The sequence below is a fragment of the Aquimarina aggregata genome (assembly GCF_001632745.1).
GTDB classification, from domain to species: Bacteria; Bacteroidota; Bacteroidia; order Flavobacteriales; family Flavobacteriaceae; genus Aquimarina; species Aquimarina aggregata.
The window spans coordinates 690815-740905 of record NZ_LQRT01000013.1 but is presented as its reverse complement, the minus strand read 5'-3'; the positions used below and the strand labels follow the sequence as shown (position 1 = coordinate 740905).

Annotated in this window: 48 protein-coding genes and 1 tRNA gene (1 of these 49 running past the window's edge); 24 read left to right on the top strand and 25 right to left on the bottom strand. The window is 32.9% G+C overall.

Translation table 11 applies throughout. The features are described from left to right. Positions 1–484 precede the first annotated feature (484 nt). The 3 genes from AWE51_RS26515 to AWE51_RS26505 form a co-directional block, all read right to left on the bottom strand. Complete coding sequence (locus AWE51_RS26515) at positions 485–652, bottom strand: hypothetical protein (protein ID WP_157766106.1); 168 nt, start codon at positions 650–652, stop codon at positions 485–487. A 17-nt stretch (positions 653–669) separates the two neighbouring features. Beyond that, complete coding sequence (locus AWE51_RS26510; RefSeq protein ID WP_157766105.1) at positions 670–822, bottom strand: hypothetical protein; 153 nt, start codon at positions 820–822, stop codon at positions 670–672. Between the two features lie 206 nt (positions 823–1028). After that, on the bottom strand, positions 1029–1199 hold the full coding sequence (locus AWE51_RS26505; protein ID WP_157766104.1) for a hypothetical protein: 171 nt from the start codon (positions 1197–1199) through the stop codon (positions 1029–1031). A 349-nt stretch (positions 1200–1548) separates the two neighbouring features. Here AWE51_RS26505 and AWE51_RS14575 point away from each other — a divergent pair, with 349 nt between their 5' ends. Beyond that, positions 1549–3249, top strand: coding sequence for a helix-turn-helix domain-containing protein (locus AWE51_RS14575; RefSeq protein WP_066314607.1), 1701 nt, complete (start codon positions 1549–1551; stop codon positions 3247–3249). A gap of 599 nt (positions 3250–3848) precedes the next feature. Here the strand turns inward: AWE51_RS14575 and AWE51_RS14565 are convergent. Further along, positions 3849–4991: an acyl-CoA dehydrogenase gene (locus tag AWE51_RS14565; RefSeq protein WP_066314604.1), complete on the bottom strand. Its 1143-nt coding sequence runs from the start codon at positions 4989–4991 to the stop codon at positions 3849–3851. 446 nt (positions 4992–5437) lie between these two features. Here AWE51_RS14565 and AWE51_RS14560 point away from each other — a divergent pair, with 446 nt between their 5' ends. From AWE51_RS14560 to AWE51_RS14525, 8 genes are all read left to right on the top strand, one after another. Next, the gene (locus AWE51_RS14560; protein ID WP_066314598.1) at positions 5438–6664 is read left to right on the top strand and encodes a Glu/Leu/Phe/Val dehydrogenase dimerization domain-containing protein; all 1227 of its coding nucleotides are present in this window, start codon (positions 5438–5440) and stop codon (positions 6662–6664) included. Positions 6665–6691: 27 nt separating this feature from the next. Further along, positions 6692–8161: a sodium/proton antiporter NhaB gene (gene nhaB / locus AWE51_RS14555; RefSeq protein ID WP_066314597.1), complete on the top strand. Its 1470-nt coding sequence runs from the start codon at positions 6692–6694 to the stop codon at positions 8159–8161. An 84-nt stretch (positions 8162–8245) separates the two neighbouring features. Continuing rightward, the gene (locus AWE51_RS14550; protein ID WP_082832451.1) at positions 8246–8929 is read left to right on the top strand and encodes a MotA/TolQ/ExbB proton channel family protein; all 684 of its coding nucleotides are present in this window, start codon (positions 8246–8248) and stop codon (positions 8927–8929) included. Position 8930: 1 nt separating this feature from the next. Further along, positions 8931–9323, top strand: coding sequence for an ExbD/TolR family protein (locus tag AWE51_RS14545; RefSeq protein ID WP_066314587.1), 393 nt, complete (start codon positions 8931–8933; stop codon positions 9321–9323). Between the two features lies 1 nt (position 9324). Next, positions 9325–10221, top strand: a complete 897-nt coding sequence (locus AWE51_RS14540) for an energy transducer TonB (protein ID WP_066314585.1) — start codon at positions 9325–9327, stop codon at positions 10219–10221. Positions 10222–10226: 5 nt separating this feature from the next. Beyond that, complete coding sequence (locus AWE51_RS14535; protein WP_066314583.1) at positions 10227–11444, top strand: bifunctional folylpolyglutamate synthase/dihydrofolate synthase; 1218 nt, start codon at positions 10227–10229, stop codon at positions 11442–11444. Between the two features lie 69 nt (positions 11445–11513). Then, a tRNA-Val gene (locus AWE51_RS14530) sits at positions 11514–11588 on the top strand. Between the two features lie 220 nt (positions 11589–11808). Further along, the gene (locus tag AWE51_RS14525; RefSeq protein ID WP_066314581.1) at positions 11809–12894 is read left to right on the top strand and encodes a DUF2652 domain-containing protein; all 1086 of its coding nucleotides are present in this window, start codon (positions 11809–11811) and stop codon (positions 12892–12894) included. Here the strand turns inward: AWE51_RS14525 and AWE51_RS14520 are convergent. Both AWE51_RS14520 and gldJ read right to left on the bottom strand, forming a co-directional pair. Then, complete coding sequence (locus tag AWE51_RS14520; protein ID WP_066314577.1) at positions 12891–14171, bottom strand: UDP-N-acetylmuramoyl-tripeptide--D-alanyl-D-alanine ligase; 1281 nt, start codon at positions 14169–14171, stop codon at positions 12891–12893. The two genes, AWE51_RS14525 and AWE51_RS14520, sit on opposite strands and share 4 nt — an antisense overlap. A 77-nt stretch (positions 14172–14248) precedes the next feature. Beyond that, the gene (gene gldJ / locus AWE51_RS14515) at positions 14249–15928 is read right to left on the bottom strand and encodes a gliding motility lipoprotein GldJ (RefSeq protein ID WP_066314674.1); all 1680 of its coding nucleotides are present in this window, start codon (positions 15926–15928) and stop codon (positions 14249–14251) included. Between the two features lie 428 nt (positions 15929–16356). On the opposite strand from gldJ, the gene porV reads away from it, so the two are divergent. From porV to AWE51_RS14485, 6 genes are all read left to right on the top strand, one after another. Next, positions 16357–17505 (top strand): type IX secretion system outer membrane channel protein PorV, encoded by a 1149-nt coding sequence (gene porV / locus AWE51_RS14510; protein WP_066314575.1) that lies wholly within the window; start codon positions 16357–16359, stop codon positions 17503–17505. 126 nt (positions 17506–17631) lie between these two features. Next, entirely contained in the window at positions 17632–18114 is a 483-nt protein-coding gene (locus tag AWE51_RS14505; protein ID WP_066314574.1) for a cytidine deaminase, read from the top strand. A 149-nt stretch (positions 18115–18263) separates the two neighbouring features. Next, positions 18264–19265 carry a pyruvate dehydrogenase (acetyl-transferring) E1 component subunit alpha gene (gene pdhA / locus AWE51_RS14500; protein WP_066314573.1) on the top strand — a complete coding sequence of 334 codons (1002 nt, stop codon included), beginning with the start codon at positions 18264–18266 and terminating at the stop codon, positions 19263–19265. Positions 19266–19268: 3 nt separating this feature from the next. Beyond that, positions 19269–20876, top strand: a complete 1608-nt coding sequence (locus AWE51_RS14495; RefSeq protein ID WP_066314572.1) for a pyruvate dehydrogenase complex dihydrolipoamide acetyltransferase — start codon at positions 19269–19271, stop codon at positions 20874–20876. Positions 20877–20959: 83 nt separating this feature from the next. Further along, positions 20960–21940 carry a M28 family metallopeptidase gene (locus AWE51_RS14490; protein ID WP_066314570.1) on the top strand — a complete coding sequence of 327 codons (981 nt, stop codon included), beginning with the start codon at positions 20960–20962 and terminating at the stop codon, positions 21938–21940. A gap of 20 nt (positions 21941–21960) precedes the next feature. After that, positions 21961–22641 (top strand): SDR family NAD(P)-dependent oxidoreductase, encoded by a 681-nt coding sequence (locus AWE51_RS14485; protein ID WP_066314569.1) that lies wholly within the window; start codon positions 21961–21963, stop codon positions 22639–22641. Between the two features lie 20 nt (positions 22642–22661). Here the strand turns inward: AWE51_RS14485 and AWE51_RS14480 are convergent, their stop codons facing one another. The 3 genes from AWE51_RS14480 to AWE51_RS14470 form a co-directional block, all read right to left on the bottom strand. Continuing rightward, entirely contained in the window at positions 22662–23003 is a 342-nt protein-coding gene (locus AWE51_RS14480) for a hypothetical protein (RefSeq protein ID WP_066314568.1), read from the bottom strand. Positions 23004–23294: 291 nt separating this feature from the next. After that, on the bottom strand, positions 23295–23738 hold the full coding sequence (locus tag AWE51_RS14475; protein ID WP_066314566.1) for a hypothetical protein: 444 nt from the start codon (positions 23736–23738) through the stop codon (positions 23295–23297). Next, positions 23735–24580, bottom strand: a complete 846-nt coding sequence (locus tag AWE51_RS14470) for a hypothetical protein (RefSeq protein ID WP_157766103.1) — start codon at positions 24578–24580, stop codon at positions 23735–23737. The genes AWE51_RS14475 and AWE51_RS14470 overlap by 4 nt, the downstream gene beginning before the upstream one ends. Positions 24581–24773: 193 nt before the next feature. Here AWE51_RS14470 and AWE51_RS14465 point away from each other — a divergent pair, with 193 nt between their 5' ends. The 6 genes from AWE51_RS14465 to AWE51_RS14440 all read left to right on the top strand — a co-directional run bounded on the left by AWE51_RS14465 (position 24774) and on the right by AWE51_RS14440 (position 30771). Then, entirely contained in the window at positions 24774–25643 is an 870-nt protein-coding gene (locus tag AWE51_RS14465) for a DUF4349 domain-containing protein (RefSeq protein ID WP_066314564.1), read from the top strand. A 39-nt stretch (positions 25644–25682) separates the two neighbouring features. Then, the gene (locus AWE51_RS14460; protein ID WP_066314563.1) at positions 25683–26279 is read left to right on the top strand and encodes a SprT-like domain-containing protein; all 597 of its coding nucleotides are present in this window, start codon (positions 25683–25685) and stop codon (positions 26277–26279) included. Positions 26280–26281: 2 nt separating this feature from the next. Then, the gene (locus AWE51_RS14455) at positions 26282–27358 is read left to right on the top strand and encodes a mannose-1-phosphate guanylyltransferase (protein WP_066314561.1); all 1077 of its coding nucleotides are present in this window, start codon (positions 26282–26284) and stop codon (positions 27356–27358) included. A gap of 7 nt (positions 27359–27365) precedes the next feature. Further along, a complete protein-coding gene (locus AWE51_RS14450) occupies positions 27366–28826 on the top strand; it encodes a DUF389 domain-containing protein (RefSeq protein WP_066314560.1) in 1461 nt (486 codons plus the stop codon). Between the two features lie 131 nt (positions 28827–28957). Next, positions 28958–30091: a hypothetical protein gene (locus AWE51_RS14445; RefSeq protein ID WP_066314559.1), complete on the top strand. Its 1134-nt coding sequence runs from the start codon at positions 28958–28960 to the stop codon at positions 30089–30091. 83 nt (positions 30092–30174) lie between these two features. Beyond that, positions 30175–30771 (top strand): LURP-one-related/scramblase family protein, encoded by a 597-nt coding sequence (locus AWE51_RS14440; RefSeq protein ID WP_066314557.1) that lies wholly within the window; start codon positions 30175–30177, stop codon positions 30769–30771. Positions 30772–30781: 10 nt separating this feature from the next. On the opposite strand, the gene AWE51_RS14435 is transcribed toward AWE51_RS14440, so the two are convergent. Then, the gene (locus AWE51_RS14435) at positions 30782–31546 is read right to left on the bottom strand and encodes an ABC transporter ATP-binding protein (protein WP_066314556.1); all 765 of its coding nucleotides are present in this window, start codon (positions 31544–31546) and stop codon (positions 30782–30784) included. Continuing rightward, positions 31546–32283 (bottom strand): MlaE family ABC transporter permease, encoded by a 738-nt coding sequence (locus AWE51_RS14430; RefSeq protein WP_066314553.1) that lies wholly within the window; start codon positions 32281–32283, stop codon positions 31546–31548. Before AWE51_RS14430 ends, AWE51_RS14435 begins: the two co-directional genes overlap by 1 nt. A 132-nt stretch (positions 32284–32415) precedes the next feature. On the opposite strand from AWE51_RS14430, the gene pafA reads away from it, so the two are divergent. Continuing rightward, on the top strand, positions 32416–34050 hold the full coding sequence (gene pafA / locus AWE51_RS14425; RefSeq protein WP_066314552.1) for an alkaline phosphatase PafA: 1635 nt from the start codon (positions 32416–32418) through the stop codon (positions 34048–34050). 70 nt (positions 34051–34120) lie between these two features. On the opposite strand, the gene AWE51_RS14420 is transcribed toward pafA, so the two are convergent. The 6 genes from AWE51_RS14420 to gcvP form a co-directional block, all read right to left on the bottom strand. Further along, positions 34121–35527 (bottom strand): TlpA family protein disulfide reductase, encoded by a 1407-nt coding sequence (locus AWE51_RS14420; protein ID WP_066314550.1) that lies wholly within the window; start codon positions 35525–35527, stop codon positions 34121–34123. A gap of 117 nt (positions 35528–35644) precedes the next feature. Continuing rightward, positions 35645–36487 carry a glycosyltransferase gene (locus tag AWE51_RS14415; protein ID WP_066314549.1) on the bottom strand — a complete coding sequence of 281 codons (843 nt, stop codon included), beginning with the start codon at positions 36485–36487 and terminating at the stop codon, positions 35645–35647. A gap of 10 nt (positions 36488–36497) precedes the next feature. Then, positions 36498–37025, bottom strand: a complete 528-nt coding sequence (locus AWE51_RS14410; protein ID WP_066314548.1) for a methyltransferase — start codon at positions 37023–37025, stop codon at positions 36498–36500. An 85-nt stretch (positions 37026–37110) separates the two neighbouring features. Next, positions 37111–38169, bottom strand: coding sequence for a 3-oxoacyl-ACP synthase III family protein (locus tag AWE51_RS14405; protein ID WP_066314547.1), 1059 nt, complete (start codon positions 38167–38169; stop codon positions 37111–37113). Positions 38170–38286: 117 nt separating this feature from the next. Next, on the bottom strand, positions 38287–38652 hold the full coding sequence (locus AWE51_RS14400; RefSeq protein WP_066314545.1) for a group III truncated hemoglobin: 366 nt from the start codon (positions 38650–38652) through the stop codon (positions 38287–38289). Between the two features lie 66 nt (positions 38653–38718). Beyond that, on the bottom strand, positions 38719–41574 hold the full coding sequence (gene gcvP, locus AWE51_RS14395) for an aminomethyl-transferring glycine dehydrogenase (protein ID WP_066314544.1): 2856 nt from the start codon (positions 41572–41574) through the stop codon (positions 38719–38721). Positions 41575–41709: 135 nt separating this feature from the next. On the opposite strand from gcvP, the gene AWE51_RS14390 reads away from it, so the two are divergent. Beyond that, entirely contained in the window at positions 41710–42540 is an 831-nt protein-coding gene (locus tag AWE51_RS14390; RefSeq protein WP_066314542.1) for a UbiA prenyltransferase family protein, read from the top strand. Here the strand turns inward: AWE51_RS14390 and AWE51_RS14385 are convergent. The 8 genes from AWE51_RS14385 to AWE51_RS14350 all read right to left on the bottom strand — a co-directional run bounded on the left by AWE51_RS14385 (position 42529) and on the right by AWE51_RS14350 (position 47083). Beyond that, positions 42529–42783 (bottom strand): hypothetical protein, encoded by a 255-nt coding sequence (locus AWE51_RS14385; protein WP_066314539.1) that lies wholly within the window; start codon positions 42781–42783, stop codon positions 42529–42531. The two genes, AWE51_RS14390 and AWE51_RS14385, sit on opposite strands and share 12 nt — an antisense overlap. 44 nt (positions 42784–42827) lie before the next feature. Then, entirely contained in the window at positions 42828–43082 is a 255-nt protein-coding gene (locus tag AWE51_RS14380; protein WP_066314537.1) for a hypothetical protein, read from the bottom strand. 7 nt (positions 43083–43089) lie between these two features. After that, positions 43090–43644, bottom strand: a complete 555-nt coding sequence (locus AWE51_RS14375; RefSeq protein WP_066314536.1) for a sigma-70 family RNA polymerase sigma factor — start codon at positions 43642–43644, stop codon at positions 43090–43092. A gap of 125 nt (positions 43645–43769) precedes the next feature. After that, complete coding sequence (locus AWE51_RS14370) at positions 43770–44231, bottom strand: SRPBCC family protein (protein ID WP_066314535.1); 462 nt, start codon at positions 44229–44231, stop codon at positions 43770–43772. Next, entirely contained in the window at positions 44228–45145 is a 918-nt protein-coding gene (locus AWE51_RS14365; RefSeq protein WP_066314534.1) for a TIGR01777 family oxidoreductase, read from the bottom strand. The genes AWE51_RS14370 and AWE51_RS14365 overlap by 4 nt, the downstream gene beginning before the upstream one ends. Positions 45146–45149: 4 nt before the next feature. Next, a complete protein-coding gene (locus tag AWE51_RS14360; protein WP_066314533.1) occupies positions 45150–46031 on the bottom strand; it encodes a methyltransferase domain-containing protein in 882 nt (293 codons plus the stop codon). Positions 46032–46043: 12 nt separating this feature from the next. After that, on the bottom strand, positions 46044–46487 hold the full coding sequence (locus AWE51_RS14355) for a hypothetical protein (protein ID WP_066314532.1): 444 nt from the start codon (positions 46485–46487) through the stop codon (positions 46044–46046). 92 nt (positions 46488–46579) lie between these two features. Next, positions 46580–47083 carry a GbsR/MarR family transcriptional regulator gene (locus tag AWE51_RS14350; protein ID WP_066314530.1) on the bottom strand — a complete coding sequence of 168 codons (504 nt, stop codon included), beginning with the start codon at positions 47081–47083 and terminating at the stop codon, positions 46580–46582. Positions 47084–47324: 241 nt separating this feature from the next. On the opposite strand from AWE51_RS14350, the gene AWE51_RS14345 reads away from it, so the two are divergent. After that, positions 47325–50091 carry the 5' portion of a CHRD domain-containing protein gene (locus AWE51_RS14345; RefSeq protein WP_066314528.1) on the top strand. Its footprint extends 833 nt past the window's final position, so 2767 of the gene's 3600 nt are visible here — the first part of the coding sequence; its start codon is at positions 47325–47327; its stop codon lies off the right edge, out of view.

Genomic DNA, 50091 nt, shown 5'->3' with positions numbered 1-50091 from the left:
TCGTGGAAGAGTAGGTCGCCGCCTTCTTTGAAACCCTTCATTAAAATAATGAAGGGTTTTTTTATGCCTAAATTTTATCCAACTAATAACAAATCAAAATAGAAACAATATACTACTTAAGTAAACTATTGTACATACTATAGCATGCCTCTAAGTATGATGAGAATTAGTATTTTTGAATAAATTCATGCTATAGTATTAATATGCTCTTTATAGGTGAATAAGTGTGTTTTAAGTTATGAGTTGAAAAGGATAGAGGTATTCAGAGACACAAATCACTTAATTAAAAGAAGATGTCTTTAATTAGTTTTTGGTATAGGCCGTAATTTCCCAAATCACGTTATTAATTTATACTAGGATAAGGAATCTTCAAGTGTTTTTTTAATGAAAAATAGGCTCAAACCTTATTTAAGTTTTGAACCTATTGCATTTAAGATTATTTTAAAATAAAAGAAAATAATCTACTTTAGTTATTGAAAAGAAATTATACACAAACGGGTAAACCATTTTCGTAATCGCATAAATGCCCATCAGTACACTCTTCGCATTCAAAGGGATCTGCTAATTTTAGAGAATGTCTCATACCACCTTTAATCTCTTTCTGTCCTTTTTTGCTAATAGCTTTTCCTAAGTTTAAAATTGATTTTTTCATAAAATTGAATTTTAGTATTAAAGTATTAATTCTGTGTCAAACCCTGTTCCTACTGGTTCTATGGGACGTTTAAGGCCTGACGTGTCAATAACCTTAGCTTTAGGTCTGTCCCCTCCATACACTGTTTGTAATTGTTTTGCGTCTATTTTATAATTTTCTAAACTTTTCATGTTTAATTTTTAAGAATTATACCTACTCTATTTTTATAAAGCTTTTCGGTTATCACTTTTTAAATCGGGATTACATTGCTTTTCTTAATACAGCATGGGGTAACTAATGACTTTAAAAAGGCGTAGTTTCAAATATTGTTTTATTAACCTAAATTAAATCACACTACCCAATAATTTTAATTAAGCGCATTAATGTGAAACCGTAATTAGTTCATGCCTGGAGTGTAGTAAGTACCATCGTCCAGTTTTATCATATTAAGACCGCCTCCAGTCCCTTGCCAACAACGACGATCATTACATATTGTATCTCCTCCAGTAACATTTCTTTGTTGTTGTTTAGTTAAAACGGTTCCTAAGTTTAAAATTGAGTTTTTCATATTATATGTTTTAATTATTTTATACCACAATATGTTTAGTGTCGTGTGTGGTTTTACGACTAAAATTTATATATCCATTTGATAGGAGATGATGTTCAAAATGTCTAAGTGTTTTAATAGTTTTCAGAGACTAAACTATGTGTAAAAGCAACGTTTTTCAAGAAGATCTGGTAAGCATTTATAAATTTTACCCTATCTATTTATAAATTTTGACTTACTATTCAGGCTGTTGTAATGTTAACGTATTAAAGGATGATTAGGGTTATGGTTGTTTTTCGTTTTTGATTTAATATTCTTTGTATGTTTACTCAAAATTTTGGTAATAATTCATTTTACTCTTACTTATAATATGAGGGTTTCTTATTGGTTAATTATTTTGGTCTGTTCCGTGACTTCTGTATACTCAGCGGAGCAGCAGAAAAGTATATATAATAGTTCTTCTGATTCTTTATCTAATAAAACACTTCAAGAATTAGGTACTCTTTTTTGGAGAGGAATACATCATAATTCAATTGTTAAACGAACTTTGGCAGACTACTATATGTATAGAGCCAAGAAAGAAAATAATATAGAAAATATCGCGGATGGTTACCAAATGTTTATTTCTATTTATAAAAAACAACCTGATATCGCATTATGTTATACAGACTCAATAATTGAACTGACAAAAGACACACAAAATAGTCGATATCCTTCTACAGGGTATAAGATAAAAGGAAATATACTGAGTAAAATAGATAGATATAATGAGGCTTTAGAAGCATATTTGATTGCTCAAAAGTATTCTGAAAAGATGAATAATGAAAGACAACTCATAGGACTGAAGCACAATATTGCTATTCTTAAAACGACCTTAGGAAAAGAACGTGAGGCACTAAAAGTGTATAAAGAGAATTACGAGTATTTCTCAAAACAAGATAGTGTTATAAAACTTAGTCAAATTTATATCGCTACTTTATATAAAATGTCAGATAGTTATAATCGCCTTAAGTACTATGATTCTGCATATTTTTATTTAAAAAAAGGAATAAAAGCTAGTTTGTTGAATCCGTATAGACGTTACTATCCTAATCTATTATTTGCTTATGGAGCGAATAGTTATGAAAGAAAAAATTATCAATCGGCTATTGACAGTCTGCAAAAGGCGCTAATTTTGTCAGAAGAAGATGTTAATGATATTAATGTTAAAAAAGGATATTTGTTTTTAGCTAAGACGTATCTGGAGCTTAAAAAAGAATCAAAGGCATTGCACTATTTGAAAAAATTGGATGCAATAACTAATGATTCAAATTATAGAATTGAAATAGCCGAAGCTTTTACATTATTGATAGATTATTACAAAAGAAGTAATGATCCAAAAAATCAATTAAGAATAATGGAAAAGCTTTTAAAATATGATAGTATATCGGATATAAAATATGCTAAATTAAATAACTCTCTCATAAAAAAATATGATACGCCAAAGCTAATAAAAGATAAAGATTTGTTAATAGACGGGATTAAAAATAGCAATAAAATTTTAGTCTATAAGTTAATAGCTTTTGGTGTTTTTTTGATTACCATAATAGGTTTCTTCTATTTTTATTTTTCTAAAAAACGAAAAGATAAATACAATGTGTTATTAGGGGCAGAGAAACAAAAAGTAAAAGTGTTGCAACAAAAGAATGTAAAGTCTGTAAAAACAAGTGTTGAACTTCCATTAGAATTAAAACAAGGAATACTAGAGAAATTGACCAACTTCGAAGATGACTTGGAGTTCTTAAAAAATGACCTTACTCTAGTAAAGGTTTCAAAAAGATTAAAAACCAATTCGACCTATTTGTCTAAGGTGATTAATATGGAGAAGCAAAAGAATTTTGCAAATTATATTAATGACTTACGAATTGAATATTGCAAACACAAGATTAAGAATGATAAAAAATTTAGACAATATTCTATACGATCAATGGCAGTAGAAATTGGTTTTAATAATATACAATCGTTCGCTAAAGCCTTTTCTAAGAAAGAAGGGTGTAATCCCGTTGAATATGTAAAAAGATTTAAGAATTAATATTTGAAGATGTTTTTAACCTAAACAATAAGGTTAAGATTTATAAATTTTAACCTATATCCAGTTGTTGGTATTTATTGCACACTGCTTTTTTTGTTACATTCGCTATGCAAAAAAAAATAAAACAAGAATCATTTTGAAAAAAAACAAGAAAATTAAAATCGAATTAAAAAAAATTAAAATTACAAAATTGAATAATTCGGCAGAGCAATATGCAAAGGGTGGTGGAACGGATCGTTACAATAGCGACGGATGTGATTCTGAAATCCAACCATGTTATCCTCTTCTAATATATAAAAGTATTGACTGTTATAAGTTATAGTTAGATCTGTAATACAGGTGTTTTATAGAGGTATGCATTTCACACAGTAAGAAGTAGTCAGCACGTATTTGATTATTTGTGTTAATGGGCTTGAATTCGCATTGCCAATAGCCCATGTTTTGTTGAATAAATTTAGAGTGCTAGAATAAAATATCAATTTAATACTGGTTTTCTGTCATAACCATATTAGAATATTAGAGTATTAATTTTTGAAAACAAAAAGCGAAGTTTGTGAGTTCACACAAACTTCGCTTTTTAATAAATTTTCTTCAACGAATTAATCTCTAAGAATACTTCTTGAGATTACAATTTTTTGAATTTCGCTTGTACCTTCATATATCTGTGTGATTTTGGCATCTCGCATTAGTCGTTCTACATGATACTCTTTTACAAAGCCGTTCCCTCCATGTATTTGCACAGCTTCTACACTTACTTCCATAGCAGCTTGAGAAGCAGCTAATTTGGCCATTGCACCAGATAAGTCGTAATTTTCATGATTATCTTTGTCCATTGCTGCTTTATATACCAGCATTCTTGCCGCTTCAATTTGAACATGCATGTCTGCTAATTTAAATGCAATAGCCTGGTGATTCATAATCTCTGTTCCAAAGGCTTTTCGCACTTTAGAATATTCTTTTGCTAATTCATATGCACCTTCAGCAATTCCTAAAGCCTGTGCTGCAATTCCGATACGTCCACCTGCAAGTGTTTTCATGGCAAATTTAAAACCAAAACCATCCTCGCCTATACGATTCTCTTTAGGAACCTTTACATCATTAAAAATTAAAGAATGAGTGTCACTACCTCGAATACCTAATTTGTCTTCTTTAGGGCCAATTTCAAAACCTTCCCATCCTTTTTCAACAATAAAGGCATTGATACCTCTATGTTTTTTTTCTTTATCCGTTTGTGCAATTACTAAATAGTAATCTGCAGACCCACCGTTAGTAATCCAGTTTTTGGTTCCATTAAGTATATAATGATCACCTTTATCTATTGCTGTAGTTTTTTGAGACGTTGCATCACTACCTGCTTCTGGTTCAGATAAACAAAAAGCACCGATAGATTCACCTGTAGTTAACTTCGAAAGATATTTCTTTTTTTGTTCATCGTTTCCATAAGTGTCAAGACCCCAACATACCAAAGAGTTATTTACAGATACAATAACAGAGCATGAAGCGTCTATTTTAGATAATTCTTCCATAACTAAGACATAAGAAAGAGTATCCATACCACCACCTCCGTACTCAGGAGAAGCCATCATTCCTAAAAAACCAAGTTCTCCCATTTTCTTTACTTGTTCTGTTGGGAATTCTTGTTTGTTATCACGATCGATAACTCCAGGTAATAATTCAGCTTTTGCAAAATCACGAGCAGCATCTCGTATCATTAACTGTTCTTCGGATAGTTTAAAGTCCATATTTTATTATAATTTACTGTGCGTGCATAACACGAAATTCGTACTTTTTGATGAAAATAAATCGAGTTTACCCCTCGATTTTTACTAATTCTACAAATATAAGCTATAATATGATAGTTTTAATGTTTTTTTGCTTTTTTGATATCACGAATTTTTGAATGTATTTTAGAGGAATTTTCCCATATTTTTTAAAATTTGATCGACCTACAGTAAGAAAAGAAAAACACTATTATTAGCGTAATTTTAATTTTATTTACTGTTTCAGCGTATTTAGTTTTTTATATTTGTCATCAAACATTTTTATTAGAATTCAATTTATAATAATGTCTTATGGATCAGCGCTGACCTCTGTAATGGAGGATAATTTAGACGAATAGAATAAGAGAACAATTTCGTTACGAATTGTGACGGAAATATTATTGTTAAATAAATTGAAATTTTTTTGAATGAAAGAATTATTAAAAAAATACGAAAATAAAACTCCCGAGATTATTTTTAACTGGAAAGATGCTGAGACAGAAGCTGAAGGTTGGACAGTTATAAATTCTTTAAGAGGAGGTGCAGCAGGAGGTGGTACTAGAATGCGACTTGGTTTGGATATGAACGAAGTACTCTCTTTGGCTAAAACGATGGAAGTAAAATTTACGGTTTCTGGACCCGAAATTGGCGGAGCAAAATCTGGAATTAATTTTGACCCCAATGATCCTCGTAAGAAAGGAGTTTTAAAAAGATGGTATAAAGCTGTATCTCCATTATTAAAAAGTTACTATGGTACTGGGGGAGATCTTAATGTAGATGAGATTCATGAAGTAATTCCTATTACAGAAGAGTGTGGTGTATGGCACCCGCAAGAAGGAGTTTTTAATGGACACTTTCAACCTACCGAAGCTGATAAGATTAATAGGATAGGGCAATTAAGACAAGGAGTTATCAAAGTTTTAGAAAATACTATGTTTTCACCAGATGTGTCTAGAAAGTATACCGTTGCTGATATGATTACCGGATATGGAGTAGCAGAAGCTGTAAGGCATTATTACAGTATTTATGGAGGTGATGTAAAAGGAAAGAAGGCTGTGGTACAAGGTTTTGGTAACGTTGGGTCAGCAGCAGCATATTACCTTTCAGAAATGGGAGCTAAGGTAGTAGGTATTATAGATCATGCTGGTGGACTTATTAAAGAAGATGGTTTTTCTTTTGAACAGATCAAAGAGTTATATTTGAATAAAAAAGGAAATAAATTATATAGTGAAACGTTAATTCCTTTTGATCAATTAAATGAAAAAATTTGGTCTTTACAAACTGAAATATTTGCACCTTGTGCTGCCTCTAGGTTAATTACTAAAGATCAGATATCACAAATGATAGACTCAGGCTTAGAAGTAATTTCTTGCGGAGCCAATGTTCCTTTTGCTGATAAAGAAATATTTTTTGGACCAATAATGGAGTATACAGATGAACAAGTAAGTCTGATACCTGATTTTATTTCTAACTGCGGTATGGCAAGAGTATTTTCATATTTTATGGAACGAAAAGTGCAAATGACCGATGAAGCTATTTTTATGGATACATCCGAAACTATAAAAAAAGCTATTCAACATACATATAATAATAACAAAACAAAAACTAGTATCAGTAAAACAGCGTTTGAAATAGCCCTGAAACAATTACTGTAATATTAATCGCATTAACTAAGTAAAACTATGTTTAAGTATTTTTTAGGTAATAGTCCAAAATGGTTCAAAACCATAATGATTGGATTTTTAATTTTCAATGTATTTTCTTTTTTCGTTTTAGGACCAATAATTACTTCTTGGTTATTTATCGCAGAATTTATTTTCACATTGGCGATGGCACTAAAATGCTACCCCTTGCAATCAGGAGGTTTGTTGGCAATTCAGATTTTGATATTGAATCTTACTACTCCAAAAAATGCTTATCATGAAATAGACCAAAATCTAGAAGTTGTATTGCTTTTAGTTTTTATGGTAGCCGGTATATATTTTATGAAACCTTTATTAATGTATATTTTTAGTAAAGTGTTTACAAAAATAAAGTCTAAAATGGTATTGTCGCTACTGTTTGTTTTTCTTGCAGCAGTACTTTCGGCATTTTTGGATGCATTAACTGTAACTGCTGTTTTAATAAGTGTAGCAGTTGGTTTTTATGGAGTATACCATAAGATTCATTCAGGTTCTGGAGATTATGATGATAGCGGGACTTTGGATAGAAAGGAATTAAGCGGGGATACTTTAGAACAATTCAGAAGTTTCTTAAGAAGTTTGGTAATGCATGGAGTGGTAGGTACGGCCTTAGGAGGAGTTTGTACTTTGGTAGGAGAACCGCAAAACCTATTAATAGGAGAACGAATGGGATGGGACTTTATACAGTTTTTCTTAAAAATGGCTCCAATTTCGATTCCAGTACTAGGTGCAGGATTGCTTACAACAGTTGTTCTTGAGGCTACAGGGTCTTTTGGTTTTGGTGCAAAATTACCAGAAGTGGCCAGAAGAATTATAGAGAGTTACACAGAGGAAGAAGATGCAAATAGATCTGATAAATCTAAATATGGTCTTATTGTTCAGGCAGTATCAGCTATACTTTTAATTATTGGTTTAGCAATGCATTTAGCCCCAGTTGGTCTTATAGGATTAGCTTTAATAATTGTACAAACTGCCTTTATGGGGATTACTGAAGAGCATCAATTAGGGGCGGCATTTGAAGAAGCGCTTCCATTTACAGGTTTAATTGTAGTTTTCTTTGTTATTGTTGCTATGATTCATGATCAGCATCTGTTTAAGCCTATTATAGATTGGGCATTAACGTTGGATCCCGATCAACAACCTTCTATGTTTTATATCGCAAATGGATTATTGTCGATGATTAGCGATAATGTATTTGTAGCTACTGTGTATATTGGTGAAGTCAAACAGGCTTTTGATAGTGGAGTAATATCTCGTGAACAATTTGAGAAGTTAGCTATAGCGATTAATACAGGAACAAATTTACCAAGTGTTGCAACACCTAATGGTCAAGCAGCGTTCTTATTCTTACTAACATCTTCTTTAGCGCCGTTAATAGGATTGTCATATATGAAAATGGTGAAAATGGCTTTTCCTTATACAATTGTGCTTGGAGGCATTGGTTTATTAGGAATTATATATATATTATAAAAAAACGTCCATATACTTAACCTACAGAAATAACGTTAGTATACTAACACTAAATTAACAAAATCAAACATGACATATTTATCTATGCTTGGAGCTATTGCCCAAAACGCTGCAGAAAGCGAAACAGAGACAGAGAATTCATTATCTATAATGGACCTTCTACTTAGTGGAGGTACAGGAGCGGTTGTAATCATTTCTATTCTTTTTGTATTACTGTTTGTTGCAGTGTACATTTATTTCGAAAGAATCTTTGCTATAAAAGCGGCATCTAAATATGATGAGAGCTTTATGACTAAAATTAGAGATAATGTAACTACAGGTAAAATTGAAGCGGCCAAAATATTATGTGCGCAAACCAATAACCCTGTTGCTCGATTAACTGAAAAAGGAATTTCAAGGATAGGCCATTCATTAGAGGATATTAATAAAGCTATCGAAAATGCAGGTAGGCTAGAAGTGTATAAATTAGAGAAAAACGTAAGTATACTGGCCACTGTTGCTGGAGCTGCACCAATGATTGGTTTCTTAGGTACAGTTATTGGTATGATTTTGGCATTTCATAATTTGGCATCTAGTGAAGGAACTGCTGATATGGGAGTTTTGGCAGAAGGAATATATACTGCAATGACAACAACTGTAGGAGGACTAGTAGTAGGGATTGTTGCCTATATAGGGTATAATCATTTAGTTGTACGAACCGATAAAGTTATACACAGTATGGAAGCAAAGGCTGTAGACTTTCTTGATTTATTAAACGAACCTGCTTGATATGAATTTAAGAGGAAGAAATAAAGTAAGTCCAGAGTTCAGTATGTCGTCAATGACGGATATTGTATTTCTATTGTTGGTTTTCTTTTTGTTAACATCACCAGCAATAACTCCTGAAGCGCTAGATTTGGTTTTGCCAAAAGCAAAAGGAAAAAGTTCTAATACACAAAATATATCGGTAAGTATTACCAATAAATTACAATACTATATCGATAGTGAACGAATAACTCAAAGTAGATTAGAGAGTGAATTGTTAACTCGTTTGAAAGGTCAGAACGAACCGACAATTATCTTAAGAGCAGAAGAAGGTGTGCCTATTGAAAAAGCCGTAGGTGTAATGGATATAGCAAATAGAAATAAATTTAAAGTAATACTGGCAGTGAAACCCGATTAATATGATAAAACTAGATACAAAACATAAAAAGAAATCATTTGTGCTAACTTTAATTTTGCACATTGGGATTATTTTTTTGTTATTTTATCTAAGTCTTAATTATATAGAGCCAGATGAAGAAGGTGGTATTGCTGTTAATTTTGGAACTACAGAAACAGGTTCTGGTAAGATTCAACCCAATAAACCAATAAAAACATCACCTAAAAATACTACTCCTGAAACGGCTGCAACTCCTCCTGAACCGGTAGAAGAATCTCCAGAAATCAAAGATGAAGTTGTTACTCAGGACACCGAAGAAGCTCCGGTTATAGAGAAAAAACCTAAGAAGAAGCCTAAAAAGAAGATAGAAAAGCCTAAGGAGCAGCCTAAAAAAAATACAGAACAAAAGCCGGTTAAGAATCCAGTAAAAGATAAACCAGTAAAAAAGGTAGAGGAAAAAAAACCTGATCCTAAACCTGATAAGTCTACATTGGATATACTGAATAGTTTTTCTAATGGCCCCAAAAATGATGGGAAATCTAAGGGGGGAGAAGGAAACGACAAAGCGCCAGGAGATAAGGGTAGTCCTAATGGAGACCCAAATGCAAAGTCATATTATGGTACTGGTAAAGGACTAGATGGTGATGGTAATTATAGATTAGGAGGACGAAAGGCTCTAAACAAAGAGAAGTTCGTTCAAGATTGTAATGAATCCGGAATCGTTGTTGTAAAAATAGAAGTGAATCAAAGCGGAAAAGTAATCCGTGCCACTCCGGGTGTAAAAGGTACAACTAATAGTTCGGCATGTTTAATGGAACCTGCAAAAAGAGCAGCTATGGCTACAAAGTTTAATAGCGATTCAAAAGCGCCGGTCAAACAGGTAGGAACTATTATTTATCAATTCAAACTTTCCGAATAAAAAATATGAATTACAGTGAAACACTGGATTGGATGTTCAGCCAATTACCAATGTATCAACGTCAAGGTAGTAGTGCTTATAAAGCAGATCTTCATAATACTATTCAATTAGCTAAATATCTACAAAATCCTGAAACGAAGTTTAAAAGTATTCATGTTGGGGGTACAAATGGTAAAGGTTCAACGAGTCATATGTTAGCTTCAGTTTTGCAAAAGGCTGGTTATAAAGTGGGATTGTATACCTCACCGCATCTAAAGGATTTTAGGGAGCGTATAAAGATTGATGGTGTAGAAATTGAAGAAGATTATGTAGTTGATTTTATAGAGCAACATAAGGCGTATTTTGAAGAAAATCAGCTGTCTTTTTTTGAAATGACGGTTGGTTTAGCGTTTGAGTATTTTGCAACTTTAAAAGTAGATATTGCTATAATTGAAGTTGGACTTGGTGGTAGGTTAGATTCTACAAATATAATTGTGCCAGAGGTATCAATTATAACCAATATAGGTCTTGATCATGTAAAGTTTTTAGGAGATACTTTAGAAAAAATAGCAAATGAAAAAGCAGGTATCATAAAAGAAAATGTTCCTGTTGTTGTTGGTAGAACAACTGTAGATACAAAGAAGGTATTTGAAAACAAAGCCGCGTCTTGTAGTAGTGTTTTGTATAATGCAAGTGGATATGCAGGATTTCTATATTCTTCAGATTTGAAAGGAGAATACCAAAACGAAAATATAAAGACTACTCTACAAACAATATCAGTTTTAAAAGATCAGGGATGGTTAATTAGTGAATTGGCAATTCAGAATGGTCTTGCAAATGTATCTAAAACTACAGGTTTGTTAGGAAGATGGCAAGTTTTACAACAAAGACCAAAGGTTATTTGTGATACGGCGCATAATGAAGATGGGTTAACGTATGTGATGCGGCAATTACTAAAAGAGGAATATGATAGTTTGCACATTGTTTTAGGAGTGGTTAATGATAAAGATTTAAGTAAAATTCTTACTCTTTTCCCAACAGAAGCCCAGTACTATTTTGCAAAACCAGATATTTCTAGAGGACTTGAGGTAGAAGAATTAGAAAAAAATGCAAAAAAAAATAATTTAATAGGAGAGGGGTTTAGTTCTGTAAAAAAAGCGTACAAAGCTGCTTTACAACGTGCTACAGAGCGAGATGTTGTTTATGTAGGAGGGAGTACATTTGTAGTAGCAGAAATAATTTAATTTTTCTTTGAAATTGTTTTGGTAGACTGCAAAACTGTCTTATATTTGCATCCGCAATCGCAAGATAGCGGGCGCTTAGCTCAGTTGGTTCAGAGCACTTGGTTTACACCCAAGGGGTCAGGGGTTCGAATCCCTTAGCGCCCACAAAGGTTCTCATTTATGAGAACCTTTTTTGGTTTTATACACTTTCTGTTAAAAATATGAAACTTAAAATGAATGCACTTGACGATAGCCTTTTTTTCTTATTTTAGTGTTAATCAAAAGGCAGATGGCTATAAATTCGTTACATTTCCTCTAAATATTATTTACACGCGTTAAATCCTCTCATTTAGGTTTTAATTCTTGTTGTATTGTATATATCAATATGCTCAATTCATTACTTTTTATACCAGATATATCTGGTTTTACTCATTTTGTTCAGAATACAGAAGCAGAACATAGTCAACATGTAATTTCGGAACTGTTAGAGGTTCTTGTTAAAGCTAATACTCAACATCTACAATTGGCCGAAGTCGAAGGTGATGCTTTATTTTTTTATAAGGAAAACGAAATCCCTTCTCAAGAAAAGCTTTTGGCTCAGATTGAAACGATGTTTACGGCGTTTTATAGTCATTTAAAGTTGTTAGAAAAAAACCGTATTTGTCCTTGCAATGCTTGTGCAAAGGCTCCAAATTTAGAATTAAAAATTGTAGTGCATTGTGGAGAAATTCAGTTTATTACTGTGCAGGGAAAACGAAAACCTTTTGGAGAATCAGTTATAGAGGTGCATAGAATGTTAAAGAACTCTATTGATAGTGATAACTATACGTTATTGAGTGATGATGTGAGTAAGGTTATAGGATTGTCTAAAGGGTATGAGAGTAAGTTGTATCTCTTTCATGAGAACTATGATACTTATGACGATAAAAAGGTTAAATATTTATACTCAGAAATAGATAAAACTAAACTCAAACTTAATCCCTTTGCCACTCCAGAAGAAGTAAGTTTTGATGAAAAACCAGGTATCGTTATTGTAAGGGATTTTGAAATTTCTGCAAGACAATTATTAGAGTACATTACAAACTATAGTTACAGGTATTATTGGGCTAAAGGCGTAGATAAGATTGAATATAATGTTAATGAAATTACTAGACTGGGTTCAGAACATGTATGTGTAATCGACGGAAAACGGTTAAATTTTACAACAGTTACTAAAAAGGTTGAGGGAAACGAGATTGTTTATGGTGAGCGCACAACCGATGTACCAATAGATTTGATTTATAATTTTTTTATTATAAAACCAATCTCTGATACTCTTTGTCAATTAAGGTTGGAGATATACCCCGAAGCGAAATCTTGGATTAAAAAAATAGTACTGTCAATGTTTATTAAAACAGCAATTAAGAAATCCACAGCAAAATCTTTAGATGCGCTCTCTGATTTCATTAAAAAAGAAGGCAGATCTGTCTAGTTAAGTAAATTTAATATTCGTTCAAGTTGCATCCCACGAGAACCTTTGATCAGTATTGTAACCTTTTTGTTTTTTAATTTCCAATTACTCTTTAGGTTTTCAAAAGACTCAAACTTTTTAACTCTAGGATCATTAGATGTTGTTTGAAAAAAGTTCTTTCCTAATAAGTAGATTTCATTTACACTAGTGTTTGTGATTAGATTAGTGATTTTTTGATGTTCAGCTTTAGCTTCAGAGCCTAATTCAAACATATCGCCAAGAAAAACAATTTTATTGTTATCGTTTAGTGTTGTTAAGTTGTTTATGGCAGCCTCCATACTTGACGGATTGGCGTTATAGGCGTCAAGAATAATAGTGTATGAATCCTTCTTTATTATTTGGGAACGATTATTTGTTGGGATGTAAGATTCTATGGCTCCTTTGATGGCATTAGGAGGGGTGTTAAAATGATTTCCGATAGCAATTGCAGCAGCTATATTTGTAAAATTGTATACACCAATTAAATTGCTGTTGATGATTAGGTTTTGGTATGATACAATCACATTTGGATTTGCTTCGATTAATTTGATTGTACAATCACTTTTACTAGTTTGAGAAAAACTAAAACTCTTTATTCCTGATGATGCGTTGACTAATTTTTGATCTTCAATATTAATAAAAACAGCTTTATCATTTTGTTTAAGATGTCTGTATAGTTCGGTTTTGCCTTTTAGAACACCTTCGATGCCTCCAAACCCTTCTAGGTGGGCTTTTCCTATATTGGTGATGTAACCATAGTCTGGTTTGCAAATAGCACATAAAGATTCGATTTCACCTTGGTGATTTGCGCCCATCTCAACAATTCCTATTTCTGTTTCTTGTGTCATAGACAAAAGAGTGAGTGGGACACCTATATGATTATTTAAGTTGCCTATTGTGGCAGTGGTTTTAAATTTAGAAGAAAGAACACAATTTATTAATTCTTTTGAAGTGGTTTTTCCATTACTGCCTGTTAGCCCGATAATAGTGATACCTAAAAACTCTCTATGATATAAAGCTAAATCTTGTAGTGTTTTTAATGTGTTATTAACTAGAATATGTTTGTCTGAAGTTTTAAATTCTGGCTCATCTATTATGGCAAACGAGGCACCTGATTCGAGTGCTTTATCGGCATATGTGTTACCATTGAAATTTTCTCCTTTTAAACTAAAAAACAAGGTGTTCTTGCTAATTTTCCTTGTGTCAGTAGAGACTCCTTTGCTATCTAAAAATAATTTATGAATTTGTGAAATGGTCATATATCATATTGTATAAAAAAGCCCTGACAGTTAAGTACAGGGCTTTTTTGTTTATAACGAACATTTATTTCTTAATACTATTTTCTTGGCTTTTGGTGTCTAGGAGTCTTTTGCTTTTTTGCTTTGGTACCAACTCGAGACATTGCATTTCTGAAACCAATATAATCCGTTGCCATATCTTGAGGCATGAATCTTCTTTGCGCTGGATCTAACCAATATGCTCTATCTTTCCAAGAACCTCCTTTGTATACTCTTACATCATCACCAATAAGCGTAGTTCTTTTACTAGATTCATCATATTTTCTGTCCATTTTTGTACTGTCTTCAGCACTTGGACCTACGTAATGAATAGGAGCATTATACATTCTTTTGCTTGGCTCACCACCTCCATCTTGATAAGATTCAAAATATCTTGAAGAGTTTTTGTCACCATCTCTATAGTTTATATTATCACTATCAGTAAAGTTAGTTCTCATGTACGTATCTTCATCATCGATAGGTACCTGTAAAATTCCACCTGGTAAAACTCTAGCGATGATCTTACCGTTACTTAATGTGTCATAAACAATAGAATCTGTCATAACTACTTTAACTGTACCGTCTGGGTTTATAGCATTTTTTGTATAAACATTTCCTCTATAGTAGTTAAAGTCATTGTATTCATCATCTACGATAGGTCTATATACATCTGCTACCCATTCAGCTACATTTCCAGCCATGTCATATAGTCCGTAATCGTTAGGGTCATAAGATTTAACAGGTGCAGTAATATCTGCGCCATCATCACTCCAACCTGCGATACCACCATAGTCACCATCACCTTGTTTGAAGTTTGCTAATTGATCTCCGCGAGTTCTTCTGTTTCCTGAACGTGTATATTTACCAGTCCAAGGGTATTTTTTTCTACCTCTATAAATATTATAACTTCTGATTTCTACAAGACCTAAAGCGGCATATTCCCACTCCGCTTCTGTTGGGAGTCTGTACTTCGGTAATAGTAGTCCATCCTTACGTTGTATATATAGACCAGTTGAGTCATTTCTTTTTTCGTACTGCTCTGATTTTTTACCACCTCTAGTAGCTTCATCATTACCTCCGTATGTTTGTGAAGGAGCGTTTAAGTATGTTTCTGTGTCAAAAGTACTTTCTGCAGAAACATCTTCAAAAGGAGCATTTGGTTTTATTACTTGTTCTTCTTCAAGAATTCTTTCATTAACACGATTAGTCCTCCAGTTACTAAACTCGACTGCCTGAATCCAATTAACTCCAACTACAGGGTAGTTAGCGTATGCAGGGTGTCTAAGATAGTTATTGGTCATCATTTCGTTAAACCCAAGACGATTTCTCCATACTAATGTATCAGGAAGGGCACCATAATAGATATTTCTGTATTTTGGTTCTGTAGGAGGGTAAACTCCTTTTAACCAATCTAAATATTCTAAATACATGATGTTGGTAACCTCTGTTTCATCCATGTAAAATGATTGAACATGCTGTTGAGTAGGGGTGTTGTTCCAGTCGTGCATTACGTCGTCCTGTACACGTCCCATGGTGTACGTTCCTCCTTCGATAAATACAAGACCCGGTCCTGTCTCTTGTTCTTTGTAATTTGTAGCAACCTGGAAACCACCTTCTTTGGAATTGTATTTCCAACCTGTGGCCCTAGAACTGCTCCCATAGTCGTTTTGAGAACAACTGATGAGCAATACACTAACGGAAAGCGCCATTAGCGACTTAATAATAAACGCGTTTTTCATAATCTTAAGTTCGTTAAAAGTAGAAATTAGGGCTTGCAATATAATTAATAAACGTTAAAATTACCCTAATTTTTGTAAAATATTATCAATTCACGATTTTTTGTGAATTTCTAACGACTTTGGTTTAACGCAATATTTCTAAAATTATTATTGATGACCAAATAAAATCTAAGAAATTTAAACTTTTCTGAAAAAACACTTTTTATCTATAATTCCAATAGAAGATTTTTACTAAAAAAAACCATTTGTACTCTAGTTTAGTACATATGATAACCCTTTTTGAGGCTTTATTTATTTAAATTGCGAAGATTATATAAGATATAAGTAAATTAAACGTTAACAGTAGAGTGTAGTAAAAAAAAACAAATTACACACTATTTTTTAATCACTAAATAACTATATATTTGTCAAACTCAATTATTGCAGGTATGAAAAACACACTTATTGCTGGTATTATATTACTGACACTCTTTAATTTTAATATCAACGCTCAAGAGAATAGAGCGATTACAACAGCCACACCATTTTTATTAATTGCTGCAGATGCTAGAGCAGCAGGTTTAGCAGATCAGGGAGTTGCTACTTCAGCAGATGCCTTTTCTCAACAATGGAATCCTGCTAAATACGTATTTGCTAAAAGTAAGCAAGGAGTGGGTGTGAATTATACACCATACCTTAGTAACTTGGTGAATGATATATTTTTAGGAAATTTGAATTATTATAATCGTATTACTGAGACTAGTGCGGTTGCTGCAAGTTTTAGATACTTTAGTTTGGGAGATATAGAGTTCAGACAAACTGCAGATGGTGCTTCAAATACACAAAGACCGAATGAATTTACTATAGACCTTTCTTATACGTTAAAATTAAGTGAGAATTTTTCTATGGCTGTAGCTGGACGTTATCTTAGATCTGATTTGAGATTGCAGACAGAAAATGCAGATGACGCAAGTGCGGCAGGAAGTGTTGGTGTAGATATTGCTGGTTTCTATCAAAGTGAAGAAATTGCATTCAATTCTTTTAATGGTAGATGGAGAGCAGGTGCTACTATTTCAAATTTAGGACCAAAAATTAGTTATGATGATTCAGGTCAGGAAAACTTTATTCCAACTAATTTTAGAATAGGTGCTGGTTTTGATTTTATTCTCGATGATGATAATAGAATTTCACCATCTATAGAATTTAGTAAATTGTTAGTTCCTACTCCTCAAGATTTTGATAATGATGGCGATATTGATGCAGATGATAATAGAGAATATCAAGAGATTGATTCTTTCGGAGCAGTTTTCTCTTCATGGGGAGATGCTGATGGAGGTTTTAGTGAAGAACTGAAAGAAATCACATGGTCTTTAGGTGCAGAATATATGTATCGTGATGTTTTTGCTTTTAGAGCAGGATATTTTAACGAAAGTGAAGAAAAAGGAGCGCGTAAATTTCTTTCTTTAGGAACAGGATTTAGATACAATGTAGTTAACCTAGATGTTTCATATTTATTTTCAACATCAGCGGTTAAAAGTCCTTTAGAAGGTACACTACGTTTTGGTCTTACATTTAATTTTGGAGATGAATATTATTAATCATTTCTAAGTATCACAATATTTTAAGAAAAGTATCAAGCTACGGTTTGATACTTTTTTTTGTTTGTAGTACATTGTAAGGCTATTGCATTACTAGTAAATTAAGAAGCGAGATTATAAGATAAAATGAAAGAAATAGAGATAAAGTCAACGTTGCAAGTATATGATTCATTTGATGAATTGCCAAAAGACATTCAGCAATTAATGCAGAAATCGATGGCTATAAGAGATAAAGCATATGCTCCATATTCAGAATTTTTAGTAGGAGCGGCTTTGCTATTGGAGAACGGAGAAGTAGTTTTAGGAAATAATCAAGAGAATGCTTGCTATCCTTCAGGATTATGTGCAGAGCGAACGGCTATATATTATGCCGGAGCAAATTATCCTGATGTCCCCGTTTTAATAATGGCGCTAACTGCTAAGTCACTAAAGCATCAGTTAGTTACTCCAACGCCTCCTTGTGGAGCATGCAGGCAATCAATTGCAGAATATGAGCTAAAACAAAATAAGCCTATTACGATTTATTTTATGGGAGAAACAGGAAAAGTGGTCAAATCTTCTTCTTTATCTAATTTATTGCCCCTTATTTTTGATAATTCATATTTATAACGTTTTCGTTGATTTTATCAGCAAAGGGCTTTTCCCTTAATTGTGAATATGTTATTTTTGTTTTTCGTTCTCTTAATAAATTAGGAGAAATATTAAATGATTATCAGTGTCAAAACTGATTTGTTATACACACATCAGCACAATTGCAAATGAAAAAAATAACCAAAGAAGTTTACCTAAATTGGTACGAAGAAATGCTTTTCTGGAGAAAGTTTGAAGATAAGCTTGCTCAAGTATACATTCAGCAAAAAGTAAGAGGATTTTTACACTTGTATAATGGCCAAGAAGCTATTCTAGCAGGAGCACTACATGCAATGGACCTTACCAAAGATAAAATGATTACTGCTTACCGTAATCATGTACAGCCTATTGGAATGGGGGTAGATCCTAAAAGAGTAATGGCCGAATTATTTGGGAAAGGCACAGGAACTTCTCAAGGTTTAGGAGGATCAATGCATATTTTCTCAAAAGAACATCGTTTCTATGGAGGTCATGGTATTGTAGGAGGTCAAATACCTTTAGGTGCAGGTTTAGCCTTTGCAGATAAGTATAAGAAAAGTGATGCTGTGACATTAACTTTCTTTGGTGACGGAGCGGCTCGTCAAGGATCATTACATGAAACCTTCAATTTAGCAATGCTTTGGAATTTACCTGTAGTATTCTGTGTTGAAAACAATGGATATGCCATGGGGACTTCTGTTGAAAGAACAGCAAATCATACAGATATATGGAAATTAGGACTAGGGTATGAAATGCCAAGTGGTCCTGTAGATGCTATGAATCCTGTTAAAGTTGCAGAGGCTTTTGACGAAGCAATAACTAGAGCAAGAACAGGAGGAGGTCCTACTTTCTTAGAATTAAAAACATATAGATATAGAGGGCATTCAATGAGTGATGCTCAGAAATATCGTACTAAAGAAGAAGTAGCAGAATACCAAAAAATTGATCCGATCACTCAAGTACTAGATATTATCAAAGAGAAAAAGTATGCAAGTGACGAAGAAATTGCAATTATAGATAAAAGAGTAAAAGATAGGGTGGCAGAATGCCAGAAATTTGCTGAAGAATCACCATTTCCAGAAAAGAACGTGATGTATGATGTTGTTTATGAGCAAGAAGACTACCCATTCTTATCACACAAACCACAATAAAATATGGCTACAGTAATAAATATGCCACGATTGAGTGACACTATGGAAGAAGGTGTTGTTGCAAAGTGGCTTGTTAAAAAAGGAGATAAAGTTAGTGAAGGGGATATCTTAGCAGAGATAGAAACCGATAAAGCAACTATGGAATTTGAGTCCTTTTACGAAGGAACATTACTTCATGTAGGTATTCAAGAAGGAGAAACTGCTCCCGTAGATCAACTTTTAGCCATTATTGGTGATGAAGGAGAAGATATTTCGGGATTACTAAATGGTAGTAGCTCAACTGCGACTGCTGAAGCTCCCAAAGAAGAAGCTAATGCAGCATCAGAAGAAACCTCTTCTGAAAGTACTTCTGTGCCAGAAGGTGTTGAAATTATTACAATGCCACGCCTTAGTGATACGATGGAAGAAGGAACAGTAGCAACATGGTTAAAGAAAGTAGGAGATACTGTTGAAGAAGGTGATATTTTAGCAGAGATAGAGACTGATAAAGCTACGATGGAATTTGAGTCTTTTTACAACGGTACTTTATTACATATAGGTATAGAAGAAGGTCAAACTGCTGCTGTAGATAAATTATTAGCCATTATAGGTCCTGCAGGAACTGATGTTTCGGGGATTAAGGATGGAGGGAGTGTAACTACTTCCGAACCTAAGACTCAATCTTCAACAGAAGAAGTAAAAACAGAAACTAAAATAGAAGTCACTGCAACAACAGCAAGTGGAGGCAGAGTATTTGCTTCCCCGTTAGCAAAAAAGATAGCGGCAGATAAAGGTATCGATCTTTCACAAGTTAAAGGAACTGGTGAGAACGGAAGAATCGTTAAAAAAGATATAGAATCGTTTACACCTAGTGCAGCACCTGCAATAGATACTACTATAAAAGAAACTAATGCATCTCCTGCGGTACAAACATTTACTCCGGCAGGTGAAGTTAGTTTTGAAGAAGTTAAGAATTCGCAAATGCGTAAGGCAATAGCAAAAAGCCTTTCTGCTTCTAAATTTACAGCACCACATTATTATCTTACAATTGAAGTAAATATGGATAATGCCATTTCTTCTCGTAAAATTATTAATGAGCTGCCAGATACAAAAGTCTCTTTTAATGATATGGTAGTTAAGGCTTGTGCAATGGCTTTAAGAAGGCATCCTAAAGTAAATACTACATGGAAAGACGATGTAACCGTATATAATAAACATATAAGTATTGGTGTGGCAGTAGCTGTACCAGATGGGCTAGTAGTTCCGGTATTACCTTTTACAGATCATATGAATATTATGGAAATTGATGTGAAAGTAAGAGATTTAGCAACTAGAGCTAGAGATAAAAAGTTAACTCCGCAAGAAATGAGCGGTAGTACTTTTACAGTATCTAATCTTGGGATGTTTGGTATTCAGGAGTTTACTTCTATTATTAACCAGCCCAATTCTGCAATTTTATCTGTAGGAGCAATTGTAGAAAAGCCGGTAGTTAAAAATGGAGCAGTAGTTGTTGGAAATACAATGAAAGTTACGTTGGCTTGTGATCATAGAACTGTGGATGGAGCTACAGGAGCACAGTTTTTACAAACATTACAGAAATATCTTGAGAACCCAGTAACAATGCTGGCGTAATCCAAGAAATAAATATCAAAATACAGAAATCCTGCTTCTTTCGAAGTGGGATTTTTTTATCTTTATCTCAAAACGTATTTAAGATGAAACAATGTTTAAGTGTGCTATTGATTTTTTTGGTTTTTGTAAATTGTAAACAAGGTACAATAGCGCAATCTAAAGAGAAAGATACATCTGTTACTAGTTCTTTTTTGAAAGGAAATGTTACAGCTGGTGAAGTTGAAGAAATAATGAATTTTTTGGCTAATGATAAATTAGAGGGTAGAGATACTGGTAGTAAAGGATTAGAAAGTGCGGCTCAATTTGTAGAAAAAGAATTTAAAGAAGTTGGGGTACGCCCATATTTTGAAAAGTATAAAGATTCTTTTTTGGCTAAAGGAGTCGAAACATTTAACGTTGTTGGGTATTTAGAAGGTATTGATAAAGATTTAAAAGAAGAATTTGTAATCATAGGAGCACATCTTGATCATATTGGTACAGCAAAAGAAGTTAATGGTGATGTTATAGCTAATGGAGCAAATGATAATGCAGCAGGAAGTACTGCGGTGATATCTTTAGCAAAACAATTGGCTAAGATAAAAAAGAATAAACGTAGTGTGTTGTTTGTTCTTTTTGGAGCCGAAGAAAAAGGACTATTAGGTTCTAAACATTTGGCTAAGGTGTTAAAAGAGAAAAATATTGACCTATATACTATGGTTAATTTTGAAATGATTGGAGTTCCTTTAAATGAAAAATCATACGAAGCCTATATAACGGGATATGAAAAATCAAATATGGCAGACAAGATTAATGAATATTCTAAAAGTGAGCTTGTAGGATTTTTGCCGAAAGCAAAAGAGTTTCAATTGTTTCAACGAAGTGATAATTACCCTTTTTATAAAGAATTTAATGTGCCTTGTCAGACCATATCTACATTTGATTTTACAAATTATAACTATTATCATCATGTAGATGACGAGGTTTCTGAAATGAATTTTGAGTTTATGGCAAAATTGATTAATAATTGTTTGCCATCAATAGTAAATATATGCCGTACGCCAACTAAAGAAATTACATTAAATTAAATAGAGTTTATCGAAAAACTATGAAGAATATTATTATCACTGGGGCCAGTAGAGGTATTGGTTATGAATTAGCAAAATTATGTGCAGATAGTGGGCACAATGTTTTGGCATTATCCAGGAATGAGAAGCCTATACTTAATGTTAACCATAAAAATATTCATGCGTTTTCATTTGATATTTCTACATCAAAAGATCTAGATAATATGGTTGAATACATTTCTACAGAATGGAAACAAGTAGATATATTGATTAATAATGCCGGAAAACTGCTAAATAAACCTTTTAGTGAGATTTCTTCAAAGGATTTTGAAGATGTATATAAAGTTAATGTTTTTGGTGTTGCAGAGATCACTCGTAGAGTATTACCGTTTATGAAAAGAGAAAGTCATGTGGTAACCATAAGCAGTATGGGAGGGATTCAGGGTAGTGCAAAATTCCCGGGTCTTTCTGCATATAGTTCTAGTAAGGGAGCAGTGATCACATTAAGTGAATTACTAGCAGAAGAATATAAAGAAAGCGGTATTGCTTTTAACGTGTTGGCTCTTGGAGCTGTGCAAACAGAAATGTTAGAAGAGGCTTTTCCAGGGTATCAAGCCCCATTAACAGCAATAGAAATGGCAACTTATATCAAAAATTTTGCCCTTACAGGACATAAATTTTACAACGGCAAGGTTTTGCAAGTGTCAAATAGCACACCTTAACTCATATTTATGAACCTATATCAATACTTATTTTTAAGTTCAAGATATTGGTAAAACTGTTGCACAGTAAGTACTTTTTTAAATTCTTGATTCTGAAAGTATACTAGATTGCTTAGATTTTTTGACTTTTCTTTTTCAGATAAATTCGATTGTATAACTTCATTAGCTTTGACAGAATACTGATAAATTGTTTTTTCAAGAATTCTGCTGGTGTACAAGGTTAAATTTAGTTCTTTCTGTAGTTCAATTGTTTTTTGGACAGCCAATTTCTGAAGCATTTTTTTTTCTTTAGGTTCGATTTGGGTTTGCGCAAAACTACCAAGACATATAACAAAGAAGACGATGGTTAAAGAAGTTTTCATGAGGTTAGTTTGTGAATGAAATGTTAAATTGTTGTGATTTAAAAATATTAATAATTGATATACAGTAGATTGAAATAAATGAAAACTCGATGAATCGTGTTTTTTTAACGCTTAAAAACCATTTTATTTATGGTTTTAGCATGTTTTTAGTGGTTGAAAACCTTAATTAGAGGTTAATTATAGAAGGTTTTTTGAGATGGTTTACTAGAAATGAAGGCATTATTTTTTTTCGTAAACCTGAATGAGAGTATAAGTAGAACCTTTAATAATAAGTGAGATGAAATTAGATTCTTAATTTTTGCCTCTTTCGAAACGTAATTTTACTGTCTTTAATAGTTTTCCATCTACTATGGTTTGTGAAGTTTTGATATATGTATAAATCGTGTCTATCCCCGAATTGAATACAACTTTTGTTTTTGTGACTTTTATAGAGTCAGAAATCATCTTTAAAGGTGATACAAGATCTACATCTTTAATTAGTTTACGCTGTTCTGAAAATAAGTATTCGTTTTCCTTTTCTATTGAGAAACTTGGATGATTTTGTGCTATGATGTACTTATCAATATGTTCTTGAAGTTTTTGCTTAATTAGGATACTATATGCATCTTCTTCTGAAAGAATAACTTCTTTTTCAGTGATGTCAGCATTGGGAGCTAAATTATCTAACTCTTTGGATGAATTGTTAGCACATCCAGATGTTACTAAGATTACAATTATCAAAACAAACTGTTTCATGATTTTATTCTAAATTTTAGTTTTACAATCTGTTCATTTTTTCTTTGAGATTCTATAATCTCAATATTTTTTAAGCTTTCTGTCGGTGTGGTTAACGTGTTGATGAAATCATTTTTACTATATATTTCTATTCCTAATCCATGTGGTAATATTTGCATTATTGTGACATCGTCTGAAATCATTCGTGATAGTTCTTTTTTTCGATTTTTCCAATCTTCTATCTTTCCGTTTGCATAATAATGAAGCATTAATGCATAATCATTTGTTCTTACTTTTAGATATTCTTGATTTTCAGATGCCGCAATTCGGTATATAGTATCAGTTTTATGATACGGTGATTGCACTACAAAATGAATATAATCATCAGTAGTTTTCCATGAAAAACATCCTAAACTATCACTTTTTGTATAAAATTGAGACTCTTTATCATTAAGGATGATTATATCAAGAGGGATTCGGGTTATGGGTTGATTTCGATCTTGATCTATGAAACAAAAATTAAAAGTGTGTTTTGTTGGAATTAATAATAATAGGATGCCTACCAAACCAAGACTCGATACTATAATTACAAACCATTTAGGAGTTCTCTTCTTCTTTTTAAAAACATTAGAAGAAAGTTTCTTTTCTTTAAAATCATTCCAATTTGAATAACCACAATATTGAGACAACATGGTAAGTATATCTACTCGCGGTAACTTTTCTGTTGAATTTTTAAAGTAACTATAAAAAGACTTTTCACTAATACTTGTTTTAGTGTATCTCTGTAAATCTTCTTGAAACGAAATAATATCTTGTCCTTTCCATTTAGAAATATCAGGGTTTGAAGCAGAATTGTTTTTCAAAAACTTTTGTGCTACAGCTTCTTTAAGGAGTTCGAATACTATTTTATCTTCAGGCGTAATAGTTGTATTGTTTTGATAATAAGTTATTTGAAGTTTGTAAAATAATTTACAACTATTATACAAGCGTTCTACAAAGGATGAAACAAAAACTCGAATAGGTTTGCTTTCAGATTAACAATATAAAAATATAAAAATGAAATCAAACAAATTAAGTGAGGTAGGTATTGTAATGTTAGTAGTTATATTGCTTTTAAGTATTTCCTGCTCAAAAGAATCGAAGTTAAATGATATTGCGCTAGAAAATATTCCTCTTAAAACTACAGGAGAACAACCTGTTCTAAATTCTTTTGAAACAAATGATGATCGGGAGGCGAACAAGATAGGAGTGGATAGGCGTCTTAAGATTATAAAAAATGCGACTTCTAAGATTAAGGTAAAAAATGTAGAAAAAGCGACACAATTGGCCAAAAATATAGCTAGAAAATATGATGGCTATGTCTCAGATGAACGTTTTACCAATACCAATACTACTAAAGAAAACCGTTTCACAATTAGAATTCCTAAAGATCATTTTGATACAGTATTAAACCAAATTTGTGAACTTTCAGAATTTGTAGAGTATAAAAATGTTTCTACAATTGATGTAACAGAAGAATACATTGATATTAGCTCACGTTTAAAAACCAAATTAGAAGTAAAACAGCGATATGAAAACATCTTGCGCACTAGCGCTAAAACTGTAGAAGATATTTTATTGGCAGAAGATAAACTTAATGAACTTCAGGAAGAGATAGAATCTGCTCAAGCTAGGTTAAATTACTTGGGAAATAAAGTTTCATATAGTACCATTCAACTCGATATGTACGAAACTGTAATTCCCAAAAAAGAACCAGAGACCTATGAACCTGGTTTTTTTGATAATGCTCAAGAGGGACTATCTTTTGGCTGGTCATTAATTAAAGGTTTGATTCTTATAGTATTCTATATTTGGCCATTGATTGTTTTGGGACTTATAATTTTGGTTTATTTTAGGATAATAAGAAATAGAAAAATATTAAATTAGGGATGCATTGTGATAAAGTTAATTTTGTATTTTGCAAAGGTGAAGGAAATACTTGCAAGATATATCCCAGAACGTGCTATTGATATGGCATTTGACCTAGTCGTTAAGTGTAATGTGCATTTAAAAATTGTAAATGAACGTGTAACACGACATGGTGATTATCGCAAAATGCCCGATGGTAGACATCAGATTACTGTAAATGCTTCGTTAAATAAATATCGTTTTTTAATTACCCTAGTGCATGAGATTGCTCATTTAATAGCTTTTGAGAAATATGGACGCTATATAAAACCCCATGGTATTGAGTGGAAGAAGACTTTTCAGCAACTTATGTTGCCTTATATTCACCCCGAAGTTTTTCCCTCAAAATTATTACCAGTATTAGCTAAGCATTTTAAAAATCCAAGGGCGAGTAGTGATACAGATGAGAAATTGTCTTTGGCACTAAAACAATACGATCCTAAAAGTGATAAAAACTACATTTTTGAGTTACCTTTAGGTAGTACATTTAGATTGTATAACGGAAAAATCTTTAAAAAAGGGAATAAGAAGGTAAAACGATATGAATGTGTAGAGCTTAATACTGGTAGAATCTATCTGTTTAACCCCAATGCAGAAGTAGAACTTTTAAACTAACTATGAATAAAAATTATTATGCCATATTAATGGCCGGTGGAGTAGGATCAAGATTTTGGCCTGTAAGTACAACAGAATTTCCAAAACAGTTTCACGATATGTTAGGAACCGGGGAAACCTTAATTCAACGTACTTTTGAGCGCTTAGCTAAAATAGTGCCTGCAGAGAATATATTTATTCTTACCAATGAAAGGTATAATGATTTGGTTCTGGAACAATTACCTAAGATAGAGCAAAGACAGGTTGTAACCGAACCTGCAATGCGAAATACAGCTCCTTGTATTTTGTATGCTGCAATGAAAATAGAAAAAGAAAACCCAGATGCCGTAATGGTAGTCGCACCAAGCGATCATTGGATAGAGGATGAAGATGCTTTTGTTTCAAATCTAAAAGATTGTTTTGTTGCATGTTCGCAAAAGGATATCTTAATGACATTAGGTATTAAGCCTACTTTTCCTAATACAGGATATGGATATATTCAATACCTCGAAGAAAGTGATCCTATTAAGGAAGTTACACAGTTTACAGAAAAGCCTAATTATGATACGGCTAAGGTGTTTTTAAGTGAAGGAAATTATCTATGGAATGCAGGTATTTTTATATGGAGTGTTTCTAGTATAATAAAAGCATTTGAAGTGTTTCAAGAAGAAATGACAGCTTTGTTCAGAAAAGGAGAAAGCTTATATAATACAGAAAATGAAAAAAACTTTATAGCAGATAACTATGCATTGGCAGAAAACATATCTATCGATTATGCTATTATAGAAAAAGCTAAGAATGTATATGTTTTACCCGCTGTTTTTGATTGGAACGATCTGGGTACATGGGGGTCATTGTATGATAAATTAGATAAAACAGATGATAAAAATGCTATAGTTAATACTCGTGTTTTACCACAAGACGCTTCGGGTAATATGATTAGAACTGCTAATAATAAAATAGTAGTAGTTGATGGATTACAAGACTATATCATAGTGGATAAGGAAGATGTGTTACTCATTTACCCTAAAAAAAAGGAACAAGATATCAAAGAAGTGCTTAAAAAAGTAAAGGAAACCTACGGAGAACAATACGGATAATATACTAATGGAAGAAAATAAAGAAGAATTTAATAATAAAACTCAAGATCAAAAAGTAGAGCAGCAGAAAGAAGCTGTAAAACAAGATGCAAAAGGGTTGTTTAAAAGTTTTTCAACTTTTTTGAAAGAATTACTTGATTTTCGAAATGATACAGATCGAGAAAGTACAATAGAATTAATTAAGGCTGATATCCCATTTAAAGGAGCTACTGCTTGGATTTTAATTTGTTCAATCTTTATTGCCTCTATAGGGCTAAATGCAAATTCGATACCTGTAGTTATTGGAGCCATGTTAATATCACCCCTTATGGGGCCTATTTTAGGTATGGGAATGTCAATTGCAGTTAATGATATAGACACATTAAGAAAATCATTAGTGAATTTTGTAGTAATGGTTGTGCTTAGTGTGATTACAGCATGGTTGTTTTTCTGGTTGTTTCCTCTTAAAGAAGAATCTTCAGAGTTATTAGCAAGAACAAAACCCGATATAAGAGATGTATTGATAGCCTTCTTTGGAGGTATGGCACTAATTATTGCCAGAACTAAAAAAGGAACAATAGCCAGTGTAATTTTTGGTGTGGCAATTGCTACAGCTTTAATGCCGCCATTATGTACGGTTGGTTTTGGGTTAGCAATAGGTAAATATGATTATGCCATAGGGGCAATGTATCTTTTTATTATTAATACAATTTTTATTGGTTTAGCAACTTTTCTAGTGCTGAAGTTGTTGAGATTCCCGATGATTAGATATGCTAATTCTGCCAAAAGAAAATTAACAGCTCGAATAGCTTCTATTCTGGCATTAGTAGTTATGATACCTGCGCTGTATACGTTTTGGGTTACTCTTAATGAAAGTAAAGCGTATGGGGATTTTGAAAGCTTTATTGCAAACGAGGTAGATGCTAATGAAAATCTGTATCTAAGAAAGCCTATATATGATTATAATAATAGAACGTTAAAATTATTTTTTGACGGTGAAATTTCAGAGGCCACAGCAAGTGATTTGCATAATGAAATTTTAAAATATGAAAGCATAAGTGATTTTAAACTTACTGTAAGAGGAAACAAAGCCAGAGGTATTGACCAAGTGTCGAAAGCTTATGACAGGTCGATAGAACAAATTAATCGTTTAGAAAAAGAAAACAGTCAACTTTTGGATGAGATTGAAGACCTTAAAATTCAGATAGCAGGTTTAGAAACCAGTCTTAGAGAAGCTAACAAAGTAATACCAGTAAAAGTATTGCCCTATGCTAGTATTGCCAAAGATGCTAAAATACGTTTCCCGGATTTAGAAAGATTAGGGTATGGTGAGGTTTTACAATCTAATTTCTTAAAAGTTGATACGGTAAAGGTGATTTTTCCTAGATGGAAATTTAAAGTGTCAGATAGTTTAAATGCTATTAGAGTTAGGTCACTACAAGAATGGATTACCAAAGAAATGAAAACAGATACCCTGCATATAGAGTAGCGTTTAAGATTAATCATAATATCTTTCCGAAAAAAAATACCGGTTACATTTGTGAAGAAGTGATTATTTAAGGTAACATTTTTGATGTAGATGACATAGATTATAATAACTATCTAAATATTAAATTTAAAATGAGAAATATTATCTTATCAGTTATTTTACTTGTATTAACTTTTGAAATTAGCGCGCAAAATGTTGATTTAAATAATAGTACCGATTATATCAGAGTTCAAAAAGTTGGAGAATCAGGGTTTTCAAGGGCTTTTGGGCTTAATGGTTCTAATCAGTTGTATATAGGTAGTGTGGAAAAAACTATTGGAAATATTCATTTTTTTAACAAAGGAACTAATCATTTAATGACAATTAGACCCAATGGATATGTTGGGATTGGTACTGTAAATCCAAGTTACAGATTAGATGTATATGGAACTTCTGAAGGGATAAAACTTGGAGATTCAGAAGGAACCTTGCTTTTTAGAAACAATACAGGAGGTGCAAATGAGATAAGGAGTTATGGTTTGAATTTAAAAATCGAGACAAGAGACACGCAAGATATATTTTTTAATAGTAATAATGGAACTTCAAGATTGATGACTATTAAAGGAGATGGAAGTGGTGTTGGAATAGGAACAATCACCCCAGATTTTGCATTAGATGTATATGGAACTTCTGAGGGGATAAAGCTTGGGGGTACTGAAGGAACCTTACTTTTTAGGAATAATACTGGAGGTGCAAATGAGATTAGGAGCTATAATTTGAATTTAGAAATTGAGACAAGAGATTCACAAGATATATCTTTTAATAGCAATAATGGAAATTTAAAATTAGTAACTATCAAAGGAGATGGAAGTGGTGTTGGTATAGGAACCACAAATCCTGGAGCTTGGAAGCTAGCTGTTAATGGTAAAATAAGAGCTAAAGAAATTAAAGTTGAAACAGGCTGGTCCGATTTTGTATTTTACGACGATTATAAATTACCAACATTAAAAGAGGTAGAAGATCATATTAAAATCAAAGGGCACTTACAAGATATTCCAAGTGCAAAAGAGGTTAAGGAAAAGGGAATATTTCTTGGAGAGATGGACGCAAAGTTGCTTCAGAAGATTGAAGAACTAACATTATATACAATTAATCAAGAAAAAAGAATTAATGAGCTAGAGGCCGAAAATGAAAATGTTGGAAAAGAGAATGAAGAATTAAAAATTTTAGCTAATAAATTCTTGGAATTACAAGAGCGACTTGAAAAATTAGAGTCTAGAAAATAGTTATAATAAAAAAGAGAAAAAAAATAGTTTACCTATGTGTGAACTATTTTTTTTGGAATATAAGTGTCAAATAAAACGTCAAAATGAAAGAATTACAATTTCCAATTAAATTTACTTTTAATATTACCACATTAGCAAATGATTTTACCGCTAAAGATGCCAGTGGAAAGACTGTAGCATATGTAAAACAAAAAATGTTTAAGCTTAAAGAAGATATTGCTATTTATGAGGATGAGAGCAAAAGTAAAGTCAATTTTAGTATTAAAGCCGATAAGTGGATAGATTTTTCTGCGGCATATAGTTTCTCTGATGCGCATGGAAATGAAACGGGTAAAATTGCTAGAAAAGGATGGGCATCATTGTGGAAAGCCGAATATGAACTGATCGATCAACATCAAAAGTTGCAATACCATATTAGAGAAGAAAATGGTTGGGTTAAAGTTTTAGATTCTTTATTAGGACAAATACCTGTTTTGAGTATGTTAACCGGTTACCTTTTTAATCCATCATACAAAGTAGTCAACTCAAAAGACGAAATTGTAATACGACTTAAAAAAGAACCTTCTTTTTTTGGCAGAAAGTTTGAAATATCAAAATTAATTCAAATAGATCAAGACGATCAAGAGCGAATATTATTGGGATTAATGATGATGATTTTACTAGAAAGACGAAGAGGATAAATGGTAGATATTATAACCCTTTTAATTGAGCATCGCGGACTTTTTTGAATAGATTTGATGAATATACAAAATCAGTAACGGCTTTGTTATCTGTTTTGAAAATTTGTGTTTTATCACCTTCCCATTCTAGATATCCGTTTTTGAGAAAGACGATTTTTTCTCCAATTTCCATTACAGAATTCATATCATGAGTATTAATCACAGTTGTGATATCATACTCTTCTGTGATTTCTTTAATCAGATTATCAATAACAATTGCGGTTCTAGGATCTAAACCAGAATTTGGTTCATCACAAAATAGGTACTTTGGTCGGGTCACTATGGCCCGAGCAATAGCTACACGTTTTTGCATCCCGCCACTAATTTCAGAAGGAAGTTTTTTGTCTGCATTTTCTAAGTTTACTCGGTTTAAAACCTCATGAACTCTTTCAGTCATTTCTTCCTTTTTTTGCTTAGTAAACATCATTAAAGGAAACATAACATTTTCTTCAACAGTCATAGAATCAAACAAGGCACTCCCTTGAAAAACCATACCCATTTGTTCTCTAAGGTCACGTTGTTGCTGCTCGTTTAAATCAGAGTATGTAGAGCCATCATAGCAGATCGTACCTTCTTCGGGAGTAAAAAGTCCTAATAGACATTTTAAAAATACCGTTTTTCCACTTCCACTAGTTCCAATTATAAGATTGGTTTTGCCTCTATCAAAAGTAGTTGTAATACCTTTTAAGATAGCTTCTCCATTAAAACCTTTATGTAAATTGATAACTTCTATCATTAGCTTAGTAATAATTGCGTGAGTACATAATTAGTGATAATAATGACTACAGTTGTCCAAACAAAGGCCGAAGTACTCGCTTTACCAACCTCTAGAGCTCCTCCTTTCATATAATACCCATGAAACGATGGTATAGTAGCTAATAAAAAGGAGTATAAGAACGTTTTTATAAAGGCATATACCAAGTGATAAGGAATAAATTCTTCTCTTAAACCCGTTAAAAAATCTGTGCTAGAAACAAAACCCCCATAAACTCCTGCAATATACGCTCCACAGATTCCTGTAAACATAGCAATAGCAATTACAAACGGATACATAAGCATCGCGATGATTTTTGGGAAAACTAAATAATTAAGAGAATTTATCCCCATGACCTCTAATGCATCAATTTGCTCTGTAACTCTCATGGTTCCTATACTGGACGTAATAAATGATCCAACTTTACCCGCCATAATTACTGATATAAAGGTAGGGGCAAACTCTAGAATTACAGACTGCCTGGAGGCAAATGCAATTAGTTTTTTAGGAATTAAAGGATTGGTAAGGTTTAATGCAGTTTGTATGGCTACAACAGCTCCAATAAAAAAGGCAAGAAATACCGTTATTCCTAAAGATCCTATAATGAGGTCATCTATTTCTTTAAAAATCAGATTTCTAATTACCGAACCTTTAGTCATTCGACTAAAAACTCCTTTAAGCATTAAAAAATAGCGACCGATATCGTCTAAGTAAAACATTCTTTATAATTAGAAAGGCTAAAATAGAAAAAAAAATAGCTACACCATTTAACCTTCTATTAAAGTTTTACATTTGCAGAAATACTATTTTAGGTAAACTCGAAAAGAGCAAGATTTATAAAATTTAAAGTAATGATAAAGAATGTATTTCTGATCGCATTATTCGTAATGTTATCTATTCCTTGTAAATCACAAGAAGCAATTCATAAATCTCCAAAATTGGTAGTCGGGATTGTAGTTGACCAAATGCGATACGACTATTTAACTCGATTTTATAATCGTTTTTGTGATGGTGGATTTAAGCGTATGATTACTAATGGATATAACTGTAAGAATAATCATTTTAACTATGTTCCTACATATACAGGACCTGGGCATACATCAGTGTATACAGGGACAACACCTCAAAACCATGGGATTATTTCGAATCATTGGTATGATAAGTTTAGTAAAAAGATGGTATACTGTGCTAATGATCCTTCTGTTAAGCCAGTGGGTTCTGATAGTGAAATGGAGCAAATGTCTCCGCATAGAATGAAAACTACTTCTGTGGCAGATCAAAATAGATTACATACACAATTAAAAGGAAAAACTATTGGAATTGCGATAAAAGATCGCGGTGCAATACTCCCTGCGGGACATACAGCTAATGGGGCGTATTGGTTTAGAGGAAAAGATGAAGGTAAATGGATTACCAGTACATATTATAGAAATGAATTACCAGAATGGGTTAAAAAATTTAACGCATCAGGAAAAGCGGCATCGTACTTTAAAGTATGGGATACCAAGGAAGATATTAAAACATATACAGAGAGTGGTAAAGATTTAAATACATTTGAAAGAGGTTTTGAAGGAAAAGAAACAGCAACATTTCCTTATGACTTAAGAAAGTTAAAGAAAGCTAATGAAGGGTATGATCTCATAAAGTCTACTGCATTTGGAAATAGTTTGACTGCAGATTTTGCTATTGAAGCTATTGATGGTGAAGCCCTGGGAGCAGATGAGGTTACAGATTTTCTTACAATTAGTTTTTCAAGTACCGATTATGTAGGACATAATTTTGGAGTAAATTCTAAAGAAGTACAGGATACATATTTAAGATTAGATGCTGATATAGAAAGGTTGTTAAACAAACTTGATCAAAAAGTAGGTAAAGGACAGTATACTGTTTTTTTAACGGCAGATCATGGAGCAGTTCATGTACCTTTATATTTACAGTCTATAAAAATTCCGGCAGGTTATTTTGACAGTAAAGTGTTTGAAGAAAAGGTAAGGTCGTATGTTAAAGAGGTCTTTAAAGCTGATAATTTAATAGAAAATATTTCAAACAATCAAATCTTTTTTGATTACAAAGAATTGATTAACAATGCTATCGATGCAGAAAAACTTCAAAAGAGTATAGCACATTTTATATTGCAAGAAAACCAAGTAGATAAAGTTTTTACCAGAAGTCAACTTGAATCTGTTGAGTATACATCGGGTATTGCAAGATTAATTCAGAAAGGTTTTAATCAAAAAAGAAGTGGAGACGTCGTTGTTATTATGGATCCAGCTACAATATCATATTCTAAGACTGGTTCTACTCATGGTAGCGGAATGATATATGACACACATGCTCCATTATTGTTTTTCGGACATGGTATTAAAAAAGGAAGCACGACTCAAAAAACTAAGATAACAGATATTGCACCAACTATTTCAGCTTTGTTAGGGATTACATTTCCTAATGGTGCAACGGGAGATGTATTGTCTTTTGTTATTCAATAAAGGGCTCATAAAAAGTCTCAATATTTAGGTGTATTGAGACTTTTTTACAAAAAAAATCAATAGTGAAAAGCTATATTTTTAGCGTATTAAATAATTCAATTAATTCTGGATGGGAAGGCCTCGGCGCATTTGCATCGACAATTTTTCCTGCAGGATCAATGAGTATAAATCGTGGGATACCCTTAATATTATATTTTGTAATAAATGTCGATTGCATTGCATTATCCGAAAACAATTGAATTCCTCCTAGTTCTTTTTCTTGAATCATAGCTTTCCATTTATCATAGCTTTGTTTTTGATCAACAGAGATGCTCACAAATTTAATATTTCTACTTTCGTATTTCTTTTCAATTTTTTTTAGCGAAGGGATTTCTTTTATACATGGTGCGCACCATGTTGCCCATACATCAATGTAAACATATTTCCCTCTTAAATTTTCTAAGCTAGTTCTTCCTCCTTTGAAATTTTCATAATCAAATGTAGGCGAATCATTCCCTTTTGCAACAGCTTTAATACGATCGTATGCATTGGTAATCTCTTCGCGTACTTTTTTATTGGAGATGTTACTCATTAATAACTTATATATATCTTCATTGTTTGCATTACCTGGTTTTAATTTATGACCAACAATACTTTTTAATTGGTAATCTTTAATGTTATTGCTTGTAAGCGGGTTTAACACTGCTAGAACTGCTTTATGATAAGGGATACTGTCTTCTGAAGCTTTTTTATAAGCATCAATTTGTATTTTATTATGAATTAAGTACCAGTAAGGAATTGATCTCTTAAAATCTTCGCCATTGTCAATGTCTAGTGCGTTTCCCTCATCAAGAAAACCTTCAGGAAATTTAAAATCTGGTTGCTTGGTTAAATATTTATAGCTAGCTGGGTATAACCTATAAACATAGTCAAGGTAGTGATAGTGATTATCTCTCTTTTCCTCTTGTACAAACTGTGGTTTCATATTAGGATGTTTAAGAATAAGATTATCCAAATCGGTTTTGAAATCTGCTATTTTAGCTTTAAATACGGTAGGTTTTTGTAGATAAAAAGAGTCTTTTTGTTTTTTTAGTTGTTGTTTAAGATTTGTAATGACAGAATCTTTAAGAGCTAGATACTTATTTTCAGTGACCAAATCACCAGTAAATTTCGTGCTCTTAAGATGGTCTAAATCTAGATGTATATTTAATACTTTGTCTTGTTCCAAATAGATGGCAGAACTAAATGTCTTATCATCTGTTAAGAAATACTTTCCACTATAAGGTAAGGAAATAGTATCTCTGAAACTCCCTTCTGATGAAAGCATTATTTCATGGGAAAAACCGTATTGGTCGAATTCCTTAATGTTTAAAGGTGTATTGGAGTGATTTAATATAGACCCAGTTAGGATCACATAATCTGTAGTTTCTTTTTTTTCTCTATGGCATGAAACCGTAAATAATAAAATCAGAAGTAGGGTGAATAGACTTGTTTTCATATCGGAATAAGGTTACATATTTATTGCAAATATAGTACAAATTAATTTTTCAACTAATTTTTTAGTTGAAAAGAGTCAAATCAAACAAATACTTTAGAATACTGATACTTTCTTTGTTTAAAAGATTTTTTTCTTTATACTTCTCCATCGCAGTTTACGTATAAATTTCCCTTCTTCTTTGGACACAAGAAAAGATTGTTTTTGCGCTTTGAAAAAGCCTAAAAGATAATCAATAATAAGTCTTGGTTGTTTTTTAAGTATTGCTAGTTTTAACGAGGCAATTAATGTAATCCAAAAGCCGTAGCGCATACGATAAAAAGCTTCGCCTTGTTTATATTTTGCTTTAGAATTGTAGGTGTTTCCGGTTGGTTTTAAGTGTTTAACTTTTAAAGAGGAGTCGGTTTTGATTTGCCAACCATGGTATTGCGCAAGTAATTCATCTATCGTATCCCATCCCATTGCTCGTTTAAGGCCACCAATATTTTCAAAACATGATTTTCGATACGCCTTTAACGCTCCACGGATATGATCTTTATTGGTTAAATTCTCTAATACCCATTTTTGGTTTTTTTCTATATAGCAAAATCCCCCAACCATACCTATTTGGTTAGTATTATTAAAATGACTAACCATTTTTTCTAGATAATCAGATGGAAAAATAAGATCAGCATCAAATTTGCAAATAATATCATAATTAGAGTCTACATCTTTATATCCTTCATAGAACGCATTAATAACCTTACTACCTGGTAGGTGATCTTGCGAGGAATTTATTTTTACCTGTGTTATAAAATTGTAGTTATTTCTAAAGTTATTAATAATATCTTCTGTGTTGTCTGTAGAATTGTCATTAACAACTACTATTTTTTTTGGCAGTAATGTTTGAGAAACTAAAGACTCAAGTGTATGAGAAATATAACATTCTTCATTATGAGCTGGTATGATGATATATATGTCCAAATTTTGTGCTCTAGTTTTTTATTCTTTCAGCATATATAATATAGTATCTAGGGGTGAAGAGCCGTAGTAGCGGTCGAAATCCAATCTTTTTTATAGGATGTGTCCATTTGTCTCTAGCTTTTATTTCCCATCCAGACTTTTCCAGGAGCCAATCAAATTGCCAATCTTCGAATTCATGGTAATGTCGATCCCAAGGATCTGTTTTACTCCTATAGGCAGGAGAAAACCAAAGTTTTAAGGGGATTGAAGCTACCAATTTATCGGCACTACTATCCCTTAATACGTTAAAAGGAGCAAGTAAATGTTCAAAGATTTCAAAAGCAGTGATAACTTCTGCACTGTTGTTTTTTACGACTTCGGTATTGATATCCAAATCTTCACCAGAAGTATTTTGAACAGAGTAGCCCTCTTTTTCCATAAACTCTACAAAAGGGTTTTTCACACCTAGGTCAAGAATATGTGCCGGAGATGGAACGTGATTTCTAAGAAATTCTAAAGTTTTTTGATATCGTTTATGAGGAAAAGTCCCTTCGTACATGGTTGTTAAATCAGTAATTATGAACGTAAAAATAGATAATTACGTACATTACTTCGACTACAATTGGTAGTTTTTTTAAACAACACTAATGCTGGTATAATATGGCATTAATATTCATACCCGCTCCAACACTGGCAAATAGAATGATATCACCTTGATTAATACGTTGATCTTGTATTTTTTCTTTAAGAATAAGATCATATAATGTTGGGATCGTAGCTACACTACTATTTCCTAGTTTTTTTATACTCATAGGCATAATTCCTTCTGGAACTTTTTTACCATAAAGATTATAAAATCGTTTTACAATCGCTTCATCCATTTTTTCATTTGCCTGATGAATTAGAATTTTGGAAATATCGTCAATATTGATCCCAGTCTTATCTATACAAACTTTCATAGCATTGGGTACATGATTTAATGCAAATTCATATATTTTACGACCGTGCATTTTGATATACCTGTTATCATCTTTTAATTTGTCGTTATAGGTTTTTCCGAAAAACAGAAAATTACTTTCTTCTAAAGTATGAGACGCACTTACTGTAGAGAGGATTCCTCCGATACTTTTTGTTATTTCTAAAATAGAAGCGCCGGCCCCATCAGAATAAATCATAGAATCTCTATCATGTTCATCAATAACACGTGATAAGGTTTCTGCGCCAATAACAAGGCATTTTTTTGCCATATCACCCTTAATGAATGATTGAGCTTGGATAATACCTTCTATCCAACCAGGGCATCCAAAGAGCAGGTCATAGGCAACACAATATGGGTTTTTAATCTTAAGTTTATGTTTTACTCTTGATGCTAAGCTTGGAACGGTATCTGCTTGTGAAGAATCTTTAGAAACATCTCCAAAATTATGTGCTACGATAATGTAATCAAGTGTCTCAGGATCAATTTTAGCGTTTTCAATGGCTTTCTGAGCAGAAAGAAATGCTAAATCAGAGGTGTTTTGTTGTTTTGATGCGTATCTACGTTCTTCAATACCCGTAATTCTTCTAAATTTCTCAATTATAATATCAGTAGAGTGTTCAATTTGGACTCCATCTCCATTAAAGAATTGATGATGCGCAAAATCTTCATTTTTCTCTACTTCTGTAGGTATATAGCTACCTGTCCCCGTTATTTTGATGTTCATAATTCTCTTCTTTAACTTTATGGACGGGAAGGTAGTGAATATAAACCCAATTATTATGCATGCATAATATATATTACAATGCCCAAGCTTTTTTTATTGAAGATAATTATGTTCTGATTATTGGGTTTTAATTTGAATTACTGTTGCGATAGACAAAGCTCGTGTTTTGATTAACTCTGCTTGTTCTCCTTTGAAATGTGTATTTACAGTGGTATTAAAAAGTAGTAGCCAAGTATCAAAATCTTGTTGTTGAAGTTCTTTTTTTAAGTGTAAATCTTTATGAATTTGAAGAACGTTCTTTTTATACTCTCCTTTTCTGAATAATTGTTGTTCCCAAAAGTTAGTTATATGCGGAAGATGTTCTTCGAGTTTGATCTTGGCAATTTTTGTAAAAAAAACACCAATTACAGGATCGGTTAGCGCCTCTTTGTAAAAGGTCCTCATTAGAAATTCTATATCCTTTCTTGTGGTAATATCCTTCATTTTTGAATTGTAATGAGAAAGAGACAACTGTTAAGTTGCCTCTTTATAATTTCTACGTATTTCTTTTTATACCTCTGCTTCCATATACTCTTCAATCGGAGCACAAGTACAAATTAAGTTTCTATCACCATAGGCGTCATCTACACGTCTTACAGATGGCCAGAATTTATTTTCTGCGATATACTCTAGCGGATATGCTGCTTGTTCTCTAGTATAAGGGAACTCCCAATTGTCTGTAGTTAACATCGCCAGTGTATGCGGTGCGTTTTTCATCACATTATTTGGATTTTCTGAACTTGCACTTGCTATTTCTTGACGAATTGATAGTAGGGCATCACAAAAACGATCTAATTCTGCTTTACTTTCACTTTCTGTAGGTTCAATCATTATTGTGCCTGCTACAGGAAAAGATACAGTTGGTGCATGAAACCCATAATCCATAAGTCTCTTTGCGATATCTGTTACTTCTATACCATTAGCTTTAAAAGGTCGACAATCAATAATCATTTCGTGAGCGGCTCTTCCTCTTTCACCGACATATAAAACACTATAATGCCCGTCTAGTCTTTCTTTGATGTAATTGGCATTTAATATTGCATATTCGGTTGACTCTTTTAGACCTTTAGCACCTAGCATAGTAATATATCCGTACGATATCAAACACGCCAGAGCAGATCCCCAAGGAGCTGCAGAAATTGCCGTGATAGCATTATCGCCTCCTGTTTCAATTACTGGATTTCCTGGTAAAAAGGGAACTAGTTGTGGTGCTACGCAAATAGGTCCTACTCCAGGACCACCGCCACCATGAGGTATTGCAAACGTCTTATGTAAGTTTAAGTGACAAACATCAGCGCCAATAACTCCTGGATTTGTTAAACCAACTTGAGCATTCATATTAGCACCATCCATATATACTTGACCACCATTATCGTGGATGATTTTTGTTATCTCTTTAATCGCAGATTCATAAACTCCATGAGTAGATGGGTATGTAACCATTAATGCCGAAAGATTGTCTTTATACTTAAGTGCTTTTTCTCTTAAATCATCTACATCAATATTACCTTCTTCTGTAGCTTTAGTTACAACTACTTTCATACCTGCCATAACTGCAGAAGCAGGGTTAGTACCATGTGCAGATGATGGTATTAAACAAATGTTTCTGTGATGATCATTTCTGGACTCATGATATGCTCTAATCACCATTAAGCCTGCAAATTCACCTTGTGCACCAGAATTTGGTTGCAAAGATGTTGCGGCAAATCCAGTGATTTCTGTAAGTTGATCTTCAAGCTTTTTTAATACTTCTTGATATCCTTGAGCCTGATTTATTGGAGCAAAAGGGTGGATGTTTCCCCATTGCGGATCACTAAGCGGTAACATTTCTGACGCTGCATTAAGTTTCATAGTACATGATCCAAGAGGGATCATAGAATGATTTAATGACAGATCTTTTCGTTCTAACTTTTTAATGTAACGCATTAATTCTGTTTCTGAATGATACGTATTAAACACATCGTTAGATAAGAACGCTGTAGTACGTTTTAAACTACTGCTAATTATGTTACTTTCTTCTAGCTCTTTAATTTGAGTACTATCTTTTTGAGCTACAGTAGCAAAGATTGATACAATCGTATTGAGATCCTCAATAGTCGTTGCTTCATTTAGAGATATAGAAATGGTGTTCGAATCTGGATAGAAGAAATTTACATCATGCTTTTCGGCAACTTCTTTTACTTTTTTGGCATCGGCTTGTATACGAATAGTATCAAAAAATACAGAATTTAATTGTTTAAATTCTAAAGCTTCTATTGTTTTACTTAAGGTTACTGCCGAAGCATTTACTTTGTTTGCGATGTATTGTAATCCTTCTGGACCGTGATATACCCCATACATACCAGCCATTACAGCCAGTAATACTTGTGCAGTACAGATGTTGGAAGTTGCTTTATCTCTCTTAATATGTTGTTCTCGAGTTTGAAGCGCCATACGCAATGCTCGATTACCATTAGTGTCTTGAGTAACACCAATTATTCTTCCTGGGATATTTCTTTTGTACGCTTCTCTTGTGGCAAAGTAAGCAGCATGAGGTCCACCGTAACCTAGTGGAATTCCGAAACGCTGCGTTGTACCGACAACTACATCTGCATCAAAGCTTCCTGGTGATTTTAGTGAAACTAAACTTAAAATATCAGCAGCTACAGCAACTTTAATATTAGAAAGATGAGCTTTTTCAACAAAATCGGCATAGTCATATACTTCTCCTGATTTACCTGGATATTGTAAGATGGCACCATAAAACTGTTCTGAAAAATCGAACTCCTGATGATCTCCAATAATCAATTCGATGTCAAGAGGTATCGCTCTTGTTTTAAGAAGAGATAGTGTTTGTGGTAAGATTTCTTCGGAAACAAAAAACTTATTGACGTTATTTTTTTTCTGATCTCTCGAACGAACCGAAAATAACATTGTCATAGCTTCGGCTGCCGCAGTACTTTCATCTAAAAGAGATGCGTTGGCTAGCTCCATTCCTGTAAGGTCACATATCATGGTTTGATAATTTAATAGTGCCTCTAGTCTTCCTTGAGCAATTTCTGCCTGATAAGGAGTATATGCAGTATACCAACCCGGGTTTTCTAATATATTACGTTGAATTACGGCTGGCAAACAAGCTTCGTGATATCCTAAACCAATATAACTTTTAAATACTTTATTCTTAGAAGATAGACTTTGCATATGCGCCGAGTATTCTTGTTCGCTCATTGCAGAATCAAGATTAAGCGGTTGTTTTAAAAGAATATCATCTGGAATAGTTTCATAAATAAGTTGCTCGATAGAATCTACTTTTATAGTATTGAGCATACTGCTTAAGTCTCTCGTTGAAGGACCAATATGACGCAGTTTAAATGAGTCAGTTTTCATAGCAAAAAAACAGTTGAAATTGAGATTTCAAAAATACATATTTAATCCTGAAAATTTCACAATTAATTAACGAGAAGGTGTCAAGTTTTTAACCAACTTCGGGGGGTTATTAACAGATTACCCTAAATTTGCAACGTGGAAACCTTAAAAAGTATTTTTAGATTTTATATAAATAGTAGTATTCATGTTTCTTTAGCAGTGTGTGCTTTAGTTCAGGTAACCTTAATTAAAATAGGGTTTCCTTACGATTATACAATTCTTTTTTATAGCTTTTTCACTTCTCTGGTAGCCTATAATTTTGTCAAATATTCTAAAGTATCTAAGTTATACCATAAGCGCTTAACAAAATCGATGAAAAGCATTCATTTGTTAACGTTACTGGCTTGTATAGGATTTGTATACACAGTTTTTAAAATACCATTCGAAACGGTATTATATACATCTCCTTTTATTGCATTAACCATATTGTATACCGTGCCAGTATTTCCTAATAATAAGAATCTGAGAAGTCTAGCAGGTGTCAAAATCTTTATAATAGGAGCAGTTTGGGCAGGTATTACAGTTTTAGTTCCACTTGTTTATGCAGGAGAGAATCTGATGAATTTTGATTTTATTGTCGAAATAGTGCAACGATTTTTATTTATAGTGGTTATGATGTTGCCATTTGAGATAAGAGATCTTCAGTATGATGATCTTTCTTTAGAAACAGTTCCTCAAAAAATTGGAGTAACAAGAACAAAAGTGTTTGGCAGTATTTTATTGGTATTATTTTTATTGTTAACTGCAGTAAAGGACGAACTTAACTCTATAGAGATATTAAGTACGATTTTAGTTACGACTATAAGTCTTTTGTTCTTGTGGGGCACAGAAAAAAAACAATCAGAATATTATTGTTCTTTTTGGGTAGAGAGTGTTCCTATTTTTTGGTTACTAATACTATTCGTACTAGAGAACCTATTTAGTTAACTCTTCATGTAGTTTTTGTTTCATCACTTTCTTTTGTGAAACATCTATCGCCTGAATGTTAGATTTTTCTATCATTTGCGTAAGTTTGGTATTTCTTTTAGAATACGCTCGAGTCACTCTGCAGTATACTAAACGCAGATTGAGCTGTATAATTTCTAATGCACTTGCTTCTCCGTATTGATTTTTATCACAGATATACTTTGCCTGTTCGCATGACACGAATATGTTATTAGTAGTTTTCATTGCATATTATGTTATTTTAATTTGGGGCGTGGTTAATGTTAACCCTATTCTAGCATTTTTTGTTTAAGTTTTTCTTTCATTGCCTCTTTTTGTGATCTATCAATACTTATCACTTTTGGGTCTTTCACTAATTTTGTTAGCTTCATATTTTTAGCAGTATATTTTCTACATGCTTTACAATATATTAGATGTATATTAAGCTTTACTTTTTCCCAAAAAGTTGCTTCTTTATATTGATTCTTATCACAAAAGTGATTTGCTTCAGAACAACTGACTAAAATTTTGTTTTCTTTACTCATTTTATTTCTAATACCAATTTTTTTCTAAACATTCGGCCATTGCCGTACGAGCTCTATGTATTATGACCCATAGGTTAGACGCAGTAATATCAAATTCATTACAAATAGCTTCGGTATCAAAGCCTTGTATAGTTTTCATTTTAAAGATAACAGCTTGCTTCTCTGGTAACTTATCCAAACAACTGTGTATGGCTAAGCCCAATTCTTCATTTTCTATTTCACTTTCAGCATTACCATCAAAAGGATCTGCAACTCGCTCTTCTAGCCAATCTCCTTCAGTTTCAGAATCTGTACTATAATTTATTCTTACTTCAGCCTTACCTTTATTACTATTTATTTTTCGATAATAGTCAATAATCTTTCTTTTCAAAATCGAAATAAGCCAGGTACGCTCGCTCGCTTCTCCTTTAAAGTTTTTCATCGATTTAAGACCTGCAAAAAACGTTTCTTGTACCAGATCTTGAGCAATTTCTCTATCATCAACTCGTACAATCGTGTAATTGAATAGGTAATCACTATACTTATCAATCCATGAATTGGGGTCTATGGTGTTTGTTGACATGATTTTTTCTATTGTTGTATTCCCCAAAAATAGGATAAAAAGTTGAATCTTAATGTGCTTACTTAACGAATAATTAGTTGTAATACTTTTTGCTTCCTTACAAAGAATATTATAATTAGTATTGATTATCGTTTTTTTGTTTCTAAATGAGTTTTTATAGATTCGTTTCTTGTGGTTAGAAAATTAAAGAGATGTCTTTTTAAGCATAGTCCATTAAAGATTTTTCCAATATAACCGTAAGGTGTTTGATATTCGAGAATATCAATCATCTTTGTACCTAATGCTGTTTTACTGAAGTGATGTTGATGTTTAAAGGATTTAAAGTGTCCTTTAATCATTTCATCTGTAAAACTATTTGGAAAATCAAGTTCGGTAATTTTACTTTGATGTGTAAGATAGATTCCAAAATGCTTTCCTTTCCAAGTGACCGTTTCATTTAGGTTAATTAATCCTTGAGTAACTCCCGAAATGGCCTTTTCGTTTGTTTTCTTTGCAGATTGTATATGAAAATCTATATTTCTAGATAGGTTGAAAACTTCTTGTATAGGTGCTGTTATTTCTGTTATGAGATGTAGTTTTGTAATCATTTAGAATAAATAAGGTGTTCGAAAGCGTTTTCTAAATCTGGGTAAGAAAAATTAAAACCATTGTTTTGAAGTTCTTGCGGGACTACGTTTCGGCTTTTAAGTATTAGTTCGGTTTCCGTTTTAATAAATCTAGCACCTAATTCTAAGATGGGTTTTGATAAAGATATTCCGATTGGCATTTGCATAGTTTTTCTTAGGGCTTTCATGAATTTTACATTTGTGGTAGGTGTGGGCGATACGATATTTATTGGTCCAGAAATATTGTTATCATTAATTATAAATTCTAAACTTCTGGCAAAATCTACCTCATGAATCCAGCTTAATTTTTGGTTTCCATTACCCTGTTTGCCTCCAAAACCAATTTTTACGAGATTTATAATTGGTGGTAAAGCGCCGCCGTTTCTTCCCAGAACTATAGATGTCCTGAGTGCTACTTTTCTCGTATTTGGAGTGTGTTGATCAAAAAATGTTTTTTCCCATGTAGTAGCAACATCGACAGAAAATCCTGTTCCAATTTCTCCATTAATCTCATCCATTTCTTTATCTAAAGAATGTCTGTAGATCGTTCCTGTAGAAGAATTAAGCCATACTTTTGGAGGATTTTTGCATTCTTTGATCGCTTTACCTAAAACTGTTGTTGAGGCAATCCTAGAACTCATGATTAGCTTTTTGTTTTTTTTAGTATATCTACAGTCAACTGATTTACCTGTCATATTAATAAGTACGTCGGCATTATTTATTTCTGTTTTCCAGTTCCCAAGGGTCTTTGCATCCCAGTGTACGAATTTCATATTGTTTTGGGTTTTATTTTTGCCACGTGTTAGTATGATTATGCTTTCAAATTTATTTTTAAAGTGCTCGGTTAGAACGCTGCCTAGAAATCCGGTTCCTGCAGCAATAACAATTTTTTTCATGTTTTTATTTTTCTGCTGTTATTAAATAGTATCCAAAATCGCGAATGTGTAATCCAGAAAGTAATGCATAAAGAGAACCTTTGAGGTTTTTCCAACTTTGAGGTTTAAGGTTTTCTTTGTTACATAATTTTTGAAATATAAAACCTAAAATTGCAAATGGAACATGTAAAACCGAGGGGGCAACTCTAAAAGATATATCTTCAATTACCACGTTTTTGAAACCTATCTGTTTTAATTTTTTTTCTATTTGGTGTATATTACCTAATCCTTCAAGACTCCAGCCTTCGCATAATTTTTCATAGCAATGCGAGCTTCCTAAATATAACTTGTTTTCATCTTTTTTAATGAAAGCATCAGCGATAACTAACCTAGCTTTTGGCTTAAGTATTCTATATGCTTCTTGTAGAGCCTTGGTATCATGACCTGAATGGCAAAAACTTTCTATTGCGTAAGCTCCATGAATACTATTAGTTTTAAAAGATGTTTGTATATAATTTTCTTCTAAAATCAATCCGTTCATTTTTTTTAGTCTTTTGTTGCCTTCTTTTACTTGAAAAGAGGAGAGCGTAACACCAATAATGTTTAATAAAGGGTATTTTCTCAAACCATACCTAATAGCTCCTCCTATACCACATCCCAAATCCGCAACTATGGTATTTTTTTTAGAGACATCCAAACGATCAAATACTTGTTTGTTCATTTCATTAAGCATAGAGTCTCTTTTAAATAGATTGGTCTTGAACGGAATGTAATACCCAAAATGCATATTAAAATCCTTACTCCAAAATTCATAATCCTCTGTAGCTTCGTCGTAGAACCGAATTATTTTATCTTTTGTAGTTGTTTTTCTTAATTTTAATTTATGTAGTAATGATAGCGTAGTCATTGTTTTTGATTTTTAATTAATATTGAAGAAACCTATGCAGTTGTAGATGACTAATAATGTATAAACGGTGGCAAAAAGAACAAAAAGCATATTCATACCATAACTACCAATCTTGAAAATTCTCTTTTGCGGTATTTGATACATTGGGTAGTACGCGATCTGAGTAATAACTTTTCCTACCCAATAAGCTGCAATTAATCCTGTTAAAGCAATTGCTAATGGGGTTTGTTCTTTAAGGTTTGGATAGAGTAGGAGTGCAATTAATCCAAAAGAAAAATTAAGTCCTTGAATATATCTTCCATATGTCTTAGCAATTTCTTGATTAAGAGGCTTTAATTTTTTTACATCGGTATACCAATCAAATACTTTGTGTCTTATATATGGATAAATTAATGCAGTGAATATTTGTCCAACACCTCCTAAGATGATTAACCAATTTGGAATATAGAGTTTCATGTTTTTTTTATTTTTAAAGTTTCAGAAAAATATGAAAGTATAATTTAAAATATAAAGGAGTCTAAGCTCCTTTTTAGTCTAAGGTATTGTGTTTATTTAATTAATTTAACAAGAGCTTTAGTTATCCAGTTATGATCCTGACCAATAACTTTGTTCATCATAGTATCTAAAGTATCTGCCATATCATGCAGTGCTTTGGTTTGTTTAATTAGCTCTTTAGTTTTTGCAGAGCCGTCTTCGTCAATATTGGATACGTCTTTAAGTACTTTAATTGTAGGCTGTAATTCTCTTCTGCTTCTCTCTTTAGCGATCTGTCGCGCAAGTTCTTGAACATCTTTTTCCGAAGTAAAATACTCTTTTCTTTCCCCCATTTTATTTTCCTTGAAAACAATTCCCCAATCCATAAGTTGTCTAAGATTCATACTGGTATTACCTCTTGAGATTTGAAGTTCGTCCATAATATCTTCCATAGATAATGGTTCAGGGGATATTAACAATAATGCATGTATTTGTGCCATTGCTTTATTGATTCCCCATAAGGTGCCAAGTGCTCCCCATGTGGAGATAAATTTATTTTTTGCATCATCGTAATTCATCACTCTCTTTTAAATTGTTTTAATAATAGTACAAATATATAAAAAATTTTAAACTTTCAAAAAATATTGAAAATTAAAAAACTAAATACCTAATTAATCTCTTAAATGTTAAAAAAGAGTTAAACGTAAAAATTACAAAAACCACTTTTGTATCGGGCTCGTATATACCCCTGTTAGATATCTAAACAATCAGTTTAGAATCACAAATCATTTTAATTTAAATCACTTAAAATCACAAATCATGAAACACAAGAACTCTTATGAAAACCTTTTTGGTTTACTCAAAATTCGATTAAAATTAATGCTTATGACCCTTTTTGTCGGGTTGTATGGAATGAGCACATATGCCATCCAAGATCAACAAAATAAAGTCAATTCAAATCCCATTGTAGTAGATAATGCCAATGGTGGTACCGTTGCTATTGATATTGACGCAACAGGGAATCCAAATGGTACTACAAGCTTTAATAGCGATATCGAAGCTGTTATATGTGTAGATGGAAGGGAAGATCCTTTAGTGGTAACACATCAAAATCCTGGAGCAGAAAACTTATCATATAGATATGTAATAACTGATGCTGCTACAGGTTTAATCTTAAATGTAGTAAAATCAAGAGAGATTAGCTTAGATGGAGCAGGTTCAGGTACATGTCAAATCTGGGGTTGGTCGTATACAGGAGTAGAAGGGAATGGATTAAATCAAGTAGGACAGCCATTATCGTCATTAGATGATTTGTCTTTCTCAGATATTTCAGACAATGCGATTACAGTAATTAGAGAAGTAGCTGATGGTGGAACGGTTGCTATTGATATTGACGCAACAGGAAATCCAAATGGTACTACAAGCTTTAATAGCGATACCGAAGCTGTTATATGTGTAGATGGAAGAGAAGATCCATTAGTTGTAACACATCAGAATCCTGGTGCAGAGAACTTATCCTACAGATATGTAATTACAGATGCCGCTACAGGTTTAATCTTAAACGTAGTAAAGTCAAGAGAGATTAGCTTAGACGGAGCAGGATCAGGCATATGCCAGATTTGGGGATGGTCTTACAGAGGCGTAGAAGGTAACGGATTAAATCAGGTAGGTCAACCATTATCATCTTTAGATAATTTACCATGTTCAGATATTTCAGACAATGCGATTACAGTGATTAGAGAAGTAGCTAATGGTGGAACGGTTTCCATCGACGTTGAAAATACAGATCTTGCCAATGCAACCACTACCATTAATGATCAGAATTCTTCAGAAATTATTGTTGGTGATGGCGTTGCAAATCCAATTATTGTTGTTCATCAAAATCTTGGCGCAGAGAACTTATCTTACAGGTATGTAATTACTGATGCGGTTACGGGTTTAATCCTAAACGTTGTAAATACCAATCAAATTGATTTAGAATCAGTTGCACCAGGTACTTGTCAGATTTGGGGATGGTCGTATAGAGGCGTAGAAGGTAATGGATTAAACCAAGTAGGACAACCACTATCATCTCTAGATGATTTACCATGCTCAGATATTTCAGAAAATACAATTACTGTGGTGAGAAGAGCTTCTCAACAACCTATAACTTTTGAAGCCACTTTAACTGGAACACAAGAAAATCCAGCAGTAACAACAAGAGCATTTGGAGCTGCACAGATAATATTGAGAGGTGATATGCTTGAGGTTACAGGGGCATTTACAGGGTTAGAAGGAGATTTAGCTAGACAATTGGCTGGCGGAGGTCATATCCATGAAGCAGTAGCTGGATCAAACGGACCCATATCTAATGGACTATTTTTAAGTATCCAAACAGATAATACAAATCGTAATGGTACCTTTAACAATCGATATCAGTTAAGTCCTAGTCAGTTAGAATTACTGAGATCTAGATCTTTGTACATCAATATTCATAGCCAAGCTAATATAGGAGGAGAATTAAGAGGTCAGATTGTACCCACATCCGATGCTGTTTTAGGAGCTAATTTATCGGGAAGTAATGAAGTGCCATCGATAGTTACTACCGCTGGTGGAAATATCATATTTGACCTTAAAGGGAATACCCTAACAGCTTCGGGATCTTTTTCTGGATTAGCAGGGGATATCGCTATAGATTTAGCAGGAGGATCTCATATCCACGATGCAGTAGTAGGACGAAATGGAGGGATTTCTAATATCTTAAATTTAACAATAGCAGAAGATAATAGAAGTGCAATTATTAGAGCAGAAGATAATATATTTGAATTAACAGATGCACAAGTGGCTACTTTGTTACGTCAGGGGAACTATGTAAATGTGCATTCGCAAACATTTAGAGGAGGAGAATTAAGGGGGCAGATAGCACCCTTAACTAATGCAGCATTTAGAGTACAGTTATCGGGAGTACAAGAGGTTCCTGAAGCAGCCAATACCACAGCAAATGGTAGATTATTGGTATCGTATGATACAAGTAACAATCAATTGGTGGTTTCAGGATCTTATAATGGTCTAACAGGAACTTTGGCAACTGATTTAGCAGGAGGTATTCATTTACATACTGGTGTTGCTGGTACAAATGGTCCCGTAACTATTATCTTAAATACAACTGCCGATGATCAAAATAATGGAGTATTCTTACCCGAGAATAATACTTTTGACTTAAATCAAGCAGGAGTTATTGTAGCTTCCGGAGAAACACCAGATTCATTTGTAAATGCATTGTTTGAAAGAGGAATATATACAAATATTCATAGTAGTGTATTTAGAGCAGGAGAGTTAAGAGGGCAGGTAATGCCATTGGCGCAGAGCTATTTCGCAACAAATTTAGATAGTAGAAACGAAATTCCATTGGCAGTAAGTGATGCCTTTGGTAACATTCAATTTGAAGTTACCGGAAACTCTCTGATTGCCAGCGGAAGTTTTAATAATCTGGGGTTTGCTTTAAATGTAGAATTAGCGGGAGGTGCGCATGCACATTTAGGTAATGCTAATCAAACAGGAGCGATTCAATTCTTGCTAAATTCTACTGCATCAGAAGATAACCTTA

Coding starts and splice junctions, on each gene's coding strand:
- AWE51_RS26515 (WP_157766106.1), bottom strand. CDS start 652: ATGAAAAAATCAATTTTAAACTTAGGAAAAGCTATTAGCAAAAAAGGA.
- AWE51_RS26510 (WP_157766105.1), bottom strand. CDS start 822: ATGAAAAGTTTAGAAAATTATAAAATAGACGCAAAACAATTACAAACA.
- AWE51_RS26505 (WP_157766104.1), bottom strand. CDS start 1,199: ATGAAAAACTCAATTTTAAACTTAGGAACCGTTTTAACTAAACAACAA.
- AWE51_RS14575 (WP_066314607.1), top strand. CDS start 1,549: ATGAGGGTTTCTTATTGGTTAATTATTTTGGTCTGTTCCGTGACTTCT.
- AWE51_RS14565 (WP_066314604.1), bottom strand. CDS start 4,991: ATGGACTTTAAACTATCCGAAGAACAGTTAATGATACGAGATGCTGCT.
- AWE51_RS14560 (WP_066314598.1), top strand. CDS start 5,438: ATGAAAGAATTATTAAAAAAATACGAAAATAAAACTCCCGAGATTATT.
- nhaB (WP_066314597.1), top strand. CDS start 6,692: ATGTTTAAGTATTTTTTAGGTAATAGTCCAAAATGGTTCAAAACCATA.
- AWE51_RS14550 (WP_082832451.1), top strand. CDS start 8,246: ATGCTTGGAGCTATTGCCCAAAACGCTGCAGAAAGCGAAACAGAGACA.
- AWE51_RS14545 (WP_066314587.1), top strand. CDS start 8,931: ATGAATTTAAGAGGAAGAAATAAAGTAAGTCCAGAGTTCAGTATGTCG.
- AWE51_RS14540 (WP_066314585.1), top strand. CDS start 9,325: ATGATAAAACTAGATACAAAACATAAAAAGAAATCATTTGTGCTAACT.
- AWE51_RS14535 (WP_066314583.1), top strand. CDS start 10,227: ATGAATTACAGTGAAACACTGGATTGGATGTTCAGCCAATTACCAATG.
- AWE51_RS14525 (WP_066314581.1), top strand. CDS start 11,809: ATGCTCAATTCATTACTTTTTATACCAGATATATCTGGTTTTACTCAT.
- AWE51_RS14520 (WP_066314577.1), bottom strand. CDS start 14,171: ATGACCATTTCACAAATTCATAAATTATTTTTAGATAGCAAAGGAGTC.
- gldJ (WP_066314674.1), bottom strand. CDS start 15,928: ATGAAAAACGCGTTTATTATTAAGTCGCTAATGGCGCTTTCCGTTAGT.
- porV (WP_066314575.1), top strand. CDS start 16,357: ATGAAAAACACACTTATTGCTGGTATTATATTACTGACACTCTTTAAT.
- AWE51_RS14505 (WP_066314574.1), top strand. CDS start 17,632: ATGAAAGAAATAGAGATAAAGTCAACGTTGCAAGTATATGATTCATTT.
- pdhA (WP_066314573.1), top strand. CDS start 18,264: ATGAAAAAAATAACCAAAGAAGTTTACCTAAATTGGTACGAAGAAATG.
- AWE51_RS14495 (WP_066314572.1), top strand. CDS start 19,269: ATGGCTACAGTAATAAATATGCCACGATTGAGTGACACTATGGAAGAA.
- AWE51_RS14490 (WP_066314570.1), top strand. CDS start 20,960: ATGAAACAATGTTTAAGTGTGCTATTGATTTTTTTGGTTTTTGTAAAT.
- AWE51_RS14485 (WP_066314569.1), top strand. CDS start 21,961: ATGAAGAATATTATTATCACTGGGGCCAGTAGAGGTATTGGTTATGAA.
- AWE51_RS14480 (WP_066314568.1), bottom strand. CDS start 23,003: ATGAAAACTTCTTTAACCATCGTCTTCTTTGTTATATGTCTTGGTAGT.
- AWE51_RS14475 (WP_066314566.1), bottom strand. CDS start 23,738: ATGAAACAGTTTGTTTTGATAATTGTAATCTTAGTAACATCTGGATGT.
- AWE51_RS14465 (WP_066314564.1), top strand. CDS start 24,774: ATGAAATCAAACAAATTAAGTGAGGTAGGTATTGTAATGTTAGTAGTT.
- AWE51_RS14455 (WP_066314561.1), top strand. CDS start 26,282: ATGAATAAAAATTATTATGCCATATTAATGGCCGGTGGAGTAGGATCA.
- AWE51_RS14450 (WP_066314560.1), top strand. CDS start 27,366: ATGGAAGAAAATAAAGAAGAATTTAATAATAAAACTCAAGATCAAAAA.
- AWE51_RS14445 (WP_066314559.1), top strand. CDS start 28,958: ATGAGAAATATTATCTTATCAGTTATTTTACTTGTATTAACTTTTGAA.
- AWE51_RS14440 (WP_066314557.1), top strand. CDS start 30,175: ATGAAAGAATTACAATTTCCAATTAAATTTACTTTTAATATTACCACA.
- AWE51_RS14435 (WP_066314556.1), bottom strand. CDS start 31,546: ATGATAGAAGTTATCAATTTACATAAAGGTTTTAATGGAGAAGCTATC.
- AWE51_RS14430 (WP_066314553.1), bottom strand. CDS start 32,283: ATGTTTTACTTAGACGATATCGGTCGCTATTTTTTAATGCTTAAAGGA.
- pafA (WP_066314552.1), top strand. CDS start 32,416: ATGATAAAGAATGTATTTCTGATCGCATTATTCGTAATGTTATCTATT.
- AWE51_RS14420 (WP_066314550.1), bottom strand. CDS start 35,527: ATGAAAACAAGTCTATTCACCCTACTTCTGATTTTATTATTTACGGTT.
- AWE51_RS14410 (WP_066314548.1), bottom strand. CDS start 37,025: ATGTACGAAGGGACTTTTCCTCATAAACGATATCAAAAAACTTTAGAA.
- AWE51_RS14405 (WP_066314547.1), bottom strand. CDS start 38,169: ATGAACATCAAAATAACGGGGACAGGTAGCTATATACCTACAGAAGTA.
- AWE51_RS14400 (WP_066314545.1), bottom strand. CDS start 38,652: ATGAAGGATATTACCACAAGAAAGGATATAGAATTTCTAATGAGGACC.
- gcvP (WP_066314544.1), bottom strand. CDS start 41,574: ATGAAAACTGACTCATTTAAACTGCGTCATATTGGTCCTTCAACGAGA.
- AWE51_RS14385 (WP_066314539.1), bottom strand. CDS start 42,783: ATGAAAACTACTAATAACATATTCGTGTCATGCGAACAGGCAAAGTAT.
- AWE51_RS14380 (WP_066314537.1), bottom strand. CDS start 43,082: ATGAGTAAAGAAAACAAAATTTTAGTCAGTTGTTCTGAAGCAAATCAC.
- AWE51_RS14375 (WP_066314536.1), bottom strand. CDS start 43,644: ATGTCAACAAACACCATAGACCCCAATTCATGGATTGATAAGTATAGT.
- AWE51_RS14370 (WP_066314535.1), bottom strand. CDS start 44,231: ATGATTACAAAACTACATCTCATAACAGAAATAACAGCACCTATACAA.
- AWE51_RS14365 (WP_066314534.1), bottom strand. CDS start 45,145: ATGAAAAAAATTGTTATTGCTGCAGGAACCGGATTTCTAGGCAGCGTT.
- AWE51_RS14360 (WP_066314533.1), bottom strand. CDS start 46,031: ATGACTACGCTATCATTACTACATAAATTAAAATTAAGAAAAACAACT.
- AWE51_RS14355 (WP_066314532.1), bottom strand. CDS start 46,487: ATGAAACTCTATATTCCAAATTGGTTAATCATCTTAGGAGGTGTTGGA.
- AWE51_RS14350 (WP_066314530.1), bottom strand. CDS start 47,083: ATGAATTACGATGATGCAAAAAATAAATTTATCTCCACATGGGGAGCA.